Here is a 57,671-nt window from a genome sequence, read left to right on the forward strand (position 1 = left end):
TATTCAAAACGACATGACCAACCATGGAGTTCAAGCAGGTATTGGATTTCGCTTCTAATCGACATAAATCATAAAGAAGGATTATATAAAATGGGGATATCACTCATTCCCCATTACTTTTCATAGACATTAAGAACACTATTTGGAAAACGATGTGTCCATTCACAATGAGAATGACAAAGGATTCCAAACACCCAAAATACTATTACCCATACAGAGAGGTTTCTAACGAAACCTTTCTGTATGGGTAAAGTGTCGTGAAAAGAATGCGATCGTTACCACTTCCTCTATTTAGAAGATTGAATCTATGCATTTTATAAACACCATAGATTGTTAAAAGATACAATAAAGAACAAAATCTTCTCCAATCATTTCATTCTTGATTTAGGATATTTCATAAGCATAAAAGAATAACTCACCTAGATTCTTCAAACAATACGAAGTCCAAAGCGGTACTTTTGGCAATATAAAATAAGGATTCGTCTCACTATCAGACGTATTTATCATGAAAATTTGAATTGTTAATTAAAATGAGATATTTCGTAGCAACCATCATATCCTTCCTTATCGTGAATCCGCTAGTCTTTGGGAAAAAGCATTTCACTATTGGTATATGTGCAGACAACAAAGATCACACGACAGTCATTGAGCGTGTTAAGGACGAAGTAGAAAAGATTGCATCAAATCAATACGACCTAGAATTTAATGAGACACGTTATAGCCATAACGATATGGTATTAGCATCCAAACAATACAAACAAGAAGCACAAAAGAGTGATCTAATCCTCACTTTTGGCATCAACAACTTCCATATTTTATCACAAATAAATACCTATCCTGTTCCAACAATAACCTCTGGCATCTCTAGAATTGGATGGTACAACAAGGGGATAGGACGAAAGTCAAATCACAGAAATCGGTTGGTCAACCGATGGAATAAATTCTCTCCAATTAGAGATATAGAGGCATTTTATCATCTCTATCCATTTAAAAATATAGGAATTGTAATAAACAAAAAAGATATAGTTGGGGCAGAAATGAAGCAATCACTTGATTCCATTGCTAAAAAAAAGGCATTCTCATTTAAGCTCCTTCCTATAGTAGGAACAGAAACGTTAGAACAGTGTGATTATAATCAATTTGACGCCATTTACTTTGCCAATTCTCGTGATATAAATCCTCTAAAGTTTCAACCGATCATCGATGAGATAAATAGATCAAAAATTTTCACCTTCTCTAGTACCCAAGGAACAAATTACCAACAAGGGATATTGGGCACATCCCAACCAAAGATCAATATACAACAATTTTCGAAACGACTTGCTATTGGTATTGTATCTGAAATTGAAGAAGAGTTGACCAATAGATACCCTTCAGTATACGAACCAGAAGAGAGACTCTATATTAACATCCCTACTGCCAAAGCAGTGGCACTACCATTATCCTTAATGATGCTTGAGAATGTATCCTTTACAAACAACGTAATCTCCAGTATGGAAGAACCTACTTTAACTCTAAAAGCATCTTTACAGCAGGTGTTAATAGGAAATCTAACCATTGAAGAGGCAAAGAAAGAGGTTGCTCTCTCGGAGATGGATGTAAAAGAAGCCAAGAGTGATTATATCCCAAAGATCGGCATGGAGATTACAACAAATTATCTAGACCCAAAGGTGGCAAAAGCTTCTTTTGGACAAAAGTCCGAAATAAGTGGAGATGCTTCGATAAAAGCGTCACAAGTAATTTACTCCTATGATATCAACAAACAAGTAAATATAAAGAAACACCTTTCGAGTATTGAGAAAGATAAACTATCCATAAAAACCATTGAGGCACTTTACAATACGTCGTCAATCTATTTAAATGCATTAATGTTACAGGAGATGATAACCATAGGGTATCAAAACATGCAATTAACAGAGAAGCATCTAGAGGTCGCCAAACAGAAATACAAATTTGGGCAAACGAGCAAATCGGACTCCTATAGGCTAGAGAATCAAAGAATAAGCCAAATACAAGATCTCATAACCAATACGACCAAACTACAAGAGGCAATAAAAACCCTTTTAGTCCAGATGAACATCGAGGAGAGCGGAGAAATAAAACTAGCAACAGAACTACTTAACAAACATTTTTTTCAAAAACAGTATGAACCACTAAACAGTCGTATTCTCAGCCAAAGAAGGACGCTGGATCTACAAAACAAGTTGACTAATTATGTTTGGACTAAAACCCCAATCATGGGTGCATTTAAACATCAAAGAGAGGCTCTTTATGAAAAGAGGAAGTTATATACTAAAGGGAAATGGATACCGACAATTAGTGCCTATGGAGTCGTTGGAGACACATTCTTAAAAAGAGGAGAAGGATCCATTGTTCAAGAGGGGTTTCCAAGAATTCCAAACCAAATGTATCAAGTAGGGATCAAAATGAGCTACCCTATTCTGAATCAGAATAAACGTCATATCCAAAGTAAGAAAACCAAAATTGAGATACAAAAGATGGAGACACAAGAATCTTTTCAAAGGCAACAATTGGAACAAAAAATCTCCTCAAGCTTGTTTACACTACAAGGAGAACTTCAAAAATTCAGATTAGCAGAATCGAATATCGAGATTAGTAAAAAATCGATGGAGCTGGTACAACAAAACTATGCACAGGGACAATGTTCCATTATTGATGTGATAGATGCACAAAATAATTTTATCAACACCAAACATCAAAGCATCATCATTAAGTTAAAATACTACACCTCGTTGATGGAAATAGAAAATGCAACAGGATATTTCTTCTCACTTCACACAATTGAAGAGAATGAAAAATTTCTTTCTCAACTATAAATAAAAAAAGAAAATGAAAAATATACTCTTATTGACAATGACACTCATGTCAATTCTTTCACTTACATCATGTAACAAAGAAACAAGGGAGAAAAAGGTTATATACCGACCTGTTTCGTTTCTTAAAGTAGCATTAAATCAAGATACGACAGAGCTCTACTATTCTGGAAAAGTAAAAGCTGCAAATAGAAAATCGTTAAGTTTCAGAAAAACTGGAACGATCAGTGCAGTGAATATAAAGGTGGGCGATCACGTAAAGAAAAATCAAGTACTAAGCACCTTAGATCACACCCAAACAAACCTTTCTATAGATAAGGCAAAGGCAAACAAAGAGAGTCTTTATGCACTATTACAAATTGCAAAATCAAACTTTTTCAGGATTCAGAACCTCTACTCGTTTGATCATATCTCGTTGAATGACCTAGAACTTGCAAAGAGCAAATTATCGAGTGCCAAAGCAAACTATCTGTCCGCTTCCAAAGAGTTAAAATTATTACAAGAGGACCTCATTTATGAATCAATCGTCGCACCACAAGATGGTGTAATTGCGGAGGTATTATTTGAGAACCAAGAGAATATTACCCCAGGAACCACCACGATTACTATGAATGCAGGGGAAGAGCTAGAAGTTATTTTAAACCTTCCAGATGAAATCATTAACAAAATAGAAAGAGGAGCTAAATTAAGATTACAGATTCCAGCAACCCAAAGAGAAGGGTTAATAGGTATCGTCAGTGAGATAGCACCTAATATCGATAATAATACAGGTCTTTATCCCGTAACAATAAAAATAGACTCAACTCCCAAAGGATTAAGAGAGGGAATGGTTGCAAAAGTGAAAATAGACACGGATATATTGGGGCAGCATAATGAAGTTAGGCTACCTATTACCAGCATCATTTCAGACCAAAACAAGCACTTTGTATATCTCCTAAACCCAATCAATGACAGTGTCGCTGTTGTCATACGAAAACCTATTGTATTGGGAAAAAATCACCGACATGGAATCACGATCAAAAGTGGTATAGAAAAAGGAGATTTGATCGTCACAGCAGGTCTTCAAACCCTAATGGAGCATCAAAAAGTACTGATAAAATAAAGCACTACTGCAGATGAATTTTACAGAAATTTCAATCAACAAAAGCCGTATCGTCATATCCATTCTTATCATGGTGATGGTTACGGGATTATTAACATACAACACTCTATCTAGAGACAGTATGCCTCCATATACTGTCCGTGTTGCTTCTATTGTAACCTCTTTCCCTGGGGCATCTCCTGAGAGGGTGGAAAATCTAGTTACAGATAAAATAGAGGAGGTCGCGTTAGAACTTCCAGAATTAAAAAAAGTAACTAGCACCTCTAGAATGGGGATCTCTATAGTCAATGTAGAGCTTAAAATGGATGTACATCCTAGTCGCTTACAAGAAGTATGGGATCGTCTACGTCTTAAACTAGACGCACTAACGAATCTTCCACAAGGTATCAAACCGATATTACAGGATGAAAGTATTGGGGAAGTATTCGGTTTGGTAATTGGATTGACTAGTGATGGTTACGAATATGAAAAGATGAAAGAGGTAGCAGAAGACCTTAAAAATCAAATCATCATGATTGACGGTGCTGCTAAGATAGAAATTAATGGGATCCAAGAACAACAAGTTTGTATTGAATATGACAATGCAAAACTTCAACGTTTTGCCATCTCTTTAGAAGTACTAAAACAACAGATCGAATCGACCAATATCCTCAACACAGGAGGCATGATACATGCGGATAAACACAGAGTTGTACTGGAACCAACAGGGAATTTCGATAACCTTGAGTCGTTAAGAAATCTACTTATTCCAGTTGGAAATAGGAATGGATTTCTCTATCTGAGAGATATCGCGAAAGTATCGAAACAGTATATCGATCCGGCGAAACAGCTGGTCTTTGTAGATGGGAAGAAAGCAATCACACTTCATGTCTCCTTAAAGAAAGGAGCAAATATTATAAAATTAGGACAACAGATAGATCAATATATTGCCCAATATTCAAAGAAACTATCTATAGGGCTCGAAATAACTAGGGTCTCTTCCTTAGACCACTATATTGATGACAAAGTAACGAGTTTTGTCTCAAACCTGATTCAGGCTGTCCTCATCGTATTTCTAGTCATGTTGGTTTTTCTAGGATTGCGTACGGGAATGATTATCGCTAGTTTGATTCCTATTGTTACTATTATCACCATATTTACGATGGGGCTTTTTGATATTGGAATTAATCAAATATCACTTGCTGCACTGATTATGGCTCTTGGAATGATGGTCGATAATGGAATTGTGGTGGCCGAATCTATTATGGTTAAGGTAGAGAATGGAGTGAAAGTGAAGGATGCGGCAATAAGCTCTTGTACGGAGCTTATTGTTCCGCTACTGATCTCTACACTAACCACCTCGGCTGCATTCTCTTCCTTCTATATGGCAAAATCTGTCATGGGAGACATTATGGGACCAATCTTTTTAGTAATATCCATCTCACTGATCGCATCCTGGTTTGTATCACTCTCTATCATTACATTATTCTGTATAATATTTCACAAAGATCCCAAAGAGACAAAATGGAGTAGATTTCTTGACCAATGTTTTGAAGGATTAAAAAACAACTATTATGGTATCATAGGTAAAGCCCTGAGAAACAGAAAAAAGATAATCGTTGGAACTGTGGTAATATTTTTTCTTGCAATGCTTCTATTTTCGAAGCTAATTTTTGTATTCTTTCCTGATAGCGATAGGAATATGGTTACGTTGGACCTTCAACTACCACAAGGGGTGCAGATCGAAGAGACCACAAATATAGTTCACAAAATTGAAGCATATATAGACAGCTCTCTTCTTATCAAGGATTCTAAACGAGATGGGGTGACATCTTACAGTAGTTTTATTGGCAAAGGCCCCTCCTCTTACGACTTGGGATATACTGCTGACGAAGCAAATAGTAATTACGCACATATACTTATAAATACCACCTCTTTCACATCAAATCAAGCTATTATTGAGGCATTAGATCACTACTGTTTCAATTCATTTTCAGATGCACAAGTAAAAGTTAGCTTATTGGGAGGAGGAGGAGGAGGTACCCCCATCGAGATTAAGGTTCAAGGAAAAGACCCTAATGTTCTATCATCCATTGCGCAAAAAATTAAACTAAAACTACAGAAAATGGAAGGGACCAAAACGATAAAGGATGATTGGGGGCAAAAAAGTCTAAAATATATTATTCGTATTAAATCAGATAAAGTTTTAAATGCAAATATTAACCATAAAGAGATCGCCAATGCATTAAGTAGTGCATTGATAGGTTTTCATACAGGAGAGTTTAGAGAAAAAGAAAATAGCTTTCCTATCACACTTAAAGAGGAAAATGGAGGAGACAAATTAGTTGATGAATTAAACACTTTATTGGTCTTTTCGGCACAGACAGGAAAAGCAGTGCCACTAGAGCAAGTTGCAGAGGTTGTTCCAACTTGGGAGTTTCCTAAAATATCCCGAGAAAATACACTAAAAACGATTACAATATCTTCAGAATTAACCTTTGATGGGAATGCCTCTAAAATTATGAAAGAGGTGAAGCCTTGGCTAAAAGAAGAGGCAAAAAAATGGCCTCGTGGTTACCATTTTAAAGTAGGTGGAGAAGAGGAAAATTCTGCAGAGAACATGATGGCTGTTGCAAAGTACATTCCATTTTCGTTCTTCTGTATCCTTCTCCTTTTAGTTATTCAATTTAACTCATTTCGAAAAATGATTATGATAGTCGCCACTATTCCACTCGGTGCTATCGGCATGACGATAGGATTATATCTATTTCACAATCCTTTCGGGTTTATGGCATTTTTAGGAATGATATCTCTTGCAGGTATTGTAATCAACAACGCCATTGTTTTAGTCGATCGAATAGATTTTGAACTCTCTAAAACAGTCTTAAATAAAACAAGTGCAGTAATGGGAGCCTGTGTTCAAAGGGTTAGACCGATTATACTATCGACACTAACAACTGTGGCAGGACTAATACCACTCTATGTAAACGGAGGAGAAGTATGGCAACCCATGGCTATAACTATTATGGTTGGTCTGCTATTCGGAACGATCATCACATTGGTATTTATTCCAGTAGTATACTGCTCTATGTATAAGATTCATTAATTTCCAAACAACAACAGCGATAGAGAGTTTGATCCCTTCTTGTGTTAGGGACAAACCACATGTAATCAAAACACAAAACATCAAAACTTATGATAGAGAGTTTGATCCCTTCTTGTGTTAGGGACAAACTCTTTTTTTTAATACAATTTTACGGTGTTCTGTTCTAAAAATATGATCAAGACATCATTTTAATAACTTCTGTTTTTTTGAGTAATAAATAGTAGTATAAAAAGAAAAAACATCTATTATATAGTACATTTGTTATCACACCATGAGATTCAATAACAAAAACAATTTCAGAGTATTAAGAGAATAAATTATCTTCAATAACGAGAAAACAAACAGTTTTTCGTGATCCTTATATTTGATAAACAGTCTAAGTATCACGAAAATTATAGAATACGAACACCTGATGTTTTCACTTAATAAACATCTATTTGTTTGACAATATAAAATTTCGAAATGAAAAAGAAATTAGACCAACTGATTAGCAAAAGAACCATTGGGATCATCTCATTGTTGTTCTCTTTTTACATAAACATACAGGCAACGATATCCATATTCTCCACACAGACAAAAAAGAATGTCCCTTTAATCTATTCAAATGAATTTATAGTATGGCTATTGGGCTTTTTTCTCATGTTTATGCTTTCATGGACCATCCTCTCTTTTAATCTAATTGTTATACAAAAACTGTCTCCTAAATGGAACAGCCGAAAAAATTACATCTCAATTTTAGGGAGTCTCTGCATTATGATTGTAATCTTATCTCTCAATCTATCCATATCACACCTATTCGATATGAAGAATTTTGGAAAGGTTAATATTATTGCTCTATTTTTTGGATGGAGTGTTGTGACCACAATGATTGTTCTTATATCTCGTTCCTTGATGTTTTATCATGATAAAGAAGAGACGAAACTTGAAAAGGAGGTTCTTCGGGCAGAAAAACTAAAGAGTGAACTCAACGAATTGAAGAGTTTTATGAATCCACATTTTCTTTTTAATTCTCTCAATACCCTAAATGCATTGATATCATTAGATACAGATAAAGCAATATTGTTCTCTTCCCATCTATCTCGTTTATATCGATATGTATTACAAAGTAAGGAGAAGGATTTGGTAAATATCGAAGATGAGATGCTATTCTTAGAGAGTTATGAAAAATTATTAAAGATACGTTTTTCAGACTTATTTTCTTTAAGAATCAAATACTCTAAGGATTTTAAAAACCGATTTGTTCCTGTTCTTTCTCTTCAGACATTAATTGAGAATGCCGTTAAGCATAATGAAATATCATCCTCTTTTCCACTTATCGTAGAGATCTATTTAGATAAAAACCATCTTGTAGTTACCCACCAACTAAATGAGAGAAGAAATATCGAGACAAGTATGGGCAATGGCCTGTCTTCTCTTTCTAAAAGATGTCAAATACTTCTTAATAAAGATATTATCATTCAAAAAAATGATAATTTTACCATAAAACTACCCACCGTAAAGAATATAGACCAAAGATGAGAATTTTAATTATCGAAGATGAATGGGGTGCACAAGTGCAGCTTACGAAAATGCTTTCTGAATATGATGAGACGATTGAAATAGTTCAAATGATCACTTCGGTTAGAGAGGCCATTGCACTTCTTGAGACGAAGATCGAACTAGACCTTATTTTTATGGATATACATCTTTCTGATGGTATTTCATTTGAGATATTTGAACAAGTGAAAATAGAAGTCCCAATCATTTTTATCACAGCCTATGATCAATATGCAATCAAGGCATTTAAACATAACAGTATCGACTATATTCTCAAGCCCGTAATAAAAGAGGAGTTGTTCGAATCGCTTAAAAAATTCAATAACGTCACCAACATCGGTGTCACAGATCATATAATAACGAAAATTGTTAAAGAGCTAGGAAGGAATAAAACATCATATAGAAAATCATTTCTTATTCAATCAAAAGACAGTTTGGTGCCTATTAATGTAAAAGATATCATGGCTATTTATGTCGATTTAGGATCTGTAAAGTGTTACACCAAAGATCATAAAAAATACACCATCCCATTGACTCTAGACCAAATTGAGAAAGAGTTGGATCCAAATGTTTTTTTTCGTATTAATCGTCAATTTATTCTGCATATGAATGCCATCAAACAGATGAATGTCTATTTCAATGGAAAGTTGAAAATAAAAACCTATTGCAATATCAATGAAGAAATAATTGTAAGCAAACAGAAAGCGACTAAATTAAAGTTATGGCTTAATAGCTAAAAAATACAAGTAACCAAATCATTGCTTTTTAATTAAGAAAACACCCCATCTCTTATTGATAATATTTTACAAGAACAGAAGTGATATACTCAATGCTTTACTTTGGCATTCCATTGCTTCAAAATGAAGAAAGTACAAAATGAGGTATGGAAGGCAAATAAATAGAATCGCTTTTAAAGATTTACATTCACGCCCTCCCTTCCTAAAATTGATTATGAAATATTTCTATTTAAAAACTAATGGTACAAAATATTACCATTAAAAAGAGGAATACACAAAAATACAACACAATAAACATCGTTGTATAGCCCTACAATATATCTACAAAAACTCAAATAAAGGGTTTTAAACGAAGGATACAAACTCATAATAAACTAAACTACAACATCTTATACTCACATAAGATATTAGCATATAAAAGCTGGTATTAACAAGATGCAAACATGCCCTACAACATATTTTAGGCACGGAACTATTTAATACCTTTGCTTGTAATAAGAGCATGAAACAACTTACTTATTGTACTCTGAAAGAGAGTATTCACTCAAAGTTCGCTCCCATCTATTATTAGACCAATAGATCCAACCGATCGTTAAGATCTACACTTAATTTATCGAAAATTACTTACATTATATCATATATTTATGAAGAACAGGATACTTACCTTACTTGTTCTTTTATGTACTACGTTTGGCACGTATGCATCGAAGAACAAAAACTTAGTAGACTATGTGAACCCATTAATTGGTAGCGATTCTGACTTTTCGTTGTCTAATGGGAATACATATCCAGCAATTGCCCTTCCATGGGGGATGAACTTTTGGACTCCACAAACAGGACCTATGGGGGATGGATGGACCTATGCTTATCACACAAAAAAGATTCGTGGTTTTAAGCAGACTCACCAACCTAGCCCATGGATTAATGATTATGCAGCATTCTCTATCTTTCCAGAAACAGGAGATCTTAAGATCTTAGGGAAAGACCGCGCGGCATGGTTTTCACACAAAGCGGAAGTGTCGAAACCAAATTACTACCGTGTCTACTTAGCAGACTACGATGTAACGACAGAGATAACTCCTACTGAGCGTGCCGCACAGTTTCGTTTTACATTTCCTAAAACAGACCAAGCGCATATCTTAGTGGATGGTTTCTTCAAGGGATCTCACGTGAAGATCTATCCTAAAGAGCGCAAAGTGGTAGGGTATTGTCGCAACAACAGCGGCGGCGTACCTGAAAACTTCCATAACTACTTCGTGATCTATTTTGACAAAGCATTCAAAAGTGTCGGTACTTGGGATAGTAAGAAAGCCAAAGAGCCTAAAGCCAACTACGCACCAAATAGCAAAGAGGCAGAAGGCTATCATGTGGGTGCGGTGCTTACCTTTGAAACCAAAGCAGGCGAGAAGATTCATGCACGCGTGGCTTCCTCTTTTATTAGCTTAGAGCAGGCTGAACGCAACTTGAAGCAAGAGGTTGGAAACGACAGTTTCGATAAGACCCATGCAAAGGCTACTGCAGCTTGGAACAAAGAGCTTTCTAAAATACAAGTAGAGGGAGGTACTAAAGACCAATATCGCACATTCTATACTGCCCTTTACAGAACGATGTTGTTCCCTCGTAAATTCTATGAGATCAATGGCAAAAAAGAGATTGTACACTATAGCCCTTATAACGGCAAAGTAGAAAAAGGATATATGTTTACAGACAACGGATTCTGGGATACCTTTAGAGCAGTCTTCCCATTCTTTACTTTGATGTATCCAGAACTAGATAGCCACATTATGGCTGGTTTGGTGAATACATACAAAGAGAGTGGTTGGCTTCCTGAATGGGCTAGTCCAGGTCACCGTGACTGTATGATTGGCTCAAACTCAGCTTCTCTTATTGCAGATGCTTATCTAAAAGGAATCCGTGGATATGATATCGAAACACTTTACGAAGCAATCATTAAGAACACGAAGAGTAAAGGACCGTTAAACTCTGTTGGTCGTTATGGTGCAGAGGATTACAACAAGTATGGGTATGTACCTTACGATTCTGGAGTAAATGAGAATGCAGCTCGTACATTAGAATATGCTTATGATGACTGGTGTATTTACGAATTGAGTAAGGCATTGAAAAAACCTCAAGATCAGATTGATCTTTTTGCAAAGAGAGCAGATAACTATAAGAATCTATTCGATGCAAGTACTGGATTTATGTCTGGTAAAAACAGAGATGGATCATGGTCTGGAGCACGTCCTGATAAATGGGGGGATGCATTTACTGAAGGATCTGCATGGCACTATACATGGTCTGTTTTCCACGACCCAGAAGGATTGGCTACACTTTATGGAGGTAGAGATAAGATGGCAGATAAACTAGATCAAGTATTTACCTCTGCTCCTACTTTTGATGAGTCGTACTATGGATTCCAAATTCATGAGATTACAGAGATGTTGATCGCAGATATGGGACAGTATGCACATGGGAACCAACCTATACAGCATGCAATCTATCTTTACAACTGGCTAGGACAGCCTTGGAAAGCACAATATTGGACAAGAAATGTAATGGACAAGTTGTATACTCCAAATGCTGATGGACTTTGTGGTGATGAAGACAATGGGCAGACTTCTGCTTGGTATGTCTTCTCTGCGATGGGATTCTATCCAGTGGCTCCTGGTACTGGTGAGTATGCAATGGGATCTCCTCTATTCAAGAAGATCACCATGACTCTTGAAAACGGGAACAAGTTTGTGATAGAAGCTGGAAACAACAGCCATAAGAATGTCTATATCAAAAATGCGACCCTAAACGGGAAGCAATATACAAAGACATACCTTACACACAAACAGATCACCAAAGGGGGTACTTTGAAGCTTCAGATGAGCGAAAAAGCCAACAAGAAGAGGGGAACAAAGACATCCGACTTCCCTTATTCTTACTCTAACGAAAAATAATGTAAACCCATTATATTTTCCATAAAAACCTAAAGCCTTATTAGCGTGCTACGCTAATAAGGCTTTTTTTATATCAATAAAAACACTGTAAATTATAGATGTGTTTTGTGGTCATGAAATAGGATCGAATATTGAGAACAGTACGTTTTTTTGGATATGATATTTCGATTCTGTTTGGGATGTTGTATCTATGACTCGGATACGATATTGTGGTTGCAATTACTGTCGTCTCTGCGATTCTGTTTATATTTTAATGGTTCTGCCTACGTTAGAACAGGCAGTACCTTGTTATTCCTTTATCTCTACGGCTCGGATACGATATTGTGGTTATGAAATCTTGCTACATCTGATTGTAGATTGATATGCGAATTGGTTTACTGGCCTTCGATAAGTTCGGTAACCTGTAATATTGAGGAAAGGTCCCTGAGCTTGTCGAAGGGTTAAAACACACAACCAACTGATACTAAAGATATTGTTTCAATCGTATAGACAAGGCACTCCCTTGTCTAATATCATGCGATCGATCGTAAGGATAACTCTTCAAAAGAAAGATCCTAAAATTGTAGTTATGTTTGGAATAGTTCTGATTCTCCTAGGCAAGTCAGCGCCATGTATCAACGGGGTTGTGGTTGTAATTACTATCGTCAGATTCTGCGGTTCTGTTTATGTTAGACAAGACTGCAACGTTTGCTATAAGCAATTTTTTTTATAACCCCACCAATATCTTCTCGTATAATATAGATAGCCACACAATGATTTTATAACTAGAACAACTTATTCTAACATTCGATAGTCAATAAAAATCGCTCAGACTATTTGGTCAGTCGACATTCAATCTGAGACCACCGAAACAACAAAGTTTCAGCCTATACGAAATAAAACAACCTATATTTTATCAGACATGGTAATACTCTGAACTACCATATAATATAGATAAAAAGGAGATTGTATTAAACATAACTCAAGACAACTGCATTATTCATACAATATCCCAAAAAAGTCAAACAATTATGTAAATATGGACATCATTAAGATCTATTTACCAAAAAAAACAAATCATTGGGAGACACGAAAAATGTTGTTTATTTATAAAATAGTCATTTAATATCCTTGAACGGTTTGTATTTTATAACATAAAACTTTTCCTTTGAGCAGAAATAAAGATCATGGCTTATTTAGAACAATAGAGACTCTATTTTTAAAAAAAATTGAACAATCGATTTCACTTCGAATAAAGCCCATATAATGGGAGTAGCGGTAAATACAACATAATAAAGATATTGCCAACTATGTTTGGCAATAAGGGAGATTTTTCACCTGTTTAAGAGACAGACAACAGGTGAATATCTCCCGTTTTTATCTTCCTCTCTCTCGATTATTATATAGAAGAGTAAATAATGTTATTAAGATTACATAAAAGACAATTTTATCGTTATTTTTGTCTTTAATAATCCTATAAGGTATGTGGCTACGAAAAAACAGTAATAATAAAAGGAGAAGTATAGGGGCTTTGTGTCTCTACTTATTCTCATTTGTTATTGCTTTTATTTCTCACACCCACTTTCACCGAAGCCAACAGCAGGAGACAAATCAGACGCATGTATGCACCCATCACACGTCACCTCATTCCAATACTCCATCATGGGGAAGCAAGGAATATCTCTGTGATTGGTTCAAACACTTTCCTCCACAAATTACCCCAACCCTCTTATCTCTTACAGAAAACATAGAGAGCAGAAGGATTCTGTGGATAGATGGAATTCCTGCGAAGTCTGTTATATCGATTCATCTGAATCGTTTTCATCGAGGTCCTCCTATGTAGATTACATACATTATTTTTTAAACAATCATTGTAATCACATAAAATTCACTCAAAATGAAAAGTGTATTTTTAACTATCTTGACCATTTTAACAATGGTCCCAGCCTTGTACGCTCAAAAAAACATCACCATCATATCACAGGAAGACCAAAAAGGGATTCCTTTTGCCACACTTTATAATGCAGACAACCAACAAGGCTTTGTCACAGATAAAGAGGGGGTTATTACACTTCCTACCAACACAGAGAACAGCAAACTTCAAGTAGCTTCTATTGGATTTGAGACACAAATTGTTTGGGTTAAGAATCTAAAATCAACGGATCAGATCGTATTGAAACCTTCTCATCTTAAAATTGACGAAGTAGTGGTGTCTGGATCTACTCCTGTACTACAGAAGCAGGAGGTGATGAATGTGGCACTGCTTAAAATGAAAGATGCATCCATACAAAACTCGCTATCTGAAACGATTGCTAGTATTCCTGGGGTAACACAAGTAACCACAGGGGCCGCCATTGGAAAACCAACTATTAGAGGTCTATCTGGAACAAGAATCGCAACTTACACCCATGGTATCCGATTAGAAAACCAGCAATGGGGTGCTGAACACGGCTTGGGAGTCGATGCTACTGGTATAGAGAATATCGAAGTGATCAAAGGCCCTGCTAGTTTACTTTATGGTAGCGATGCACTCGGAGGGGTTCTCTATTTGGTAGACGATCGTTTTGTTTCAAGCGACACCATGAAGGTAGAGGTTGGTTCAAGTTATAATGCCAACACAAGAGGGATAGATAGCTATGGGAAGGCTTATTGGAGTGGAGAGAAGTGGAGTTTTAACCTGAGCGGTAGTCAAAGAAATCACGAAGACTATACAGATGGAAATGGAAATGTTGTAAACAACACACGCTTCAATACCTATGACGTAACAGGTAAGATTGGTTATAGAAGCAAGAAGTGGTCTTCAAGTCTCACCTACGATCACCTATATGAACAGTATGGCATCAATGAGGATGGAGCCACTGGGGGAGAGAGAGGAAGAGAGATGACTGCGCCTTATCAACCAATTAGAACTGATGTAGTGAGTAGTGAAAACATCTTCTATCTTCCTACTTCTAAGATTAAATTGAATTTAGGGTATGTACTCAACCATCGCCAAGAGATAGAAGGAGAAGAAGAGCATGAGCATGGACACGAAGCAGAAGAAGAGCATCATGAAGAAGAGCACGAAGGAGAGCACCATGAGGACGAGGAACATGTAGGATTGGATATGAAACTGCAGACCTACACCTACAATGCCCAATGGGTTAAGTCTTACGGAGGTGTCAATGAGTGGATCATTGGATCTCAAGGAATGTATCAGAATAATGAAAATCTATCCGAAGAGACATTAATCCCTAATACCATCACCAAAAATATAGGACTCTTCTCAACCTATCATTGGGGAGTGAGCGATAGAGTATCGTTACTTGGTGGGCTTCGTTACGATGTTCAACATATGGATAGCAAGTTAGATGATGGGACACACCAACAGAGAACAGATGGTGCTGCAACACTATCTGCTGGAGTACACTGGAGTCCTAGCGATAATATGTCTATTAAAACGAACTTTTCTTCAGGTTACAGAGCACCAAATATTTATGAGTTGGCAAGTAACGGATCACATCCATCTGCGAATCGTTATGAGATTGGCAACCCGAACTTAGAGAAAGAACAGGCATACCAATTTGATGTAGCAGTATCACAACAAAACGATCATTTCGGATGGTATGCAAACCCTTTTGTGAATCGTATTCAAGATTATATCTATCTGACTCCAACAGGGCAAGAAAAGGAGGGGCTACCTGTCTATCAATACGAGCAGAGCAATGCTACCCTTTGGGGTGGAGAAGCTGGAATACACTATCACCCTCATAGCATGCACTGGCTACACTTTAACTCGGACTTGAGTATGGTTTATAGCAAAGACGATGAAGGAGATTATATTGCACTGACCCCCGCAACGAGTATTAACAACAAGCTCGCTTTTGATATTCCTACGAAATCAACGGTAGAACTAAACCTATTTGTTGCTTATAACTACACCTTCAAACAAGATCGTGTGGCTGCATACGAAACACCTACTGATGGCTATGGTCTGGTCAACTTAGGAGCCAAAGGAACGATCCATTGGTTACATAGAGATTTCCAGTTGGATCTTTCTGTAAACAATCTTTTTGACAAAGCTTATACAAGTCACCTATCGAGATATAAAGATTTGGGACTACTTAATATGGGACGTTCTGTTCAACTTGGGCTGAAGATCCCTATTTTCTAAAGAAGTACATTTTAAAAAGACTACTGGCTCTTAGACTCCCACATAAAAGGGTGTCTAAGAGCCTTTGTTCTTATTTGCCCGATCTCCCCATACTGGCTGATATCTTTAAAATAAAACAGCGTGGTCTTAATTGATAAGAGGTGGTTCCTGTATAATAGTCACTTTGTTGAACTGTATCAAATGATTTTACATCAAAAAGGTTGTTCACATTCAATGAGAATCGAAAACGACCTTTAGGGCTCCAAGTATAGATAATATCTGTAAACAGCGCTTGTTGAAATGGGTGTCCCTCAGAATCTAGAGTGGTGTACTCTACAATACCTGTGAACCATTGATTATCCGAAGGATAAAAACTGACAGTACCCTTATGGTTTTGCTGTCTAAAAGTACTCTTCGCTCCCATCATCTCTTGAACTCCTATGGTATACTTGCCTATATAATCTAACCCTATACCAGTCCATTTCCCTATTCCCAACTGAAAGTTTACCGTAGCGGTGGAAAAATCGGACTGCCTCAACTCATTCTGTGAAAGATAATAGTTTGTTTGGGCAAGGAAATCTGCACCAACCGCAATATTGGTCTGCTGTCCCAACCAATAGTATCCGAATTCACTACTTCCTCCCCATAAGATCGGTTCATTCTCTTTTGCCACCATCTTGCTTGAAAAGACTCCAGGAGAACGCTGGTCTATATCACTGATATAGTCATTGAAACGATGATTGTAGTAACCTCGAATATAGGCATTATATCCTTTCAATGGTTGGTCATATTTAAACTCTAATCGATAGTTGCGGCTACGCTTCTTGTACAAATCACTCTGGTTGCTCTGCATAGAACGATGACTATAGACAATATTCCCCTTTAATAGCCCATTGGGAGAGTTAATACTACGTTGTTCTTGTAAGCTAGCAATCATGGTAGTGAATGAACCTAACTGAAGATCAGAGCTCAATAAAGGGGACCACAACCAAAGCTGTTTGTCTAAAGAGCCTTCATAGATACGATCATCGATGGATATCCATTTACGATAAATTGGAGAAGAGAACATCAGCTTTATGCCCTTGTGTTCATAGGTGAATCTTGGCATAAGGTAGCCATTGGCATTCTTCGTGTTTAAGTCATTGGAATATCCGAATGCATCAATTTTGGCTTGATGCGAATACATATCTGTACTACTCCAATCGGCATTCAATGAGGCTCCCACCACTCCCTCATAAAGCATACGACTCTTTTTATGACCAAACTTCACCTGTGCGCTCATCTTTGCCGAGCGAGTATAGACCTCCTGTCGTGCCACAGAAAGATTACTCTGGTCTTGAAGAAGGTCTTGAAAGACGGTAGGCTCAAAAGATAGGGACTCGGAAGTCTCGTCTAAGTCGATAGTGGAGTTGAAATCTAAGAAACTATCGCCTATGGGTATCGCAATATGAAGAAGATTGTAAACGCTCTTGTGGGGAGTACTTAAGGACAACGTTTGAACCGAATCAGAGGTGATGGTCGAAGATCCTTTATCCCAATACTGTACATATCCTAAAACATTCTCTAGATACATAGATTTTAAGTTGCGAGAGAGCGTTAAGTTCAGATTGCCCATTCGTCTTTTTTGGGTACTTTGAAACGATTCATTGATGCGATAAGGGTTATTGTCTAGCATATATTTGGTTTGGGAAGCCTTTTCACTCTGTATCTCGGAATCAAGAAACTTTCCATTGATCTTTAATACCGATCCATTTTTTAGATTATATAGGCCATTGGCACTTGCATAATAGTCGTTGTTGTCTAAATATCGAGATTCTGAAATCATCGGGACTGCATAGCTTGGAATATTCAGTTTCGAATGGTAACGACTCACAGAACCTGTCCCCCCCCTCGCAGCACTTTCCATGTCTGCTTGCTTCTCAAGTCGATCTCCAATATTATTCATCTGAAATGAGTTGACCATCTGGTACTTCTTGGTAAAGGTCATTGGGGTAAGATTGAGATAGTGAGATAGTGGTTTATATCCCATCCCCACAGAGCCGCTACCTGTTACAGTCACCGCTCTTTTGAGTTTTATATTCAACGAGGTCGCATTGGTGGTCACTTTATCCTCCATCATCTTCATCGTTTGATGGTTGTGCAGGACCTGTACCGACGAAACACTTTTATGAGGAAGATTCTTCGTCACGGTTCCATAACCTTTGCCCATCAAATCTAACCCCTCCACGTAGAACTTCTCAATGGGTGCACCTTGGTAGAGTACTTCTCCATCTCCTGTCACCTCTAACCCAGGCATCCGTTTAATGGCATCCGCAATAGAGAAATCTTTTCTCTGGACAAAAGAACTCGCAAGAAAGCTCGTAGTATCGCCATATTGCACGACAGGTTCGCCTCGAACATTGACCTCTTCAATATCCATCTTCTCCAAATACATTTGAATATTTAAAGGCTTTACAGGCGAAGCAATCGCAACGAGTGTATCATGAAAAGCAAGAGACCTGAAGCGCAAAACCTGATGGTCTACCTCTCCCTTATAACTTAACTTAAAATCCCCCTTTTCGTCACTAACACAGTATGCCAATGTCTTTTTGCTTAGACTATCAGGATGCATGGTCACCACAATCCCAAAAAGATCGTTACTCTTTTCGCAAAAGAGATGTCCCGAAATTTTATTTTGTGCGGTGCCATAGAGAGAGAACAATAGAAATAGTAAGAGAGGAAAGTACTTCATTTGGTTGGTTTATTGTTTTAATAGATTCTTTAGGAGTTAGGGTATCCATTCATAGACACCCACAAACTCTGAGGGGCACACAGATATTTAGTAACGCTCAATAAAGTTGTTATGAGATAGAATATATCTCCCAATTTTGGCATTATAACTTTGATCATCAAATTGAAAAACTTTCCCCCCTGTGACAGAACGATAACGAGTCTGTAATCCTTGGTAAAATATCTTACTAAGCTCCTCAGAACACGCTTTTATCTCTTTGTCATTTTTTACATAGAAGATCTTACGCTTACGTTTGCCAATTTTATATAGCTGAAACACATGCTGCTTTTCACTGTCTTCGACACGCACCACCAAACCGGGAAGTCCATCAAACTTATAAGGCCCCATACTAATAGGGATATCCAACGTATACCACGCCCGATAATCGCGTCCCGCATAGTGACAAGTAGCCATACTACATCGATAGCCCATAATCGTGGTGTCTTGCGCTTCCTCTAAATTCCAACTCTGAAATATTGGTTCAGCAATTCGAATATGACTTTTATTGGAATAAAAATCCATGGAATACTGACTCTTTTTAGGATAGTTTTTATATAATCGATAGAAACTATATTTTGAGGTTCCAGGTAATTGAAAAACATCATTTGCCAACTTAAGTTGCTCGTGAAAAGTGTAGTCCCGATAAAGATAGAGTGCTGAGTCGACTTCAACATCTGTGGTATGACTAAAACGGGCATATTTTTCGCCTACCTGTAACACCATATCATCATGACTTTTAAGAGTTAGATCTGTTGTATCTCTTACAAAAGTATAGTCATAATAGAAGTTGACCTTGGTTGTATCGATAATAGTATACTCTTGTGCCATTATGGGGCAGTATGATATCCATAATAATATAACATATACGAAATTCTTCATAGGATTTAGATTTTTGGGGTTAAGTAGATTATACTTGACTACGAATAAATGAGATCAACTTCAAAGATTTTTCTAATATCTTTAGGTTATCAATAGCGTTCAATAAAGTTGTTATGAGAGATAATATAATTGGCAATTCGTGCATTCATACTGGGATCGTCAAACTGTAATTTCTTTCCACCTGTAGTTTGCCTATAACGCTGTTGTATATTATTTCTAAAAACACCACAAAGTGCTTCGGGATTTACTTTAATCTGGTTATCATACTCCACATAAAACATCTTACGTTTTCGTTTCTCTATTTTATATAGCTGAAAAACATGCTGTTTCTTCGTATCTTCCACTCGCATGACCAATCCAGGCAATCCGTCAAATTTATAAGGACCAAAACTGATTGGAATATCCAACGTATACCACGCCCGATAATCACGTCCCGCATAGTTACAAGTAGCCAAGCTACACGGGTGTCCCATTATCGTAGTATCTTTTGCTTCCTCTAAATTCCAACTCGTAAATATAGGTTCTACAATTCGAAGAAATTTTTTATTGATATAGAAATGTATGGAGTATTCATCCTTTTTAGGATACCCTTTACATAACGTATACGAACTATATTTAGAAGAAGATGGTAGAGCCAATATATCCTTTATATATTTATACTGCTCTTCGAAGGTGTAATCCCTATAAATATAAGTTGCAGAGTCTAACTCAACTTGAGAAGTGTGGCTAAAACGAGCACAATGACTTCCAACCTGAAGAACCATATCGTCATGATCGATATCTGTTATATTATTAGTGTCTCTTACAAAAGTATAATCATAATAAAAGGAAACTTTTGTTGTATCGATAATGGTGTAATCATCAGCTTTCAATGTGCCGATCATCATAAAGAATAGTAGTAAGGGTAGTAGTTTTTTCATTATATCTTAGGTTTATTTTTTAAAATCATAGAGGAAGATTTTCCTCTATGAGATAAATTAGTTCAATTTAACGACCTAATCCACATTTTCAGGAGTTTCAGGAGCTTCTTTCTTTTTTATTGCACCACAAATCGCTTTTTCTGCTTCTTCCCTATTCTTTTCATGCTCTGCTGCGGTTGTTCCTTCAATCAAGCAAAACATTCCTATTCCATCTCCACAATCGATCCATTCCGTCATGGTAGCAAAAGCTGGTCCTGCAAATAGAATAATGGCAACAAGGGAAACCAAAAATTTCTTTTTCATAACAAATATAATTTAAAAGTTAGCTAGAGCTTTATTGCTCTAATAAATTTAAATATATATACATGACAAAACAATCGTTTAACTTTTTCAAACTACTATTACAATATATCTATCAAATAGATATAATAACACCTGACTTATCACATATAGCAAATAGAAAGCCCTTACCAATATAATAAATACTTTTGTTAATCCACGTCAAAATACTTCGACTTGTAAAAGATCGGATCTATCGACGAACTACAATCTTAAACATTTCTCCTCAAATAAAAATCTTTAGGTTATCAATAGCGTTCAATAAAGTTGTTATAAGAGATAACGTAATTGGCAAGTCGTGCATTCATACTGGGATCGTCGAATTGCAATTTCTTACCACCTGTAACTTGACGATAACGCTGTTGAATATTGTTTCGAAAAATACCACAAAGTTCTTCGGGATTTGCTTTAATCTCATTATCCTGTTCTACATAAAACATTTTACGTTTTCGTTTTCCTATTTTATATAGCTGAAACACATGCTGCTTCTCGCTGTCTTCCACTCGCATGACCAATCCGGGCAATCCGTCAAATTTATAAGGCCCAAAACTGATTGGGATATCCAACGTGTACCATGCCCGATAATCACGTCCCGCATAGTGACAAGTGGCCAAACTGCAAGAGTGCCCCATAATCGTCGTATCTTTTGCTTCCTCTAAGCTCCAAATCTTATCCATAGGCTCCTGTGTTCGAATAAAACTTTTATTAGACAAGAACTCCATTGAGTACTCCCTTACTTTCGGATAATTCTTATATAACCTATAATAACTAAATTTGGATGGACAGGTTAATGTGAACACATCTTTAATATACTTATACTGTTCTTCAAAGGTGTAATCCCTATACTTATAGCAAGCAGAATCCAACTCGACTTCAAATAAATGACTAAAACGAGCACAATGGGATCCAACCTGTAAGACCATATCGTCATGACTTAATTCTGTGATATTATTCGTGTCTTTTACAAAAGTATAGTCATAATAGAAGGAAACTTTTGTTGTATCAATAATGACAATATCCTTTGCTTTCAAAGAGTTTGATATCGTTAAGATTATAAAAAAGAATAGCTGTTTTTTCATTATATCTTAGGTTTAGTTTATTCTTTTATTAATCCTAGAGGAAAGTTTTCCTCTAGGATTAAATTAGTTCAATTTGACTGCCTAGTCCTCTTTTACTAGAGCATCAGGAGCTTTTTTCATTTTTATTGCACCACAAATAGCTTTCTTTGCCCCTTCCAAGTTTTTAGCATATTCTTCAGGTGTTGAACCCTCAACAAGAGTATACATCCCATCACCATCTCCACAGTCGATATAAACAGTAATTGCAGCAAAAGCTGGTCCTGCCAATAAAATAATGGCAACAAGGGAAACCAAAAATTTCTTTTTCATAACAAATATAATCTAAAAGTTAGCTAGAGCCTTATTGCTCTAATAAATTTAAATATATATATATATCTACATGGCAAAACAATCGTTTAACTTTTTCAAACTACTATTACAATATATGTATCAAATAGATATAATAATACCTGACTTATCACATATAGCAAATAGAAAGCCCTTACCAATATAATAAATACTTTTGTTAATCCCCACCAGAATACTTCGACTTGTAAAAGATAGGATCTATCGATCAACTACAATCTTCAACATTTCTCCTCAAATAGAATCTTTAGACTCTCAATAGCGTTCAATAAAATTGTTGTAGGAATTTATTACTATTGCAAGGCGAGAATTGAGACTTGGATCGTCAAACTGCACTTTTTTCCCTCCTGTTATTTCTCGATAACGTTTTTGAATATTATTACGAAAGATACCACATAGATCCTCCGGATTTGCTTTTATCTCTTTATCATGTTCTACATAGAACATCTTACGTTTTCGTTTCTCTATTTTATATAACTGAAAAACATGCTGTTTCTTCGTGTCTTCCACTCGCATAACCAAACCGGGAAGTCCATCAAACTTATAAGGTCCCATGCTTATAGGGATATCCAATGTATACCATGCACGATAATCGCGTCCCGCATAGTGACAAGTAGCCAAACTGCAAGAGTGCCCCATAATCGTCGTATCTTGATTCTCCTCTATGTTCCACCCCTGAACCATAGGTTCAGAAATCCGAATATTATTTTTATTGATATAAAAATCCATCGAATATTCTCTCTTGCGAGGATAATCTTTATATAACGTATAAAAACTATATTTAGATGGCCCCTGAAGCGTAAAGACATCCTTGATATATTTATATCGCTCTTCGAAGGTATAATCCCGATAAATATAACATGCGGAATCTAATTCAACTTGAAAATTATGGCTAAAACGAGCAAAACGAGATCCTACCTGTAGAACCATATCATCATGACGTAATTCTGTCATATTTGTAGTATCTTTTACGAAGGTATAGTCGTAATAGAATGAAACCTTCGTGGTATCAATTACCGTATAATTCTTCGCACTTAGAAAGCCGGGGATCAACAGAAAAAGTAGTAAGGGTAGGAGTTTTTTCATTATAGTTTAGGTTTTTAATGACATTTATTGTTTACCTCAGAGTGGATAAATTCACCCCGAGGTATTTTTGTAAGGAATCCTCCCCAGGCTACGCTTTTTGAGCAGCTACAGGGGCTGCTTGTATTTCTTCAGAAGAACCACAAATCGCTTCTTTAGCCTCTTCAATATTTGCTTTATGCTCTTTTTCTGTAGAGCCTTCAATTAAAGTATACATTCCTGTTCCATCCCCACAATCGACATAAACTGTCATGGCAGCAAAAGCAGGTACTGCCAATAAAATAATGGCAACAAGGGAAACCAAAAATTTCTTTTTCATAACAAATATAATTTAAAAGTTAGCTAGAGCTTTATTGCTCTAATATTTTGAAATATATATATATATATATACATTTCAAAATATTGGACTCACTTAGATATAATTATCTATACTGTTTTTTATCAGTTAGATATATTATTTATTCATCAAATACTACAATAATAAAACAAGCCTATTACAATATAATAAATATATCTGTTAACTAGGATTCAAGTTCTTATATTTGTTAATAATAGAACCTATCCATGAACTACAACCCTCAATATTTCTCCCCCCTAATAAAATCATTAGACACTCAATAGCGTTCAATAAAGTTGTTATAAGAGTTTATCACTATTGCAAGGCAAGAATTGAGACTTGGATCGTCAAACTGCACATAATTGATTAACTAAAACATAATATAGTCCCTAAGCAATGGTAATTTCAATAACATTTATACATTCATTTTTTCAACATGTTTATAACTTATAAAACACACATCATATAAGTCTGTTAGAGGTAGATTATTTAGAGTAAAGCAAAAGATATTCACCAAGAGTGTTGGGGTGCTCTATAAGTTTATTTAAATTTGTTAGAAACACCATATCATCGAGTGAATCATGGCAAAACAAAAGCGCGTACTTCTTATCTCCTACTATTGGCCACCGTGTGGAGGGGTGGCAATATTTCGTCCCTTAATGATGGCAAAACATCTTCAACGTTTGGGATGGGATGTGACGGTATACACTGCCAAAGATGCGTTCTATCCAAGTCTTGATTATGGAACAGAAATTCCTGATGGAGTCCAAGTGATAGAGGGGAAGATATGGGAACCGTACAAACTTTTTAAAAGATTCGCAGGACGCAAGAAAGAGGATAGTGCCAACCCCGTCTATGTTCGAGATCGTAAATTTTCGTGGAAAGATCGGTTGTCGATATGGATACGAGGAAATCTATTTATACCCGATGCTAGAAAATACTGGATTGCTCCTTCTGTCAAACGATTAACCACACACCTAGAGAAGAGACCGGTGGATGTGATTATCTCTACGGGCCCACCACACAGTAGCAACATGATCGGTTTGGGTGTAAGTAAAGCAACCCAAACGCCTCTGCTTGTCGATTTTCAAGACCCTTGGACTCAGGTCGACTATTATCAGATGCTTAAAATATCGAAGTGGGCAGATCGCAAACATCGAGCGATGGAACAAAAGTTATTCGAAGGAGCTTCTGCAATTACCATCGCAAGTCCTAGTTGGGCAAAAGATTTAGAGCAGATCGGGGCTAAACATGTCATCCCTCTTCTATTGGGTTACGAAGAGAGTGAACTTTCAGGACTTGACTCTCACAGAGATATGTTTCGTATTGTTCATGCTGGTATATTAGGCTATGATCGTGCACCATCGACTCTCCTAAAAGTGATCGCAGAAATTTGTCAAGAGAATCCTGTTTTCAAGAATCATCTTGAACTTCTCTTTGCAGGAGTCGTAGATGTTGGAGTTAAAGAAGAGATCTCGAAGTTAGAGCTAGATCCTCATACCACCTATACTGGTAATGTAGAAAAACATGAAGCACTTCAATATAATATGGATGCATCCATTTTACTTCTTCCACTCAACAAAGCAGATAATGTAAGAGGTCGTATCCCTGGCAAGCTATATGAGAATCTAAGAACGGGGAATCCGATACTTTGTTTGGGACCTAAAAAAACAGATGTTTCGGAGATTATAGAGCACTGCAATGCTGGTCAAACGTTCGACTATAAGGATCACCAAGGAATAAAAGCTTTTATCCTTAAAAGATATCAGGATTGGAGAAGAGGAGAAAATCCCGAACCTGCAACCAATGTGATGCAATATGATGTATCTTGCCAGATGGAGAAGTTGTCGGAGCTATTACATAATATTTGTTCATAAGTATATGAGACTAAAAGCAGAGATAAAACTTACAAAGCAGATAAAGAACTGGATTCAAATAGGAGTCGTTCGTCCCTGTCTTTGGACCCTATATATAATCCTCCACACATTCTCTATCAAAAGAAGGAATCGAGTGGTGGTCATGATCATAGAGAAACATTTTTTTGATAATACCAAAGCATTAGCACCTGTGTTATCCGAGGAAAAGGATTTGGATGTAGGATATATTGTGAAACACGAGTCAGTCAGAAAAGAGATGATAGAGGCAGGTTACCAAGTGATGCCAATGTTATCTATCAAAGCACTCATCTTCTTTCTTACGGCACCGTTCGTTATATTCTCTTATGGAAGTAGTTTCATTGAGATGTTTCCCTATTTTATCTCTCCTCGCTGGCAGGAGATCACCTTTATGGGACATGGAATTCCTGTCAAAGCACTTAGCAGACTGGTTCCTAAATATCAACACTATGGAAACCATCTCCTTCTACAACAATATAGTCATGCTTTGTGTAGTGGAAAGCCCGAATCCGAGACCCTATGTCACGCACACAATATTTCCATAGAAGAGACATGGATAACGGGGATGCCACGCACAGATAGATTGGTAGAGTTAATGCAACAACCATCTTCAGTACAAACAGATATTAAAAAAGGGGATCGAAGTGCAATCCTATATGCACCAACATGGCGCGCTTATGGAAAGACCGATTTCTTTCCCTTTGAGGATTTCGACCTCACAGCGTTAAAAAAGTGGTTAGATACACACCATGCAATCCTTTACTTTAGAGTGCACAAGGAGGATCTACACCTCAACAAATCCTTCTTTGATCAGTTGGATATGGAGGGGCCTTTTAGAATGGTCAACCAAGACTTTGAAGCAGATGCAGTGGAGATTTTACCACAGTTTGATCTTCTGATATCTGACTTCTCGGCCATCGTAACAGATTTTCTACCCATAGACCGTCCTATTGTATTTATCCCTTATGATTATAAAGAATACGAGGAACAGGTTGGGTTTCTGTTCCCTTACAGCAAAATGACCACAGGAGATATTGTGGATAGTCAAGTCTCTCTTCTTGAAGCATTAGAAAGTGGCTTAAACCATCCAGAAAGAGATCAAAAAGAGAGACAAACGCTATGCAATGAACTATATGACTTTGTGGATACCAAGTCCTCTCTACGAGTGGTTGCAGAGATTAAACGGGCACTATTTGAAAAACAACTTCATCCTTAGGTAACATTCATTTACCCCCTACGCTTCTCCTCCCACCATCTCCTAATAGTTTTGTAGTTGGCAATTCCCATCAACAGGAGAAAGATAGAAGAACGAACAACAATATCTCCGAGCCAATGGGTTAGCAATGGATACGGGATACATAAGACTAAAGCAGTGGCACAAGTAGAACTAAAGATAACACGGATTAGTTTCCATTGAATAGGCTGAACTTGCCAACGTCGATAGATGTAAACGCCTCGAAGCAACAGCACAATTAGATTAGATATTAGGGTTGCCATGGCGGCTCCCTCAATACCCAATATTGGGATAAGTTGGGCATTGGTCACAATAACTAGCACCATTAAGAGCAGTTGAAAAAAAGCCTGCACTCTATATTTATGAGAGTTGGCTAAAAGAACAGCCCCCTGACCTGAGATCATCTCTAAGAGATTGGAGAAGCCAATAATAACAATAACCAATACTCCCGAAGAATATTCCTCAGGTAATATCTGTTCGATATTCTTTAAATTAATAAGAATACCTCCATAAAGAATAGCACCCATAATATACTGATAGAGTGCGCTATTTTGGTAGGTCTTCTCTATGAGCTTTATATCATTGTTACGCCACGCTTCGGAGATCACTGAAGCGCCAATCTTTTTCAAGGCTCTAGCAGGAAGAAGAACCATCGTTCCAAAATAGAATGCAATGGAATAGATACCATTTTGAGAGAGCCCTAGATAGGAGGTCACCATATATTTATCGATATTCACTATCGCAATTCCACTAAATCCAGATATAATGCCAAAAAGAGCAACCCATCGCATCTCCTTGGTAAGTTTTGGAGTAAGAAACTGAAGGTTTGGACGAAAAGAGATCCCTTCTCGTTTGATTAACTGATAGAGTATAGCAATCAATGGTACTCCTAGAATGGCTACATATATGAATAGGAATTGGTCGAAAGTTAGTATGCCACAGAAATAGATAAAAAGCAGTATTAGGTTCAAAACTCGAACAACCACCTCTTTCAGAAAAGTGCCTATCACAGCATTGAAGAGTAGTCGATAGAGTACATCAAAAGCATTAAAAAAGAGTAGAAAAAAGACTAGTGGGACTACATAATGAATGTAGCCTACAAGCAGAGGTGAGTTGGCTTCATTATGAGAAATGAGCCTCTGTTCGACACCTACCTTCATTAGAAAGAGCCATAAAAAGAACCCAATGACCCCTACCATCAACATTAGGAAAGGGTATCCATGATGTTTGTACTCTTTAGATCGAAAATATGGAAACAGTCGGGTGGTTACCGCATCCATCCCTAAGGATGCAAACTGCGCACAGATAGTGGCTATCGCAACCAATACGTTAACCAAACCCACTTGAGAAGTAGAGAGAAGGCGTGGCATCAATATGGTCACATTTAGGAAGGCAACAAATGCACCAAAGAAAGACCAAAAAGAGCCTTTGATAGTTTGTTTTTCAATTATCCCCATATATCTCAGTTACACCACCCTATAGATCTTGTCATTTTTCATCAATAGTTGAAAAATAGAAATACTACAAAGTAGATCCATAATAAATCAAGGTTTTTGTTTGTAATTTGGGTTCAAAAGTAGAATCCTTTTCATAAAAATACGAAACTATAGACAACGAAACACGGTGATCCACTATAAAAACATTATTTTTGTTGGTAATACCATTATATGAAACAAATAGTATGAAAGATATCCATTGGAAAAAAGTTGGTACCATTGTCGGTATTCTTGCCATTTTTCTTGTTGTAACTTACACCTACTTCTCCCCTCTTTTAGAAGGGAGGGCATTGCAACAACATGATCATGACACCTATATGGGCATGTCCTCAGAGATTCGATCTTATCGAGAGACACACCACAAAGAGGCATTATGGAACAATCGCATGTTCGGAGGAATGCCATCTTATTTGAGTGGTACACGCTATCCTGGAAATAAACTCTCTGTGATTGACAACTTATTGCGAGTAGGTCCTGTTCCTGGCAGTAGTGTTTTCCTAACTTTTGTTGGATTCTTCTTTCTTATGTTGGTTTGTGGTGTTTCTCCTTGGGTCAGCTTGATCGCTAGTTTGGCTTTCGGATTTTCCTCCTTCTATTTTATTATACTAGGAGCAGGACATAATACCAAAGCGATTGCGATATCTTATATGGCACCAGTCCTTGCAGGAATCTTACTCACCTTTCGAGGGAAAAAATGGCTGGGAAGTGCAATCCTAGGGGTGGCTCTCGGATTAGAACTGAAAGCAGGTCATCCTCAAATGACCTATTACCTTTTCTTAATGGTGGTGATCTACGGTTTGGTAGAACTCTATTACCATCTCAAAGAGAAGAAAGGGGTGGAATATTTTAAGAATATTGGAGCTCTCTCTATTTTTGCAATACTAGCAGTACTTGCAAATAGTTCGAACTTAGCCTCAACATATGATTACAGTCCTTATTCTATAAGGGGGAAATCAACTCTCGTTTCAGATGATAAGGTTCAAAAAGAGGGTCTAGAACACAATTATATCTTCGACTACAGCTATGATGTAGGAGAAGCTTTTACTGCATTTATTCCTCGTTTAAAAGGAGGAGGAATGAGTGAACCTTTGGATAAAAAGAGTAATCTTTTTCAAGCAATAAAGCAACAACAAGGAGCAGGAACCGCAAGACAAATATGTCGCAATGTGCCTCTCTACTGGGGAAGCCAGCCAATTGTAAGCGGTCCTTTTTACTTTGGAGCAGTACTCTGCTTCTTGGCACTCTTTGGAATGTTCTTTGTTCGTGGTAGATTGAAATGGTGGTTGACGATCACTATCTTTGTGGCTTTTCTACTCTCTTTGGGAAAACACTTCTCCCTTCTGAGTGATTTGATGGTAAACTACTTCCCAATGTATAATAAGTTCCGTGATGTAAAAAACATCGTCATCATACAAAATCTGTCGATGGCTATTCTTGGGGCATTTGCTGTATGGAAAGTAGCAAAAAGAGATTACAAGGATCAAGAAATATCGAAAGCCTTAAAGTATAGTGTTGCCTCTTTGGGAGGTATTTGTATTCTACTTATCCTTATTCCTTCAATTACAGGGAATTTCGTGGGCAGTGTTGATGGACAATTAAAAAACGCAGGATGGCCTTCCAATTGGATTGCGGCACTACAGCAGGACCGTGCTTCCATTGTTCGAGCAGATGCTTTCCGTAGCCTTCTTTTTGTACTGGCTGCAGCGACAACAATATGGGCAGTATGGAAGAAAAAGATTAACCATAAGATCGCATTGGTCATTTGGGCTGCAGTAGTTCTAATAGATATGTGGCCACAGGATAAAAAGTATCTGAACAATAGTCAATTTGTTAGCAGAAGAAAAGTAGAAAATCCTTATGCTCCTTCTAAAGCAGATCAATATATTCTAAAAGACAAATCTCTAGACTATCGTGTTCTAAACATCGCGGTAAGTACTTTCAATGATGCAAGCACCTCCTTCTATCACAACTCCATTGGGGGATACCATGGGGCAAAGATGCGAAGATATCAGGATCTAATCGAACACCAAATTACTCCTGAGATACAACGTATCCAAAAAGGGTTTGCATCGATCAAGAGCGAAGCGGATATTCATTCTCTTTTCAAGAATATGGGAGTGTTGAATATGCTCAACATGAAATACCTTATCTATAACCCCAAAGCCATGCCTTTGACCAACACGGCGGCGTATGGTAATGGATGGATTGTAGATCAAGTGGATTGGATAGAGGACGACAACCAAGAGATGAAAATGTTGGGTGTAGCAGACCTATCCCATGTGGCTGTGGCAAACAACGATATTCGTTCCACTATTGGGGATATATCCTCTAAGCCTAGAGAGCAAGCGGAGATGGTAACCTTAACTCAGTATGATCCAAATGAGATGAAGTATGAGGTGACATGTAATCACAATCGATTGGTACTATTCTCTGAAATATACTATCCCAAAGGTTGGAAAGCATATGTGGAAAATAAAGAGGTAGATATCTATCGTGTTAACTATCTACTACGTGGTCTAAAACTAGAAGCAGGAACACATCATGTGACTTTTAGATTTGAACCAAAATCCTACCGTATTGGAGAGAATATTTCTGGAGTAATATCTATTTTATTACTGCTTCTACTCATAGTTATTGGATGGAAAGAATATAAAAAAGAGCGTAAATAAAATGCTATAGATGGGGAAGGGTCGTCAAAATAACAAACGTTTCAGAAGCTATATATCCGTGATATTTAGCCATCAATTGATTCTATTCTTGATAGGATTCATTATGGTTGTCTATTTCAACGCACGTGAAGCTTCAAAAGAGGTTTACGAAGGGATTGGAATGTCACTTCTAATTTCAGATGATATTTCAGACGAAGTGTTGAAGGAGGCTGTTCTTGAATGGAAAGAGACCAAACAGATACGACAAGCCAATATTATATCTAGAGAAAAAGCAGCAGAGAGTATAAAGAAAATATTTGGAGAAGATGCTTTTGATGTGATTGGATATAATCCTATGCAAAGAATGGTAGACATCTCTCTCGAAGCTTCTTTTGCCAAAGAAGGAGATATCAATATGTTAAGATCCTTTCTCGAGGGTTTTAGTTTTGTTCAGCAGATATTCTACAAGGAAGAACTTTTGGAAACTATTCGTAGAAATCTTAAGAGTCTTTATATCATATCCCTTATCGTCGCCACGATATTTATCATCGTATTCATCTCTTTAATGCGTGTGGTAACCAAGAATTCAATGCAAGCACAAAAAGGGGTGATAAAAAACATGAGGCTAGTAGGGGCATCCAATCGTTTTATTAGAAAACCTTTTCTAGAAGAAGCATGCTGGGTAGGTTTTATTGGAGCCACATTAGCACTTATCACATTGGTTGCATTTGTCGCAATAATGAAGAATTTTCTATACCCATCTCTCATATCGGGAGATCTTGAGGATAGAGTGTTTTTGTCATTCATAATATACTGCCTTGGTATTGGATTGACATGGATCACTACACGACTTCAGCTTTATAGCTATATGAAAGAGAACGAAAATCAAGAAATATTTTAAATAAGCATAGAATGAATGATCAGAAAAATAAAAAATTTGCACTAGAACCAGTAAATTACAAACTGTTGTTGGTAGGAATATGTATCATCATCTTCGGTTTTATTCTTATGAGTGGTGGTGGGTCAGAAGATCCAAATGTATTTGATGAGTCTATCTTTAGTTTTCGTCGAATCACTTTGGCTCCTGTGGTAGTTCTTTTTGGATTTCTATTCGAAATCTATGCCATCATGTACAAACCGAAAAATAAATAACAAAAGATATAATGGATCACATTCAAGCATTAATCCTAGGCTTATTACAAGGACTTACTGAGTTCTTACCAGTAAGCTCTAGCGGACACTTAGCATTGGGAGGACATTTTCTTGGACTCAAGGAAGAGAATAACCTTCTATTCACCATTGTTGTTCACGGTGCAACAGTACTAAGTACGATTGTTGTTTTTAGAAAAGATATTTGGGAACTCATCTTAGCTCTATTCTCAGGAAAATGGGATGAAAAGACTCAATATATCGTCAAACTTATAATTTCCATGATTCCTATCGGAATCGCTGGAGTCTTCTTCAAAGATCCAATCGAATCTCTTTTTGATGGGAATATTGTATTTGTAGGGTCTATGTTGCTAATCACAGCACTTCTTTTATCTTTCACCTATTTCTTTAAACGTAAAAATACCAAGGAAGTATCTTTTAAAGATGCAATGATTATTGGTATAGCCCAAGCATTGGCTGTAGTACCAGGAATATCAAGATCGGGCTCAACCATTGCTACTGGAATTCTTCTTGGAGATAAAAAAGAATCTATCGCTAAATTCTCTTTTTTGATGGTATTGGCCCCTATTATCGGAGCAAATCTTTTAGACGTTTTGGGTGGTGACTTGACAGCAAGTTCAACGATTTCAACGTCTGTTCTTTGTACAGGATTCGTTGCAGCTTTTCTTTCAGGACTCTTAGCTTGTAAGTGGATGATCAATATTGTGAAGAGAGGAAAGCTGATATATTTCGCAATATATTGTGCAATTATCGGATTAATTTCTATCTTTGTGGGCTGATTTTCAAACGTTTATTTTTTATAAACAATCATTTCAGAAACAGATATATAAAGTACGAGTGGGAGAATTGGATTCATTTGATTTTAAGGGCGGTGAGGTGCTTACTTTTGACAAACCATTAGAGTGGACCTCTTTTAATGTGGTTGGAAAGATAAGATATAAAGTGTGTCGACTGCTAGGCGTAAAAAAACTAAAAGTAGGACATGCTGGAACTCTAGACCCAATGGCAACAGGACTTATGGTTCTTTGCACAGGTAAGGCAACAAAAAAAATAGAGCAAATTCAAGGTACAGAGAAAGAGTATATTGCGGATCTAAAGTTAGGTGCCACAACACCATCTTTTGATGTAGAGACTGAAGAAGATGCTCACTTTCCTACTGACCATGTAGATTTGGAGAAAATAAAGTCTGTCATTCCTCAATTTTTAGGAGAAATAGACCAGACTCCTCCTATATTCTCTGCCGTAAAGGTAAATGGTCGACGCGCCTATGATATGGCTCGTAAAGGGGAAGAGGTAGAACTAAGGTCTAAAAAAATATTTATCAAAGAGATAGAAGTTTTAGATTTTAAAGAACAACATCTTGTTTTACGTGTTGTCTGTGGTAAAGGGACCTATATCAGATCACTTGCTCGTGACTTTGGTAAAGCACTAGAAAGTGGGGCTTATCTCACAGCACTTCGAAGAACACGTGTTGGAGATTTTGATGTAAAAGATGCTTATACGATTGAAGCTTTCTGCGAAATGATAGATCGTGCCATGGAAAGCAACAAATAGTATTAGTAAAGATTAGAAATTCGTTACGCATAAAATAAAAATAGAGTCTTCTATGAAGCTGTCAAAATTTAAATACAAATTACCTACAGAACTTATTGCAACCCATCCTGCATATAACAGAGACGAATCTCGTCTTCTTGTTTTGGATAGAGAGAGCGGTAAGATAGAGCATAAAGTGTTCAAGGATGTCCTTGACTATTTTGATAACAAAGATGTGATGGTTTTCAATAACACGAAAGTGTTTCCTGCACGTCTTTATGGTAACAAAGAAAAAACAGGTGCTCAAATTGAAGTTTTCTTACTTAGAGAATTAAATAGAGAACAGAGACTTTGGGATGTATTGGTAGATCCTGCACGTAAAATTCGTATTGGAAATAAGTTGTATTTCGGTGACGATGACTCTATGGTTGCTGAAGTGATTGACAATACAACTTCACGTGGTAGAACACTTCGTTTTTTGTATGATGGCCCATACGATGAATTTAAGCAAGCTCTATACAATCTAGGAGAAACTCCTCTACCTAAATTAATTGGCAGAGAAGTAGAAGCAGAAGATGCTGATAGATATCAGACAATCTATGCAAAACACGAAGGTGCTGTAGCTGCTCCTACTGCGGGCCTACACTTCAGTAGAGAATTGATGAAACGTCTTGAGATTAAAGGCATTGATTTTGCTGAAGTAACACTTCATGTAGGCCTTGGAAACTTCCGTACTGTAGATGTAGAAGATCTTACAAAACATAAGATGGACTCTGAACAGATTTGGATTGAAGACAAAGCTGTAGAAGTGGTTAATAATGCGAAGAAAAACAAGCAAAGAATCTGTGCAGTAGGAACTACGGTTATGAGAACACTAGAGTCTTCTGTTTCTACAACAGGACTATTGAAACCATACGAAGGTTGGACGAATAAATTTATCTTCCCTCCATATGACTTTCAAGTTGCAAATAGTATGGTCTCAAATCTTCACACGCCATTAAGTACTCTTATGATGATGGTGAGCGCTTTTGGAGGATATGATGCAGTTATGGAAGCCTATGATATTGCCATAAAAGAAGAGTATCGTTTTGGTACATATGGAGATGCAATGTTGATTATCTAATCGATTGATTGTTTTAAACACTATATAACTAAAAGGTACTTCATTTTTATAATGAAAGTACCTTTTTTTGTAAATCAAAAACTAAAGAGATCAATATGCAAATGAAAACTTATAGAAACATACTCGGAATCGCTTTTATTTGTTTTGCTGCCTTATTATGTAGCTGTGAACAAGAATATTACCATAATTTCAATTTAAAAAACACAAGTACCGTCAAAGTACTGTTCCGTGGTTACATTGGAGAAAATGATAGTACAGACTTCCTTGTTGATAAAGGACAATCTATAAGACTAAATGGATATACTGATCAATCTGATAATATCAGAATGTCCTCTATCACTACCCTTTATGATTCGATAAAAGTATTTACGGAGACAGGAGCCATGTTTCTTATACGATGGGACAAAACGGAACTAAACAATGCAGATCTTGGATACTCCAACTTCTATTATGATGGAGATTGGGTGATGATTCTCAATAATAGTTCTACAGAATTTACTATTTCAAATGAAGTGATTAATGGTTATAGAACCACCAATGGTCTTCCCGTTCTTGAAGATATATTACCTGATGGAAACTAATCAGGATAAAAGACATAAAAAAAGAGATCCAATAAATGGATCTCTTTTTTTATAGGATTGCATTATAAGAACTTACTTCAATTTTGAGTATAGTCCAGTAAAGCTAATATTATCAGAAATCATCTGTTTCAATTTATCAATAGCAATACGCTCTTGTTCCATTGTATCTCTATAACGGATTGTTACAGTGTTATCTTCTAGAGACTGGTGATCCACTGTGACACAGAAAGGAGTACCAATTGCATCTTGACGACGATATCTCTTTCCAATAGAATCTTTTTCATCATACTGACAATTGAAGTCAAACTTCATACTATCAATGATCTCTCTTGCTTTTTCTGGTAAACCATCTTTTTTAACCAATGGCATTACAGCAAGTTTAATTGGAGCTAAAGGAGCAGGAAGTCTTAGTACAACACGCTTATCAACCTTTCCATTTGCACTAGTAACCTCTTCTTCACAATATGAAGCAGCCATTACTTGAAGAAACATACGATCCACCCCAATAGAAGTCTCAACCACATAAGGGACATAAGACTCACCTAGTTCAGGATCAAAGTATTGAATTTTCTTTCCAGAATACTCTTGATGTTGTTTTAAATCGAAATCAGTTCTAGAGTGAATACCTTCAACCTCTTTAAAACCGAATGGGAAACGATACTCCACATCCACTGCAGCATTTGCATAATGAGCCAATTTTTCATGCTCATGGAAACGATAATTATCTTCTCCAAAACCTAAAGCTTTGTGCCAACTCATACGAGTCTCTTTCCATTTGCCGAACCAATCCAATTCTGTTCCTGGTTTTACGAAGAACTGCATCTCCATCTGTTCGAATTCACGCATACGGAAGATAAACTGACGCGCAACGATCTCATTACGGAAAGCTTTACCAATCTGAGCGATACCAAAAGGAAGCTTCATACGACCAGTCTTCTGCACATTAAGGTAGTTCACAAAAATACCTTGAGCCGTTTCTGGACGCAAAAATACAGTATTTGCACCTTCTGCAGTTGACCCCATCTCAGTAGAGAACATCAAATTAAACTGACGTACATCTGTCCAGTTTGAAGTTCCAGAAATAGGACAAACAATCTTATAGTCTAGGATTATCTGACGAATCTCCTCCAAATCGTTTGCATTCAAAGCATCAGCAAAACGCTTATGAAGAACATCGATCTTCTCTTGATTTGCCAATACGCGTGGATTTGTCTCAAGGAACTGGGCTTTATCAAATGACTCGCCAAAACGTTTGGTTGCTTTGGTTACCTCTTTTTCGATCTTTCCCTCAAATTTTGCAATTTGATCTTCGATAAGTACATCGGCACGATACCTCTTCTTAGAATCTTTGTTGTCAATCAATGGATCATTAAAAGCGTCCACGTGACCTGATGCCTTCCAAATAGTTGGATGCATAAAAATAGCTGAGTCGATACCTACTACATTTTCGTGTAGTTTTACCATTGAGTCCCACCAATATTTCTTGATGTTGTTCTTTAGCTCTACACCATTTTGTCCATAATCGTAAACAGCACCCAATCCATCATAGATTTCACTAGATTGGAATACATATCCATACTCTTTACAGTGAGCAACAAGCTTCTTAAAAATATCTTCTTGAGCCATAAGATGTTCTATATTTATATTTTTGCACAAAAGTAATGATTTTATTCATTACTTTCATGTTAGAAAGTATACTATCATCAAATAGATTCTTTGGTAAATAATTTAATATTCCCAAATTAATCTACCTCTTCGAAATCTACATATTCCCCTTTATCTTTGGTAGGGCTATCAGATTTTCCCTTCTTTTGCGCCCCATTCTTATCAATGGTAACTTCTCCATCCTCCTTTGGCTTTTGTTGTTGGAAGCCTCCTTGTTGAAAGTTCCCCATCTTCTCCATTGCCTTTTTTTGTACCCACTTAGATATGTATGGAGCCAAAAACTGCCCTAAAAGTTTTAATCCGTAATAGACCAAAAGAATTGTAAGGACTGTACGGAGAAAATTAAGTATGCCTAAAATAACCAATGTCTTCATATACAATAAATATCAGAAAATGATCAAAAAATACACTTCATCTCGTTTATTACTTGAAACTGCAAGATACAATTTTTTTTAAAGAGATGATGTTATGAACTTCTGAATGCTACAGATCGTAGTCATCAAAATTATCACTCCCATACTTATTCAGTCCCAATATGATATTAATACCAAAACGACAAGATGCCCCATGCATATCCGAGGCTTTAAACAGAGGAAGGATATTGTCTGTTGCAAGATAAAATTGAATAGGTCCTGTTCTTGTGGCTAGTCCCAGTCCCACATTATCATAAGAGCCTTCGATATAGGAGTAACTAGTAGAGATATTAAGCCACTCTCCTATCAAAGTTCCCGCTGTAATGGTAGAGGAGAAACAGGGTTTCCAATTTTGAAACCTCACACGAGATATTGCACCCAAAGTAAGCCACCAATTGGGGCGATACCCCACAGAAAAATAAGCTTTCATTGGAAGGACCGACTTAAAAACATTCCCACTAGGGTGAAAACGAAAAGAGTTGGTAACAGAATCTTTTATAGATGAGAATGCATTAGAAGGGTCCTCATAACCAGGTGCGTTTTCATTAAAACCATTAGAGATATCCACCCCAGTATATTTAAAGGAGCCTTGCTGTTCAAAACTATTCACTTCCTGACTCCAGCGGATAAAACCGAGGTCCATAATACTCGCACCAAATACAAGCTGGTGGTTATATTTATACTCTACACCAAGATCGAATGCTCCTCCATAATTGCTCATATTTGTAAAATAAGCTGCATTGAAAGTAGGCAAACCTACTCCAGCAAGGTATTGCTGAGGAAAGCCATTTTCATCCACTTTTCCCGGATCATCTTTCACAGTATACTCCAAAGGGCCTGCACCGCTCAACACCCCTTCTGGTTTAATTTCGAGAAGAGTTCCATCCTCTTTAGTCTGCACCTCAAAACGCATATCATCTAACTTCAAAGCCGACAATCCTGCAAGAAATTTCACTCTAAATCCGATTACAATTTGATCATTATATCCTCTTGAATACCCAATAGCAATTTGATTAAATTGATACGCTTCAAACCCCATCTCTTTGGTATTCAATGTTTGAATTCCATTGGATACAGGGGTATCAAAAGCACCATTCCCTTTATAGAGAATATCCATCAAACTTTTATCATAAAAGCCATATGCTATATTACGAGTGGAGATATCCATCATAAATACGTTATCTCCTGCACGAAAGCCATAACTCAACAAACTAACAGAGCTCTCTTGGTACAAATAGTTATACTCTTTGGTTGCATCATAAAAGGAGTTCATATCCAATACTAACGAATCTTTTCTCTCTCCGGTCCCTTTTCTGAAGATATCTGAATATCGTATCCCATTGGTTCTTGCACCAACATCCAAACGCCCCAAACCAGGAACTCCAATATATCCTACCCCAGTATAGGGATAGTGGGCCGGATTAAAATCACCTGCCTGTGGAACCCCATCCATGAAATAGAGAGTAAGTTCTTGTGATAACCCCTTGTGATAACTAAATAATAGTATGATAACTAGTGGTAACACAAACCTAACTGTGCGATCACGCATATTTCTCATATTTTGCAAAAAACATATCCTCATCTATAGATCGTTTTCATCCATATTGGTAACGACTCGCATGCCTAAATTCACTTCAATATAATCCTCACTATGAACAATCACATTTATCAATTTAGAGTGATCCGATCTTTGGGTATTAATAATGGTACGTATAATAAAGGCATCTGCTTTCTTGAAAGCATCAAATTCTAATTCACTTAATTCACACTCTAAATTACCTTCCGAAACAGAAGTAGGACGATGAGACGAACCGATGGAACCATCATCAATCTCAGGTATTTTGAGTTGTCCTAATTCAATAGCGATATCCTTCTTCTCCTCTATCCCATCCTTGTTAGTCACCATATGGGTAAAAGTCTTTCCGCTTTTCCTATTAAAAGGAACCAACTCCAAACGAATTCCCATAGGGATTGCATTTTTATAAGTGCCAAGTAATTTAATCCGATCTACCTTCTCAAAATTATATCCATGATCAAAGTTCATTGTATCTAATATCGCTGTTTCTGTTGCTCTAAAATAGAATGGGAGTTTTACTTCAAGGTCTCCGGAGAGCCCTGAGCTTGGTGTAATAAAGTTAGGTGATTCAGGAGTAACGCGAACAAGAGTTGGGTTTAAATTGTTGCGAAAAGTTCCAGAAAAAGAGACCGCTTTGAACGGCTGAGATATAAATATTGTTTTAATTAGATTGGATCCCAAATTCACACCAGATTCAGTGACATAATTATAACTCCCCTCCAACGAACCATCCTCAACAGTTGCTGGCGCATCAATATAGGTATCAATTTCATCCGACTCCATAGGTCCCTTATCTTCAAAAGTAACCGAATAGACTGAATTCACTTTGAAACTACTACCAATACTATTTTTATAAAATAGCTTCATAAAGCCAGGCACCTCCTCATTCACGATAAAGGCCATCGCATCACCTTCCACTCTATTCCAAAAGGTTGAGAACATTTCAGTGCTCATGTCAGGCAGCTTTCGTTCTACATATCCGAGGTTACACTCTATCTTTTGGTGTATCATTTGAGAAAATTTCACCACCAATGTAAAGTCAACCGATGTAAGATGAGTATCATAAGTTTCGATATGATCCAAGTCTAATGACCCCTTTAATATCAATTGATCTCCATGCCCGTCTTTGATCAGGTTTAAGATCACAGCAGTATAGTTTTGAGTGATATGCCCCATACCACTCTCCACAGGAACATCAAAAGTAAGAGGAGAACCTTTCGTAGTTGAGTTATCTAGAGCCACATGAAGGGTTCCATCAAAAGGGTCTCCATTAGATGCAACCAATACGTCCAAATTTAAAGCATGAAGATAATCTTTATACACATCTATTTCTTTCGCATCGGTGGTATTAAGATCCACCTTAAAAGTATGTGTAAATTCAATTGGTTCCATCGTTTGTAGTTGTACATCACTAGGAGATACAACACCTACAGGAAAGGGGAACAAAATTTTAGGAGTACGAACCTCAAACGCTTCAGGAAAACCAAACAATTTTCCTACTTTATAATCTATTACTCCTTTTTGTAAATATTTAAAGTACAACGTCCCATCCTCTTGTGAGGTAAAAGAAAAACTGTCGCTTATGGGACTTTCTATCAGTTTAGAAATTGAAATATTTGCTTTCAATACAGGAGTTGTTAGCGTTGGATTCCAATTCTCTACACCTGCAAATTTATCAAAATCAAAAGCACTCTTGTCGCACGAAATTAAACTTATGAATAATAAGAAAGATGAGACAATCTCTCTTTTAAATGTTTTTTTCATATAATAATTAAATCACTCATGTTTAAGGACTAACACATGGTTAATTGACCTCATATTTAAAGATATTCCCATTTCCATCACTCGAAACGATATCGAGAGACATATTTTTAGGACCATGCTTACCAACTACAAAATTCATCATTCCCATTAGAGGAAATCCTGTGAGCTCAGTCCCATCCTGATTTAACAAATGTATTTTTCGTCTTTCGAGGTCTAATATACCTAATTTTAAGCTATTTGGCGAAAAATTAACTATCTTAACGATATTATTTGAAGATAATTTTATTTTTTGTCTAATAGTACACACTCCTTTTTCTGAAATAAAAGAGACTTCATTAAGCTCAAGGTACAGGTATTCCATCGCACCATCCAAGTTGATATCACTCTTAATAAACCGATGATTTGAAGCGCATTGTTTTATATCCATACTTCGAACACTTCCATCAAAAAAGAGTCGATATAGCTTCCCATATTTGTCAGATGTTACCAAATGTGTACTTAGATTTTGAATATCATTTTCCAAAAAAAACTTATTTCGGGGTGATCTAGGAAAGTAAAATATTGCATCATTACGTATACGACCTCTTCTGTCCACCAAATATGTTTTTTCTCTATCAGAATAGACAATATAGTCTTTTTTAGCCACCTCAAAATGTTGGACTGGTCCTACAATGTTGGATGATAAAGGTTGAGTAACCCATCCCTCAACACTTCGTCCTTTCAAACTATATACACTGATTGAAGGCTGAACAGTAGGAACAAAAATTCTTTTTTTCACTCCTCTATCATAATCAACTAACGTCAATCCACTGCTTGCAGGTATCTTTAAGCTTATAGGGAAATTTTCAATATCGGCACCATTCACATCTATCAAATAGACCTTATCTTTTGAATTAAAAAGATATTGAACTTTACCATTTCGATACAAATCTACCATCTGAACCTTTCCTAAAATTGGTCCATCTAGTCTCTTTTTCCAAATAGTCTCTCCACTAGAGGACAACATGTACATACTATTTTCGACATCTTGGGCTAATATTCGATAATCATTTTTCACTCTATGATCTGAAACAGAAAATAGCTTCCCATTGAATGTAGTATCTAGTTTTGTAGACCAAATCTTAGATGGTTCATCACAATATTCAGGATCAAAATTAAGGGTCCCTTCGTGGTGAACTGCCCCATGGCTACAAGAGATCGTCCATCCCATAGAAGTAAATTTCATCAATGTTTTATCGTTCCTTTTTAAGCTATTATAAGTTCCTTTGTGGATATTATTTTTCCAAAACGGAATAAATTTCCGTGGACGCATAAAAAGACTAAAATTAGAGTAGTTATCCACAGAATTGACGTAAGTTCGATATGTTTCTGTATCAATTAGTTTTTCCGAAGTGTGACACTCTTCCATCAAACAGACAAGAGCATCAGGAGAGGATGCAAAAAGAATCGAGTTCTTATAAAAGCTATAATATTTTGTATCTACAGATCCAAAAAGATAGCCAAGAACATGGCCCCCAAATTGAGAATCAGGAGATCTGTACACAGAGACCTTCTTCCCCGAAAGAAGAGTATAGACAGTTGGTTCAATCTTAAAGTCTTTTCGTCCTCCTATTTTCTGTATCTTCTTAGATATTTGATGCAATAACATCTTAGTCTTTTCTACATCTTCCACATCCATCCAAAAGAAACGATTCTGACTCATATCCAACTGATTAGACTGAGTATACAAGACACCAAACTCATGCCCCAACACCTTCTTAAATATCTCATAAGGACCAAAACCATACTTCTTTTTTACTACAGCCTGTTTAAGGAGAAGACGATCATAAAGACGATTCTTAATCAAATAACGTTTATAATTCTCATCAAACATTGACTTATCAGAGATCCTGACAGTAGAGATATAAGAGGTTGTTGCAGGAAGATATCGTAACATCAAAGACCTCTGTGGTTTCTGTCCATCCAAGATAGAGATCAAATCTCTTTGGTTCGCCTCTGCAATCGAAGTACCTTCAAAGTGAATCGAATTGTTTCCAATCTTCGTTTGAAGTTTTGTAACATGAGCAAAATTCTTGGTTCTTAACAGCCCTTTTTGGAAAGGACCACAAAAAGCCAAGGAGAACAACGTATTTGTATTTTTATGATTGAAAAATATCTGAATATCATGGTGCTTATTCGAAGAAGTGAAAGGAGCAAAACTCATCTCATTGGTGTGATCCTCTCTTATCAATTGTCGAATCATCTGTTCTAGAAAAATCCCATGATCAGAGAAAATAAAGAGACCATGATTAAACGAGATATAGAGAATCTCATTATCTTGATCATCCACCAAGGTCCAAATAGGATAGCCATTGTAACGACTTTTTTCTAATCTCAGCTTTGACTTTTCAATACTTGCATGCAAAATACTTTTTACTTGCCTTAACTCAGAGGTAGATTTTAAGCCAAAAGTACCTTGTATCGAAATATCACTCTTGCCAATTTTATTTATCGAAAGAAAAAGGGGACGACCTTTAAATAGAGTTCTAGCTGTTTGGTTATTAATAAGAAGTGAATCGACAACACTCACTTTTTTATCAATATGATGTCCTCCAGGCAATTTCACAAAAGAGCACCATAACTCACTGTCTTCTAGTTTTCCAGAAAAACCTAGTAAGTTATCTATATGCAAAATAACAGGAGAGTCATTGGGAAGTGCATTGAAGGTATTGGTCCCAATATATTGATTGGCCTTGCTAAAGACAAACCAACTGATGATCAAAGATATTACCATCAAGACACCCACTAGACCCAAGCTCCTCTTATTCATACATGTAAACTATTTATTTTTTTACAACTTTATATTGATGCTCTTTCCCTTTAGCATCTATTACTTTAACAATATATATACCAGAAGGTTGTGAAACCTTTACTCGCAATTCATCTCCATAAACAGAGGCACAACCATTTTCAAACTGGGCTCCCTGAACAGAATAGACTTCAAAGATACATTTTCCTTGAGGAAGACCAGCTATTCTAACTTTATCCACAAACGGATTTTCTACAATTTTAGTATCATCGTCCAATACAGGATGACTACTAGTAGCTTTCGTTCCAATGGTTAATGTCACAGGATAGTGATCAGAGGTATTATAAATTGCATTTAATAGGCTGTTTGGATAGACCGATGAACTTGCTCCTTCAATTCCCTTATTAAAATGGGTACCATCCTGCCCAACCACATCATAAGATCCACTCTTAAATCTCCAATATCCCTGTCCTAACTTCGTTCCAAGATCGCTCATAATGAAATCAAATCGATCGTCTGTCCCTCCACTAGACTCACAACCAACCTGATATTTATGGGTTGACTGGGTATGTTGTAGACTATAAGAAGGGTTATCATGCCACTCCCCTTCTTGACTTATAGGATCGGCAAAAACCACCCCATCTTGTTGGGGATTTACCATCAACTGATACGCTCCTTCGCTTGCGCCATAAAGGTTTAAATCCCCTATAATAAAGATATTCTCTTTCCATCCCAACTCTGCCAACTTATCTATCACAAAAGTCATCTCCGAAACGCGAGTATTTTTATTGGATTCATCACTACCTGCTTTTAGGTGTAATAGAATAATATGAATATAAGCAGATGGTTTCCCATCCACTAAAGGAGTATCCTTTGTGTGTAATTTATAAAAATAGGCATCTCTAGAGTAATACGAAATCTCAAAAGATTGGGAAGAATCTAATATCAACTTTTTACTATCATAATAGAGTTGGTTCAATAGATAATCCCCTAATTTCGGAGCTGCAACAAATGAGGTTCGCCCATCCATATTCAAGGCATTATCCAATAGATAATCGATATCCTCCTGCGAATCGTCCATCTCATTGCATGTGAAAATATCTGGATGGACATAAGAGAAAAGTTCTCTTAATCCCTCGTTTTTAGCATCCTTCGTATTATCATTCTCATCACAGAATTTTGTGGTTTTTCCATAATATAAGATATTCTGGTGTAGGATCTTAATTTCCTCCTGACCAAAAACAACAGAGGATAGTAATAAAAGTGTAAGTAGTGTAGAAAATTTATTCATTGTATTATAAATATAATATGAGGTTTGATTGCAACTTAGCATATCAAAATCAATTAATAAGCGAAATTATGTATGTAAAAATACATATTCTACCTTACAAATAAATCAATTTTAATCGCCAAAAAGTGGCATTAAAACATACTTTTCAACATGTGTTGAAAAGTCTCTATCACATTGAAAAAGAAGTTTTTTATTTCAATATACTTACAATGATGGTCTATCAATCTTTTCTACAGTTACCACCTTCCATGTCATTTTATCCAATCGTTTATCGATATCGTAGACCAAAGAGAGCTCCACCCACTCGCCCTGTTGAAGATTACGTTTGGTCATTAAGTGAGGAGGGATAAAACAGTCTGCAACGAAGCCAAACGGTTCTCCTATTTTTTGTTGAACCCGTCCTGAAACGGTTTTAAAAATGGCACCAGAAGGAAGTGTCTTAGATGGCTCAATATAGAGAAGTTTTGGATTGATATCCTCCTCTTTGGTCCCCACAACACGCAGCCACTGTCCCATATCCACTTTAAACGAAATTTGAGAAAAAGGGACTACAATACGCTGATCCACACCATATACAATCCCCACCACTTTGGCTTTTCTATCGATCCAAGAAACCACTCCAACAAAGGTTGGATAATCGGACCACAACCATCTTTCGGCATCATGTGCCCACTCTTTAATCACTTCATTAGCCACCTTTGAAGAACAAGGAATGGCAGCATTCTGGTAGTGATGAACCATAGAGATATTCTCTTTACTTAAAGAAGCTTCTTGAGATTGTAAAATTTGGTAAGCCAACCAAGAGGAAACATTCTCTCCTGCATTCGAGGCGGCAAGTTCCACCATATCAATCCAAATAAACCATCTGGACATCAAGCTCATCGAACATAAAGAAGCACGACATAAACATGCAAACACCGTTTCTTGGTGATCTAATTGTTTATGATACTGTGCTAGCAATACCCAACCCCACCCTAAACCGATATTAGATTGAACAAAAGCCTTCTGTGTTGCTATCCCCCAGTCAATCTCTTCTCTACGAACACAAAGATCATAAAGGGCATACGCAACATTCATCGCTTTCGGATAAGATGCAACAAACTGACACACTCTATCTCTCCACCCTTCTCCTAGGGCCCCTTTTGCTTGATCCGTGTTTAATATAGCACGAGTCACTAGTTCATAAAAACGGGAATAAAGAGGGCGTATCTCTCGCTTTCCATCTCTTTCTGGTTGTTTTGAGCAGTCGTTTACACCAATCTCTTCCCACCAATTTAGAACCTCTAAAAGAAATAGAGATGGTCTTTTTCTAAATACCGAGTATATAGCTCGAACCACTTGGTCGACATCCATACCTCTCCCTTTAAAAGATAGAGAGGATAAGATCGAGAATAGTTGTTTTGTGTCGCTATAGAGTGTCCCAACTTTTCTCTTATTGGAGACATTAATATAGTTCACGGACTCCTCTAAAACAATCTGTAATACGACCGTTTCACTCTCAAAGGATAATGAACATGGAATGGATCTGATGGTTTCACAAAATAGAGAGAAATTCTTCGATACCACTTTTAATTGAGCAACGTAGACATCTACGACAGATTCCATCACACGCTCTTGTGACCACTCCTCTGAAGTAAGATCCGAGATTAATTGTAATGCGTAATTAAGATCTCCTGAATGCAATGCTTGGTCTATATCTAACGATCTCCCCATAATGTTTCTTCTTAGCGTAAAATAAGAGTCAATAATCCGATTGGATATGCTTTAGCCCACAAAATTAACCATTCTTTTCAAACACTACAACGCTGCTCCATAATATTCACACTTTATCATCTATAGCAATCTACTTTTACTTCAAGTAGACCCCAATCCCTAAACCCCAATTACTCGTAGTATTGTAGGTGATAGAGAGGTTGACAAATTTAATATGAACTGCACAGGTTGCCCCATATTGAACCTTATCCCCATTATATAGACTCTCTCCATAACCTGCGAGCCCAGCAAAGGTGATCGAATTGATAAATTGATACCCGAAAATACCATATACAGAGCCTTTTGACAACACCTCAATATCATTCTCTGTGGGAGAACAATTTTCGCCTTGCAGTCCATAAACCAAGTTGTTCACGTCATAGCCAAGTGCTCGAACCGAACGGTTGAATGTGTCTGTAGAGTTTACATATTCCAGGGAGAAATGATATCGGTCGCGCTTTAGATTAGGGACCTTTTTTGCAAATAATGTATTGCTCCACAAAGCAAAGGACATAACGATAATAATAGAAATTGTCTTTCTTTTAAACATTGTATTAGGCTTTAAAGGGATAAAACAGGCAATTTCAACACTTCTAAGAAAAGTTGAATACCTCCTACAAATATCAATACCAAGACTGCACTCATTCCACACAACAAATAACTTCTAATAAGTTATTGTATCCACCTACAATCTGCAACCTTCTTTTTATATTATATATTTAAAACTCTTTTTATAACAAAAGGTTCACGGACAGCCCCTATAATGAGACATGGATGACTCAAACTTTTCGGTCCAACTGCAATTGAAAGCTTTTATTTAGCTGAAACACAATCAACAAAATAATTATACCCAAAAACCTAATTCAAACAAACACAATCAACAGAACCATCCCTTAATAGTATATTAAAAGCACTTTGAAAGGGGATTCATAGGTACTTTGTCCATGGTTTGTTCATGGTTTGTTCATGGTTTGTCCATCGATTCTCCATCGATTCGGTGGATGAACCATGTACAAAAGGTGAATAGACCATGAGCAAAACAACCGTTCATCTAGGGTTATACCTAGTTGATTTCCCTATTATCGGGCATAAAAAAAGAGTGCAACTCTAGCAAATACTAGAACACACTCTTTTTGTCAATATTTTCTAATATTATAAAGAGTATTCTTTTCTATACTGATAAATATCTTCAATCGTCAACACACACATATCGTGTTCAATTCCAAAGTCGATAATCTCAGGAAGACGCGCCATGGTTCCATCTTCGTTGGTAAGTTCACAAAGCACTGCGCTCTCTCCAAGACCAGCCAATTGAACTATGTCGATACTTCCTTCGGTATGACCTCGACGTTCAAAAACTCCACCTGATTTTGCTCGAAGTGGGAAAACATGACCTGGATGTGCCAAATCTTCTGGTTTTGCCCCCTCTTTAATGGCCGTTTGGATGGTAGTCAATCGGTCGGCAGCAGATACTCCTGTAGTAACTCCCTCTTTTGCTTCAATAGAAATAGTGAAAGCCGTTTGATTCTGGCTATTATTATTCTGAACCATTGGAGGAAGTTCTAGTGCTTTGCATTTGTCATCTTTTAAACAAAGACAAACAATGCCACTACACGTTCTAATCATCAATGCCATATCTGCCACACTCATTTGAGAAGCAGCGTATATGATATCTCCTTCGTTTTCTCGGTCCTCGTCATCCACTAACAAGACTCCTTTACCAGACTGTAGATCTTTAATTGCACGTGCAACTCTCTCCTCATAAGAGTTACCAAACCTTGTGATATCTTTTTTTGACATAATTAGGATATTAAATAAACTTCGAATCACATCAACGAGGCAAGAGCGGATATCCCATAAGGATACAGCACTTTTAGGAAGTAGCATGAAGAAAATGTACAATCATTCATGAAAACTCTTCTCTCATCCAGACTATAACTGTCGGTATTGGAATTTCACCAATTCAATTCTAGTGCGCTTAATAGGTTACTAGAAGTCGTGGACTATCACCACCGGTAAGGATTTTCACCTTGCCCCGAAGAATTAATTATCATTTAGACAAGCCAAAGTTATAAAATTACACTTAGTCTCTATTGAATAAGTGACATTAATTCTGAAATCTCTTAATTTAAAGACATTCCATCTGAAATATGAAATAAAGACCAATATATGAAGAGATGAAAAGAGGGCTAATACTGTAGGACGGAAGAAGACAGCCGAAGCAATTGACATGCTTCTATATCCCTAATTGTAGTGTCAACTAGGGGATAAAAAAAGCCTTACTTTCATTTGCTAAAAGTAAGGCTTTCACTATTTATTGACCATCATTTACTTTAGAGGCCTCCACAATTTTATATAATTTATCTTGACGACGCACTTTCACATCAATAGGCATCGAGAAGAGTTGTCCTTTCTCTACCTTTTCTACAGGTTGAAGATCGAAACGCAACTCTTTGACTGTAGTCTTCACAACCCCAGTAGTAGGACCAGTAATAAGAATCTCATCTCCCACTTCAAGAGTTCCTGACTGAAGAAGAAATTCCCCAACCTTTAGTTTTGCAAAGTAGTTGGTTGTTTTTCCAGCAATCACCTTTTTCTTGGTTGCCTTAGAACCATACTTGTGGCTCCATTCACCCAATCGTTGTCCTAAGTAATAACCATCCCAGAAACCTCTATTGAATACTTCTGATAGACGCGCATCCCAAGAAGCGATCTTCTCTTCTGTGAACTCATTGTTACAGTATGCTTCGATGGCCTCCTTATAACATGTTACCGCAGTATCCACATATTCAGCCGATCGAGCCCTTCCCTCAACTTTCAAAACAGTAACACCCGAATCTAATACTTTATTCAAGAAGTGGATTGTTTTCAAATCCTTAGGCGACATGATATATTCGTTGTCGATCTCTAACTCCTCTCCAGTCTGCTTGTCGGTAACGATATAAGAACGACGACACACCTGGCTACAAGCACCTCTATTGGCAGAAGATTGACGCTCATGAAGGCTTAAATAACACTTGCCAGAAACAGCCATGCAAAGAGCACCATGAACAAACATTTCGATACGAATCAAGTCGCCATTAGGGCCTCTTAGATCCTCTTCAATAATTCGATCGTGAATATATTTTACACGGTCCATAGAGACCTCGCGCGCGAGTACAACGACATCCGCAAAATTAGCATAAAACTTTACTGCTTCATAGTTGGTGATGTTGACCTGTGTAGAGATATGAACTTCCATATTCAAATCACGACACAATTGAATCACTCCCATATCCGCAGCAATAATCGCAGAAACACCAGCCTCTTTCGCAGTAACGATAATCTCTTTTATTTTTGTAAACTCTTCGTCGAAAATCACCGTATTTACCGTCAAATAGGTCTTCACATTAGATGCTTCGCAACGACGAACAATCTCTTTCAGGTCTTCTAAAGTGAAATTAAATGACGATCGAGAGCGCATATTTAATTTCTCTACGCCAAAATATACGGATCCTGCTCCGGCTTGTATTGCAGCCATCAACGACTCATAAGAGCCGACAGGTGCCATAATTTCAATATCTCTACTTTTCATCTCTATGATGTTTTATTTCTAAGTGCAAAACTACATCTTTTCATGAAAACTAGCACATAAATTAGAACCTAAAGCTCTTTTTCTTTTTTATTAAAAAACGTCAATAAAAAAGACAGAAAACAAAAAGTATCCTGCCTTTTAAAACATTAAATTAAAATATGCGATGGCAACGCACGACTATTTGAAGTCATAAACCAAACCAATATTGATTTGGTGCTTCGTGGTCTCTACAATATAGTTTGGGTTCGCAATTTCAATAGGTTTTGGTATATATTTATACCCTAATGAGATATAGCCATTCTTCATTACCTTAATTTTTGTACCAAGCTCTACCGAATAGGTGATATTTCTTAAATTCTTAAGATCGTCTTTTGTATATAGGGGTCTTCTTACTTCAAAATAGGTATTACTATCTGTCAAAGAAGCATCCAATGAGAAACCACCATAAAATTGAACTCTCTGGTTCATTGTCCATAGAAGGTGTACTGGAATATTAAACGTCTGCACACTATTTGCCGAAATTCCTGTAAAGTCAAAAGGTCGAAAATCAGTATATGTATCTCATAATTTTCCTCATAAGTACGAGCAATATTGTATCCAACCCCTTCACGAAGTGTTAGCTTCTCACTCAATACTTGATTGAAATAGAGTCTAAAATAGAAGCCTGGGCACAATTTGGTGTCGAAGTTATTATCTCCAGAAAATTGTGGATCGGAAAGATCAAGAGTCGTACCACTTTCGATAGATACAAAGGTTTTATCGTCTTGTGCAGACACTTGATCCAACATCGAGACACATAATAAAGCAATCCATAATACCTTTTTCATAACTAAAATGATTTAAAGAATCTTATTAAATTCATCACGAAAGGGGATCCTCATCTCTAGAGAAAAAGCAAGATGTAATTAAAGTGATTTTTCTAAACTTATAGGATCATCATGATGGGTTTAATATGATATTTGTCTATTTTTAGGTTATTGTTATTTACACCACAAACGCAATGTATTTAAACAATATATTACACTATTTAACTTATATTTAAGTCACATTTAACTTATGCAAATAAACATTCTACAAGGATTTGATGGAGCAAAAAAAGCAGAAGGACTCGCAGTAATTATTGATGTATTCAGAGCATTCTCCTTCGCATGTTATGCCGCAAACAATGGGGCTAAAAGAATCTATCCAATTGATAAGTTAACGCTAGTGGACCAACTCTATAAAGAGATACCCAATGCCATAAGATGTGGAGAGAGGCATGAGAAGAAGGTTCCTCATTTTGAATTTGGAAACTCTCCGACCCATATTGAAAAGGAAGATTTTACTGGCAAAACCATACTTCATAGCACAAGCTCCGGGACACAAGGTATCTATCTTAGCACAAATGCTTCGGAAAAAATCACAGGATCGTTTGTAAATGCGGATGCAGTTATTCAATATATAAAGACAAAAGAGCCAACTACAGTGTCTCTCGTATGTATGGGATACGAAGGGACATCTGAAGCAGATGAAGACACCTTTTTTGCGGAGTATATCAAAGCAAAATTAGAAGGGACAGAACCGGATTTCGAAGAGATGGTTGAAAAGTTAAGAGTGGGGTCTGGTAAAAGACTTTTAGATCCAATAAAACAGTCATACTCTCCAAAAAGAGACTTTGATCTCTGTTTGTCTTTGAATCGTTTTCCATTCATATTAAAAGCAAAAAAGGATAGCAAAGGGTATTATTTGGAGAAAATCGAGATATAGATTCATTTCGCATGAAGAGAAACCAAAATTTGACATATCATGAGTAATATTGAGTACAACTTTGATAGCATTATTGATAGGAAAAACACCAACTGTTTAAAGTATGATGCACTGAACCAATTCTTTGGTGAAGATAACCTTCAACCTTTTTGGGTGGCTGATACTGACTTTGAGACTCCAAATTTTATTATTGATAAAATTAAAGAGAGACTAGAACATCCGGCTTTGGGATATACTTTTAAGCCTGATAATTTCTTCCAAACAATCACAGATTGGCAAAAAAGACAGCATCAGTGGGAGATAGAAAATTCTTGGATAAGTACAACTCCTGGGGTAGTTTCTGGAATTGCGAGTTCTATTCTAGCCTTCACAGAGAAGCAAGATAAGATTATCATCAATACACCAGTATATTACCCATTCTATGCAACCATCGAAGGGTTGGAGCGTACCATACTTAGAAACCCATTAAAGTTACAAGACAACCGATATCAAATAGATATAGAACATTTCGAACAGTTGGCACAAGAGGGGGCTAAAATGTTCGTCCTTTGCAATCCTCATAATCCAGGTGGTACAGTATGGAGTAAAAAGGAGCTACAAGCTATAGGAGATATTTGTGTTCGCCATAATATTATTATCGTTTCTGATGAGATCCATTCTGATCTTATCCTAGGAGAGAGAAAACATACTCCTATCGCTTCTATTAGTAAGAAGATCTCAGATAAAACGATCACATTAATGGCGCCAAGCAAAACCTTTAATATTGCAGGACTGGCAACCTCTTTTGTGATATGTAGCAATAGAAAAATTCGTACAACACTCGACAGAACAATCTATGCGGTCCATATACATGGAGGCAACTTATTGGGTAATATTGCTTGTGAGGCAGCCTATGAATATGGAGAAGAGTGGGTAGGAAAACTTATTGATTACTTGGCTTCAAATTGTGAACTAGCAATTCAATTCCTTAAACAAGAGTTGCCAGAATTGAAGATTATGAAACCAGATGCAACCTATCTTCTGTGGATCGATTTTAATGCCTACGGAGATGAAAAAGAGATGGAAAAGAGATTAAAAGAGATAGCAAAAGTGGCCTTAAACAAAGGAAGTAGCTTCGGGGAAGAGGGAAAAGGATATTTCCGCTTTAATTTCGGTTGCCCTAGAGAGGTCATGATAGAGGGTTTGAATAAGATCGTCTCAGCATTTAAAAACTAAGAATACAAAAAAGGATCGTTTTTTGAAACGATCCTTTTCTATATCTATTCGACTCTTAACTCTATACATTTCGTTTGAATAGAGATATTGCAACTGTTCTTAAGGGCTGTTTGCGTGCCACAGAGACAGAGATTGCATCCAAACTTTCTAATGCTTCATCAAAATACTCCTGCTGGAGTGTTTCAGCCTGCTCTCTGACCCCCACACTATTGTAGATAGAGGTTACGGATGATATCTTTTCTTCTTTATTAAAAATCTCTTTTGATAACCAATGTTCCAATAGTTTACCATCCACTTTTGAGGCACTCTTTTGAGCAAGTAGCATCAGAATGGTTTTTTTGTTTGAAACAATATCTCCCCCAATCTGTTTTCCAAAAGTTTCTGCATCTCCATATACATCTAGTATATCATCCTGAATCTGAAAACTAATGCCAACTTTTAATCCAAATTGATAAATAAGATCTGCATCTTCATTATTGGCTCCAGCAATGATTGCACCTATCTTTAAAGAGGCTGCGAGTAATACTGCTGTTTTTAGCTTGATCATCTCCAGATACTCCTCAATAGCAACAAAATCACGGGTTTCAAACTCTATATCATATTGCTGGCCTTCACAAACCTCGAGAGCTGTTTGTGTGAACACTTGCTGTACTTTTGCTTGAAGCACAGCATCAAGCCCCTCCAATTTTTTATAAGCATAAATCATCATGGCATCTCCAGAGAGGATTGCCGTGTTCGCATCATACTTACGGTGTACTGTCTCTTTTCCTCTACGAAGATCAGCTCCATCCATAATGTCATCATGAAGGAGTGTGAAATTATGAAAAACCTCCACTGCCATAGCAGCATCTAAACCAATATTCGTTACTTCTGAAAACATCTCCATTGCCATCAACAAAAGTCGTGGACGAAATCGTTTTCCTCCATTGCTCAGAGCATAAGCAATTGGTGCATAAAGACCATTGGGACTCATATTATTTAAGAAGTCAACCTCTTCTTGAATTCGCTTCTCAATAGCAATTTGAATGTTATCATTTTTCTTCATAACGAATTAGTTTTTCAATTGTTACTCCTTTTTATCCTCATCATTATCCACCTTTTTGATCTCTAAAAGATCTACTTCAATATCCATCTCTTCATCAAAAATATCCAATAGAGGTTCATCAAAGTACTTTGTTGTAGCGAAAGACTGAAGTCCCATCAAAAGGCAAGGTAGTAGTATTAAGTTTGAGAAAAGCGCCACCAATAGGGTTAAAGATACGAGTATACCAAGAGCAACTGTTCCTCCAAAACTTGAAAAGCTGAAAATACCAAAGCCAAAGAACAACACCAAAGAGGTGTATATCATACTTACACCAGTCTCTCGCAATGCTAATATAACAGATTGCCCTATGTTCCAGTTCGTATATTTAAGTTCTTGACGATATTTTGCCAAGAAGTGAATGGTATCATCGACGGATATTCCAAAGGCAATACTAAAGACAAGAATCGTTGAAGCCTTGATCGGAATACCAAAATACCCCATAATGGCAGCGGTTACGATCAATGGAATCATATTCGGAATCAAGGATAAGAACACCATTCTTCTACTATTAAACATCAATGCCATAAAGATCGATATCAGAAGAATAGCAAGTCCTAATGATTGAAATAGACTTCGTACTAGATATTGTGTTCCTTTGGTAAATACAACACTAGAGCCTGTAATAGTCACATCATACTTCTCTTTTGGAAAATATTTTGTTGCCATGGTATCCACCATATTCTCTAGTTCTACCATACGATCTGTCCCGATATCCTTTACACGAAAACTGACACGAGCCTTAGTACGAGACTCATCCATGAAAGCATGTATCTTTGATGCATCACCACCACCACTACTAGCATAATTGAGAATAAAGGTACGTTCATAATTACTCGGAAGACGATAGAACTTCTCATTACCCTTGTAGTATGCCTGCTTGGCAAATTTTAATAATGGTACAATAGAGACTGGATCTGACAACTCAGACATCTCGGAAAGTTCGTTTTCGAATTTGTCCATCTTAGATAAGGTGGAACTCGTTAGAATACCTCCTTTTTTCTTCGATTCAATAGAGATCTCCAAAGGCATCAATCCTTTAAAGTTAGATTCAAAGAACTTTAAGTCAACATAAATAGGGTTATCAGTTTGAATATCATCTACCATATATCCCGTACTTTTCATCTTAGATATTCCAAATATCCCCACTGCAATGATAACCAATGCAGCAATATAGACTTGTTTACGGTAGTTCAATGTGATAATGACCAAACGATCAATCACCCCATTCATAGCACGTCTATCGAGATGACGAGTATCTTTAGGACGAGGAGGAGCCATAAAACTAAACCCTACTGGAATTACAATCAGAGAGATCATAAAAATAGAAAGGATGTTGATGGAGGCCACCAAACCGAACTCTTTAAGTATGTCTGAAGATGTAACCAAGAAAGTTGCAAAACCAGAAGCGGTCGTGATATTTGTTAGTAGAGTGGCATTACCAATCTTTATAATAGTACGTTGAAGTGCCTTGATCTTATTTCCATGACTAATATACTCATTATGGTATTTATTGATCAAGAATATACAGTTTGGAACCCCAATTACAATTAGAAGCGGGGGGATCATTCCTGTTAGTAAGGTGATTTTATATCCTAACAGAGTCATCGTCCCTACAGTCCATATAACTCCTGTTGTTACAACAAGAAGTGGAAAAACAACTTGGCGAAGCGTCTTAAAGAAGATAAAAAGAATCAATACAACGACCGCCAATGCAAAAAGAATAAATAGAAAGAACTCTTTCTTTATCTGTTGAGAAGTCATTACTCGAATATAAGGCATTCCCGAATAGCGTACCTTATTTTTAGTAGAAAGTTCGTATTGATGGCATACATTTACAATATCGTCTACCATCACTTCTCGCTTGGGAGAAGCCATAACAGACTTGTCCACTGTAATCGCAAGCATGTATACTTGGGAAGAATCATTATATAGTTGTCCTCTAAAGAATGGTAAGGACTTTGCAATGTGTGCTAAAGAGTCAATTTGTTTTTGTGAACCAAGAACTTCAGGAAACACTTTCTTTACTTCAAAAGTCTTCTTCTTGATATTTTTATGTAGCGTGTAGATATCACCCATCGAAAGAGTCCCTAATACACCAGGTACTTCCTGTAAGCTATCACACATTAAACGCCATCTTTCTAGATGTTGCTTTTCAAAAAAAGTCGAGTCTTGGACTCCAACAACAATCACATCAGAACCAGCCCCAAAAGTCTCAATGAATTGTTGGTTCTCTTGATATACAGTGTCAGATTCAGGAAGAAGTGCAGCATATTCATATGATAATTGAATATTCCGCCCTTGGTAGCCCATGAAAGCAGTTATTATTACAAGTAATACCGATAGAAATACTCGGTTCTTCAAGATAAATCGGGCAATTCTTTTCCACATAATTATTTCGTAAATATTGGGCCTAAAATTACTTATTTTTTAATGAGAATAAAATTTATTACACTCTCTGAGTAAACTATCTTGAAAATGACTTAGCATTTAAATAAACATATATGTTAAGACTATCTGAAGTTAACATTATGATTTAATAAATTTTTCAATTTCTAAAGTGATAAAAAGTATAATTTTACTATTGTATTGTTTATAATAAATTTACATTTGCGATCGAGAAATAATATAGTAGAAAACATTATCACAATGAATTACGGACTATTAGAAGTAATGACGCTCATTGGATCACTTGGTCTTTTCCTTTACGGGATGAAATTGATGAGCGAGTCACTACAAAAGGTCGCAGGTAACAAGATGCGTGACATCCTTGCCTCTATGACATCTAATCGAGTAAAAGGAGTTTTGACAGGAATTCTGATTACTTCATTAGTACAATCATCCTCTGCTACAACTGTTATGGTCGTTAGTTTTGTAAATGCAGGACTATTAACTTTAAAACAGTCTATCGGAGTCATTATGGGGGCAAACATTGGTACCACTGTGACTGCTTGGATTATCTCTTTCTTGGGATTTAAAGTCAGTATGAGTACAATTTCACTTCCTCTTATTGCAATTGCGCTC

Annotated in this window: 43 protein-coding genes and 1 riboswitch (2 of these 44 cut by a window edge); of the genes, 20 read left to right on the forward strand and 23 right to left on the reverse strand. The window is 36.8% G+C overall.

Annotation, left to right across the window (positions count from 1 at the left end):
• From K4L44_14535 to K4L44_14570, 8 genes are all read left to right on the forward strand, one after another.
• Positions 1-58 carry the 3' end of a PorT family protein gene (locus K4L44_14535; GenBank protein ID QZE13762.1) on the forward strand. 464 nt of this gene lie to the left of the window's left edge, so 58 of the gene's 522 nt are visible here — the last part of the coding sequence; the start codon falls outside the window, past its left edge; its stop codon occupies positions 56-58.
• A gap of 472 nt (positions 59-530) precedes the next feature.
• The gene (locus K4L44_14540; protein QZE13763.1) at positions 531-2,837 is read left to right on the forward strand and encodes a TolC family protein; all 2,307 of its coding nucleotides are present in this window, start codon (positions 531-533) and stop codon (positions 2,835-2,837) included.
• 13 nt (positions 2,838-2,850) lie between these two features.
• On the forward strand, positions 2,851-3,936 hold the full coding sequence (locus K4L44_14545; protein QZE13764.1) for an efflux RND transporter periplasmic adaptor subunit: 1,086 nt from the start codon (positions 2,851-2,853) through the stop codon (positions 3,934-3,936).
• A 13-nt stretch (positions 3,937-3,949) separates the two neighbouring features.
• Positions 3,950-7,021, forward strand: coding sequence for an efflux RND transporter permease subunit (locus K4L44_14550; protein ID QZE13765.1), 3,072 nt, complete (start codon positions 3,950-3,952; stop codon positions 7,019-7,021).
• A 462-nt stretch (positions 7,022-7,483) separates the two neighbouring features.
• The gene (locus K4L44_14555; GenBank protein ID QZE13766.1) at positions 7,484-8,539 is read left to right on the forward strand and encodes a histidine kinase; all 1,056 of its coding nucleotides are present in this window, start codon (positions 7,484-7,486) and stop codon (positions 8,537-8,539) included.
• Positions 8,536-9,294, forward strand: coding sequence for a LytTR family DNA-binding domain-containing protein (locus K4L44_14560; GenBank protein QZE13767.1), 759 nt, complete (start codon positions 8,536-8,538; stop codon positions 9,292-9,294). The genes K4L44_14555 and K4L44_14560 overlap by 4 nt, the downstream gene beginning before the upstream one ends.
• A gap of 644 nt (positions 9,295-9,938) precedes the next feature.
• The gene (locus K4L44_14565) at positions 9,939-12,239 is read left to right on the forward strand and encodes a GH92 family glycosyl hydrolase (protein QZE13768.1); all 2,301 of its coding nucleotides are present in this window, start codon (positions 9,939-9,941) and stop codon (positions 12,237-12,239) included.
• A gap of 1,876 nt (positions 12,240-14,115) precedes the next feature.
• Positions 14,116-16,371: a TonB-dependent receptor gene (locus K4L44_14570; protein ID QZE13769.1), complete on the forward strand. Its 2,256-nt coding sequence runs from the start codon at positions 14,116-14,118 to the stop codon at positions 16,369-16,371.
• A 70-nt stretch (positions 16,372-16,441) separates the two neighbouring features.
• Here K4L44_14570 and K4L44_14575 read toward each other — a convergent pair whose 3' ends face one another.
• The 8 genes from K4L44_14575 to K4L44_14610 all read right to left on the reverse strand — a co-directional run bounded on the left by K4L44_14575 (position 16,442) and on the right by K4L44_14610 (position 24,084).
• On the reverse strand, positions 16,442-19,081 hold the full coding sequence (locus K4L44_14575; protein QZE13770.1) for a hypothetical protein: 2,640 nt from the start codon (positions 19,079-19,081) through the stop codon (positions 16,442-16,444).
• Between the two features lie 87 nt (positions 19,082-19,168).
• Positions 19,169-19,999: a GLPGLI family protein gene (locus K4L44_14580; GenBank protein ID QZE13771.1), complete on the reverse strand. Its 831-nt coding sequence runs from the start codon at positions 19,997-19,999 to the stop codon at positions 19,169-19,171.
• A gap of 89 nt (positions 20,000-20,088) precedes the next feature.
• A complete protein-coding gene (locus tag K4L44_14585; GenBank protein QZE13772.1) occupies positions 20,089-20,919 on the reverse strand; it encodes a GLPGLI family protein in 831 nt (276 codons plus the stop codon).
• A gap of 75 nt (positions 20,920-20,994) precedes the next feature.
• Positions 20,995-21,222 (reverse strand): hypothetical protein, encoded by a 228-nt coding sequence (locus tag K4L44_14590; protein ID QZE13773.1) that lies wholly within the window; start codon positions 21,220-21,222, stop codon positions 20,995-20,997.
• 284 nt (positions 21,223-21,506) lie between these two features.
• A complete protein-coding gene (locus tag K4L44_14595) occupies positions 21,507-22,337 on the reverse strand; it encodes a GLPGLI family protein (protein ID QZE13774.1) in 831 nt (276 codons plus the stop codon).
• 81 nt (positions 22,338-22,418) lie between these two features.
• Positions 22,419-22,646, reverse strand: a complete 228-nt coding sequence (locus K4L44_14600) for a hypothetical protein (protein QZE13775.1) — start codon at positions 22,644-22,646, stop codon at positions 22,419-22,421.
• A 291-nt stretch (positions 22,647-22,937) separates the two neighbouring features.
• A complete protein-coding gene (locus K4L44_14605) occupies positions 22,938-23,768 on the reverse strand; it encodes a GLPGLI family protein (GenBank protein ID QZE13776.1) in 831 nt (276 codons plus the stop codon).
• An 88-nt stretch (positions 23,769-23,856) separates the two neighbouring features.
• Entirely contained in the window at positions 23,857-24,084 is a 228-nt protein-coding gene (locus K4L44_14610; protein QZE13777.1) for a hypothetical protein, read from the reverse strand.
• 599 nt (positions 24,085-24,683) lie between these two features.
• Here K4L44_14610 and K4L44_14615 point away from each other — a divergent pair.
• Together K4L44_14615 and K4L44_14620 are read left to right on the forward strand one after the other, a co-directional pair.
• On the forward strand, positions 24,684-25,979 hold the full coding sequence (locus tag K4L44_14615; GenBank protein QZE13778.1) for a hypothetical protein: 1,296 nt from the start codon (positions 24,684-24,686) through the stop codon (positions 25,977-25,979).
• Between the two features lie 4 nt (positions 25,980-25,983).
• A complete protein-coding gene (locus K4L44_14620) occupies positions 25,984-27,213 on the forward strand; it encodes a CDP-glycerol glycerophosphotransferase family protein (protein ID QZE13779.1) in 1,230 nt (409 codons plus the stop codon).
• Positions 27,214-27,224: 11 nt separating this feature from the next.
• On the opposite strand, the gene K4L44_14625 is transcribed toward K4L44_14620, so the two are convergent.
• Positions 27,225-28,688 (reverse strand): polysaccharide biosynthesis C-terminal domain-containing protein, encoded by a 1,464-nt coding sequence (locus tag K4L44_14625; protein ID QZE13780.1) that lies wholly within the window; start codon positions 28,686-28,688, stop codon positions 27,225-27,227.
• Between the two features lie 224 nt (positions 28,689-28,912).
• On the opposite strand from K4L44_14625, the gene K4L44_14630 reads away from it, so the two are divergent.
• The 7 genes from K4L44_14630 to K4L44_14660 all read left to right on the forward strand — a co-directional run bounded on the left by K4L44_14630 (position 28,913) and on the right by K4L44_14660 (position 35,782).
• A complete protein-coding gene (locus K4L44_14630) occupies positions 28,913-31,396 on the forward strand; it encodes a YfhO family protein (protein QZE13781.1) in 2,484 nt (827 codons plus the stop codon).
• 10 nt (positions 31,397-31,406) lie between these two features.
• Positions 31,407-32,276, forward strand: coding sequence for a permease-like cell division protein FtsX (locus tag K4L44_14635; protein QZE13782.1), 870 nt, complete (start codon positions 31,407-31,409; stop codon positions 32,274-32,276).
• A gap of 11 nt (positions 32,277-32,287) precedes the next feature.
• Complete coding sequence (locus tag K4L44_14640) at positions 32,288-32,527, forward strand: DUF3098 domain-containing protein (protein ID QZE13783.1); 240 nt, start codon at positions 32,288-32,290, stop codon at positions 32,525-32,527.
• 11 nt (positions 32,528-32,538) lie between these two features.
• Positions 32,539-33,324, forward strand: coding sequence for an undecaprenyl-diphosphate phosphatase (locus K4L44_14645; GenBank protein ID QZE13784.1), 786 nt, complete (start codon positions 32,539-32,541; stop codon positions 33,322-33,324).
• Positions 33,325-33,391: 67 nt separating this feature from the next.
• Entirely contained in the window at positions 33,392-34,099 is a 708-nt protein-coding gene (gene truB / locus K4L44_14650; GenBank protein QZE16017.1) for a tRNA pseudouridine(55) synthase TruB, read from the forward strand.
• Between the two features lie 52 nt (positions 34,100-34,151).
• Entirely contained in the window at positions 34,152-35,201 is a 1,050-nt protein-coding gene (queA, locus tag K4L44_14655) for a tRNA preQ1(34) S-adenosylmethionine ribosyltransferase-isomerase QueA (protein QZE13785.1), read from the forward strand.
• A gap of 101 nt (positions 35,202-35,302) precedes the next feature.
• Entirely contained in the window at positions 35,303-35,782 is a 480-nt protein-coding gene (locus K4L44_14660; protein QZE13786.1) for a hypothetical protein, read from the forward strand.
• Between the two features lie 72 nt (positions 35,783-35,854).
• On the opposite strand, the gene K4L44_14665 is transcribed toward K4L44_14660, so the two are convergent.
• From K4L44_14665 to K4L44_14720, 12 genes are all read right to left on the reverse strand, one after another.
• Positions 35,855-37,408, reverse strand: coding sequence for a glycine--tRNA ligase (locus K4L44_14665; protein QZE13787.1), 1,554 nt, complete (start codon positions 37,406-37,408; stop codon positions 35,855-35,857).
• 116 nt (positions 37,409-37,524) lie between these two features.
• Positions 37,525-37,821 (reverse strand): DUF4834 family protein, encoded by a 297-nt coding sequence (locus K4L44_14670; GenBank protein QZE13788.1) that lies wholly within the window; start codon positions 37,819-37,821, stop codon positions 37,525-37,527.
• Positions 37,822-37,930: 109 nt separating this feature from the next.
• Positions 37,931-39,409 carry a hypothetical protein gene (locus K4L44_14675; protein ID QZE13789.1) on the reverse strand — a complete coding sequence of 493 codons (1,479 nt, stop codon included), beginning with the start codon at positions 39,407-39,409 and terminating at the stop codon, positions 37,931-37,933.
• 33 nt (positions 39,410-39,442) lie between these two features.
• Positions 39,443-41,200 carry a hypothetical protein gene (locus K4L44_14680; GenBank protein ID QZE13790.1) on the reverse strand — a complete coding sequence of 586 codons (1,758 nt, stop codon included), beginning with the start codon at positions 41,198-41,200 and terminating at the stop codon, positions 39,443-39,445.
• A 40-nt stretch (positions 41,201-41,240) separates the two neighbouring features.
• Positions 41,241-44,009: a hypothetical protein gene (locus K4L44_14685; GenBank protein QZE13791.1), complete on the reverse strand. Its 2,769-nt coding sequence runs from the start codon at positions 44,007-44,009 to the stop codon at positions 41,241-41,243.
• Positions 44,010-44,022: 13 nt separating this feature from the next.
• A complete protein-coding gene (locus K4L44_14690; GenBank protein ID QZE13792.1) occupies positions 44,023-45,279 on the reverse strand; it encodes a T9SS type A sorting domain-containing protein in 1,257 nt (418 codons plus the stop codon).
• Positions 45,280-45,483: 204 nt separating this feature from the next.
• Positions 45,484-46,992 carry a hypothetical protein gene (locus K4L44_14695; protein ID QZE13793.1) on the reverse strand — a complete coding sequence of 503 codons (1,509 nt, stop codon included), beginning with the start codon at positions 46,990-46,992 and terminating at the stop codon, positions 45,484-45,486.
• A gap of 136 nt (positions 46,993-47,128) precedes the next feature.
• A complete protein-coding gene (locus tag K4L44_14700) occupies positions 47,129-47,581 on the reverse strand; it encodes a hypothetical protein (GenBank protein ID QZE13794.1) in 453 nt (150 codons plus the stop codon).
• Positions 47,582-48,183: 602 nt separating this feature from the next.
• Positions 48,184-48,831, reverse strand: a complete 648-nt coding sequence (gene ribB / locus K4L44_14705) for a 3,4-dihydroxy-2-butanone-4-phosphate synthase (GenBank protein QZE13795.1) — start codon at positions 48,829-48,831, stop codon at positions 48,184-48,186.
• Between the two features lie 111 nt (positions 48,832-48,942).
• Positions 48,943-49,078, reverse strand: a riboswitch (FMN riboswitch).
• Positions 49,079-49,345: 267 nt separating this feature from the next.
• The gene (locus K4L44_14710) at positions 49,346-50,605 is read right to left on the reverse strand and encodes a U32 family peptidase (GenBank protein ID QZE13796.1); all 1,260 of its coding nucleotides are present in this window, start codon (positions 50,603-50,605) and stop codon (positions 49,346-49,348) included.
• A 177-nt stretch (positions 50,606-50,782) separates the two neighbouring features.
• Positions 50,783-51,073, reverse strand: a complete 291-nt coding sequence (locus K4L44_14715) for a hypothetical protein (protein QZE13797.1) — start codon at positions 51,071-51,073, stop codon at positions 50,783-50,785.
• Complete coding sequence (locus tag K4L44_14720; GenBank protein QZE13798.1) at positions 51,070-51,432, reverse strand: hypothetical protein; 363 nt, start codon at positions 51,430-51,432, stop codon at positions 51,070-51,072. Before K4L44_14720 ends, K4L44_14715 begins: the two co-directional genes overlap by 4 nt.
• A 229-nt stretch (positions 51,433-51,661) precedes the next feature.
• Between K4L44_14720 and K4L44_14725 the strand changes: the two genes are divergently transcribed.
• Together K4L44_14725 and K4L44_14730 are read left to right on the forward strand one after the other, a co-directional pair.
• Positions 51,662-52,351, forward strand: a complete 690-nt coding sequence (locus tag K4L44_14725) for a 2-phosphosulfolactate phosphatase (protein QZE13799.1) — start codon at positions 51,662-51,664, stop codon at positions 52,349-52,351.
• Positions 52,352-52,390: 39 nt separating this feature from the next.
• Positions 52,391-53,566, forward strand: coding sequence for a pyridoxal phosphate-dependent aminotransferase (locus K4L44_14730; protein QZE13800.1), 1,176 nt, complete (start codon positions 52,391-52,393; stop codon positions 53,564-53,566).
• A gap of 61 nt (positions 53,567-53,627) precedes the next feature.
• Here K4L44_14730 and K4L44_14735 read toward each other — a convergent pair whose 3' ends face one another.
• Both K4L44_14735 and K4L44_14740 read right to left on the reverse strand, forming a co-directional pair.
• Complete coding sequence (locus K4L44_14735) at positions 53,628-54,611, reverse strand: polyprenyl synthetase family protein (protein ID QZE13801.1); 984 nt, start codon at positions 54,609-54,611, stop codon at positions 53,628-53,630.
• Positions 54,612-54,632: 21 nt separating this feature from the next.
• Complete coding sequence (locus K4L44_14740) at positions 54,633-57,038, reverse strand: MMPL family transporter (protein QZE13802.1); 2,406 nt, start codon at positions 57,036-57,038, stop codon at positions 54,633-54,635.
• Between the two features lie 258 nt (positions 57,039-57,296).
• On the opposite strand from K4L44_14740, the gene K4L44_14745 reads away from it, so the two are divergent.
• Positions 57,297-57,671, forward strand: the start of a protein-coding gene (locus tag K4L44_14745) for a Na/Pi cotransporter family protein (GenBank protein QZE13803.1). Its footprint extends 1,338 nt past the window's final position; the window shows 375 of its 1,713 coding nt (coding positions 1-375); the start codon lies at positions 57,297-57,299; its stop codon lies beyond the right edge, outside the window.

The organism is Prolixibacteraceae bacterium (assembly GCA_019720755.1).
Lineage (GTDB): Bacteria > Bacteroidota > Bacteroidia > Bacteroidales > Prolixibacteraceae > Halosquirtibacter > Halosquirtibacter laminarini.

What these genes read in the sequence shown, in the direction of transcription:
- K4L44_14540 (QZE13763.1), top strand. Translation starts at nt 531, where the DNA reads ATGAGATATTTCGTAGCAACCATCATATCCTTCCTTATCGTGAATCCG.
- K4L44_14545 (QZE13764.1), top strand. Translation starts at nt 2,851, where the DNA reads ATGAAAAATATACTCTTATTGACAATGACACTCATGTCAATTCTTTCA.
- K4L44_14550 (QZE13765.1), top strand. Translation starts at nt 3,950, where the DNA reads ATGAATTTTACAGAAATTTCAATCAACAAAAGCCGTATCGTCATATCC.
- K4L44_14555 (QZE13766.1), top strand. Translation starts at nt 7,484, where the DNA reads ATGAAAAAGAAATTAGACCAACTGATTAGCAAAAGAACCATTGGGATC.
- K4L44_14560 (QZE13767.1), top strand. Translation starts at nt 8,536, where the DNA reads ATGAGAATTTTAATTATCGAAGATGAATGGGGTGCACAAGTGCAGCTT.
- K4L44_14565 (QZE13768.1), top strand. Translation starts at nt 9,939, where the DNA reads ATGAAGAACAGGATACTTACCTTACTTGTTCTTTTATGTACTACGTTT.
- K4L44_14570 (QZE13769.1), top strand. Translation starts at nt 14,116, where the DNA reads ATGAAAAGTGTATTTTTAACTATCTTGACCATTTTAACAATGGTCCCA.
- K4L44_14575 (QZE13770.1), bottom strand. Translation starts at nt 19,081, where the DNA reads ATGAAGTACTTTCCTCTCTTACTATTTCTATTGTTCTCTCTCTATGGC.
- K4L44_14580 (QZE13771.1), bottom strand. Translation starts at nt 19,999, where the DNA reads ATGAAGAATTTCGTATATGTTATATTATTATGGATATCATACTGCCCC.
- K4L44_14585 (QZE13772.1), bottom strand. Translation starts at nt 20,919, where the DNA reads ATGAAAAAACTACTACCCTTACTACTATTCTTTATGATGATCGGCACA.
- K4L44_14590 (QZE13773.1), bottom strand. Translation starts at nt 21,222, where the DNA reads ATGAAAAAGAAATTTTTGGTTTCCCTTGTTGCCATTATTCTATTTGCA.
- K4L44_14595 (QZE13774.1), bottom strand. Translation starts at nt 22,337, where the DNA reads ATGAAAAAACAGCTATTCTTTTTTATAATCTTAACGATATCAAACTCT.
- K4L44_14600 (QZE13775.1), bottom strand. Translation starts at nt 22,646, where the DNA reads ATGAAAAAGAAATTTTTGGTTTCCCTTGTTGCCATTATTTTATTGGCA.
- K4L44_14605 (QZE13776.1), bottom strand. Translation starts at nt 23,768, where the DNA reads ATGAAAAAACTCCTACCCTTACTACTTTTTCTGTTGATCCCCGGCTTT.
- K4L44_14610 (QZE13777.1), bottom strand. Translation starts at nt 24,084, where the DNA reads ATGAAAAAGAAATTTTTGGTTTCCCTTGTTGCCATTATTTTATTGGCA.
- K4L44_14615 (QZE13778.1), top strand. Translation starts at nt 24,684, where the DNA reads ATGGCAAAACAAAAGCGCGTACTTCTTATCTCCTACTATTGGCCACCG.
- K4L44_14620 (QZE13779.1), top strand. Translation starts at nt 25,984, where the DNA reads ATGAGACTAAAAGCAGAGATAAAACTTACAAAGCAGATAAAGAACTGG.
- K4L44_14625 (QZE13780.1), bottom strand. Translation starts at nt 28,688, where the DNA reads ATGGGGATAATTGAAAAACAAACTATCAAAGGCTCTTTTTGGTCTTTC.
- K4L44_14630 (QZE13781.1), top strand. Translation starts at nt 28,913, where the DNA reads ATGAAAGATATCCATTGGAAAAAAGTTGGTACCATTGTCGGTATTCTT.
- K4L44_14635 (QZE13782.1), top strand. Translation starts at nt 31,407, where the DNA reads ATGGGGAAGGGTCGTCAAAATAACAAACGTTTCAGAAGCTATATATCC.
- K4L44_14640 (QZE13783.1), top strand. Translation starts at nt 32,288, where the DNA reads ATGAATGATCAGAAAAATAAAAAATTTGCACTAGAACCAGTAAATTAC.
- K4L44_14645 (QZE13784.1), top strand. Translation starts at nt 32,539, where the DNA reads ATGGATCACATTCAAGCATTAATCCTAGGCTTATTACAAGGACTTACT.
- queA (QZE13785.1), top strand. Translation starts at nt 34,152, where the DNA reads ATGAAGCTGTCAAAATTTAAATACAAATTACCTACAGAACTTATTGCA.
- K4L44_14660 (QZE13786.1), top strand. Translation starts at nt 35,303, where the DNA reads ATGAAAACTTATAGAAACATACTCGGAATCGCTTTTATTTGTTTTGCT.
- K4L44_14665 (QZE13787.1), bottom strand. Translation starts at nt 37,408, where the DNA reads ATGGCTCAAGAAGATATTTTTAAGAAGCTTGTTGCTCACTGTAAAGAG.
- K4L44_14670 (QZE13788.1), bottom strand. Translation starts at nt 37,821, where the DNA reads ATGAAGACATTGGTTATTTTAGGCATACTTAATTTTCTCCGTACAGTC.
- K4L44_14675 (QZE13789.1), bottom strand. Translation starts at nt 39,409, where the DNA reads ATGCGTGATCGCACAGTTAGGTTTGTGTTACCACTAGTTATCATACTA.
- K4L44_14680 (QZE13790.1), bottom strand. Translation starts at nt 41,200, where the DNA reads ATGAAAAAAACATTTAAAAGAGAGATTGTCTCATCTTTCTTATTATTC.
- K4L44_14685 (QZE13791.1), bottom strand. Translation starts at nt 44,009, where the DNA reads ATGAATAAGAGGAGCTTGGGTCTAGTGGGTGTCTTGATGGTAATATCT.
- K4L44_14690 (QZE13792.1), bottom strand. Translation starts at nt 45,279, where the DNA reads ATGAATAAATTTTCTACACTACTTACACTTTTATTACTATCCTCTGTT.
- K4L44_14695 (QZE13793.1), bottom strand. Translation starts at nt 46,992, where the DNA reads ATGGGGAGATCGTTAGATATAGACCAAGCATTGCATTCAGGAGATCTT.
- K4L44_14700 (QZE13794.1), bottom strand. Translation starts at nt 47,581, where the DNA reads ATGTTTAAAAGAAAGACAATTTCTATTATTATCGTTATGTCCTTTGCT.
- ribB (QZE13795.1), bottom strand. Translation starts at nt 48,831, where the DNA reads ATGTCAAAAAAAGATATCACAAGGTTTGGTAACTCTTATGAGGAGAGA.
- K4L44_14710 (QZE13796.1), bottom strand. Translation starts at nt 50,605, where the DNA reads ATGAAAAGTAGAGATATTGAAATTATGGCACCTGTCGGCTCTTATGAG.
- K4L44_14715 (QZE13797.1), bottom strand. Translation starts at nt 51,073, where the DNA reads ATGAACCAGAGAGTTCAATTTTATGGTGGTTTCTCATTGGATGCTTCT.
- K4L44_14720 (QZE13798.1), bottom strand. Translation starts at nt 51,432, where the DNA reads ATGAAAAAGGTATTATGGATTGCTTTATTATGTGTCTCGATGTTGGAT.
- K4L44_14725 (QZE13799.1), top strand. Translation starts at nt 51,662, where the DNA reads ATGCAAATAAACATTCTACAAGGATTTGATGGAGCAAAAAAAGCAGAA.
- K4L44_14730 (QZE13800.1), top strand. Translation starts at nt 52,391, where the DNA reads ATGAGTAATATTGAGTACAACTTTGATAGCATTATTGATAGGAAAAAC.
- K4L44_14735 (QZE13801.1), bottom strand. Translation starts at nt 54,611, where the DNA reads ATGAAGAAAAATGATAACATTCAAATTGCTATTGAGAAGCGAATTCAA.
- K4L44_14740 (QZE13802.1), bottom strand. Translation starts at nt 57,038, where the DNA reads ATGTGGAAAAGAATTGCCCGATTTATCTTGAAGAACCGAGTATTTCTA.